Origin of the sequence: Erwinia sp. V90_4, from assembly GCF_029967685.1 — a bacterium.
Taxonomy (GTDB): domain Bacteria; phylum Pseudomonadota; class Gammaproteobacteria; order Enterobacterales; family Enterobacteriaceae; genus Erwinia; species Erwinia aphidicola.
Window position 1 is genome coordinate 57,672 of record NZ_JASCAQ010000062.1, and the last position, 55,302, is coordinate 112,973.

Sequence of the window (55,302 nt, forward strand, 5' to 3'; positions counted from 1 at the left end):
AAAGTTGATACGCCAGAAGCTGTCGGCCACTTTGGTTTTGCCGGTGACGGTCAGCTGGCGGAAACGCAGTTCGTTACGCACGCGCTGTGGCGCCCGCGAGGTTTTGCTCTGTTCGGTCACGAAGATTCTCCAGGCTTGATTTCAGTAATGATTCTCATTTGCGAGATAAAATATATCCATGATATATCTTGAATGCAAGCCAGCTAGCTATCCTCAGCCGGGAAAAACGTGCCAGTCTGTGCTAATCCTTCGGCTCCTTCACCAGCGGGCGGTATTTCCACAGCCATTTACCGCTGTCCAGCCGGCGATAGAAGCAGGAGCCGCGGATCATCCAGTCCAGCACCATACCTAACCAGATCCCCACCACGCCAAAACCGAGCACAATCCCCAGCAGGTAACCGGCCACGATGCGTCCGCCCCACATGCTGAGCAGCGACACCCACATGGTGTAACGCGCATCGCGCGCGCCTTTTAATCCGGCGGGCAATACCCATGAAGCCGCCCAGAACGGCATAAACGCGGCGTTGAGCCACACCAGCATTTTCACCACGTGGATCACCTCTTCATCACGCGTGTAGAACTGTGCCAGCAGCCCGGCAAACGGCACCGTCAGCAGCGCCAGCGCGCACAGCCCAATGGTCGACAGCCAGAATATATAGCGCAGCAGGCGCTCCGGCTGGCCCAGCTGGCCCCGGCCAAGGCGGGTGCCGACGATAATAGTGGAAGCAGAACCCAGCGCGTTACCCGGCAGGTTAATCAGGGAGACGATAGAAAATGCGATAAAGTTACCGGCGATAACATCGGTGCCCATCCCGGCGACGAACACCTGGGTCAGCAGCTTGCCGCCGTTAAACAGCACGGACTCGATACTGGCCGGGACGCCAATACCGAGCACTTCGCGCAGGATGTTGAGATTGAGCCGGGTGAAGTAGCTTTTCAGGGAGATTTTCAACGCCGGGACGAAGCCAATCACCAGCACGTAAATCACGGCAGCGGCCCCGATATAGCGTGAAATGGTCAGCCCGAGTCCCGCCCCGACAAACCCCAGACCGTGCCAGGAGAAGCAGCCGTAGATCAGCACGCTGCTGATAACGATGTTGAGGATGTTCATGCCGCCGTTGATCAGCATCGGGATTTTGGTATTCCCGGCGCCGCGCAGCGCGCCGCAGCCGATCAGCGCGATAGCCGCCGCCGGGTAGCTCCATGCGGTCGTCTGCAGATAGGAGAGCGCCAGCGCTTTCACCTGCGGCTCCGCTTTGCCTGCAATAAGGTCGATGATCTGCGGGCCGATAAACTCAATCGCCAGCGCCAGCAGCACGGCGAACCCCGTCATAATAATCAGCGACTGGCGCGCCGCGGCAACTGCCCTCTCCCGGTTCAGCTTGCCAAGGCTAAAAGCCACCACCACGGTGGTACCGAGATCGATGGCGGCAAAAAATGAGATCACCACGATATTGAAGCTGTCCGCCAGCCCGACTCCGGCCATCGCTTCCGACCCGAGCCAGCTGACCAGGAAAGTACTCAGCACCCCCATCAGCAGAACGCAGAGGTTTTCAAAGAAGATCGGCACGGCCAGCGGGGTGATTTCTCGCCAGAAGAGTATCCGCAGGGAACGTCGTTTCGGATACCACGCACTGTGCTGGATAGCCTGCAGCAGTGAAGTTCTGAAGTTTAGCAAGAGTATTCCAGTTTATTACCAGAGGAGGGGGTCACAGTTATCATGGTAAAGGGACAGGGTTTCTGCAAAGTCTTTTTATGTATCAAAGTGCAGCAAAAAAAAAGGGCCTCCATTGCAGATGCCCTTTGCCACTCAGACCAGCGGTCGCTGCAGCAGCTTTTCAAGGATCGTGAGCGGCGCATTTTGTGGATTTCTCATTCCGGCCACCGGCAGGAAAAAGGTCTGCTCCATCATAAACTGCCCGCTCATCGCCGCATGTGGCGTTTGATCGGCGAAGCAGATCCAGCTACTGCCTGCCGGCAGTTCCAGTGCCACCTGCGGGCCCTGCTCCTGATAGCGCAGGTCAGCTTTCATTGCATCGTGCAGCTGCAGCATCAGATGATCGTAATGGGTACGGTAGGATTTGGTGATGCCAAGACGCTGCTGCAGCCAGCTGCCGAGCGGCGAGTACCCTTTCAGGCGTGAGATAAAACGCTGCGCTAATACCGGGAAAGGTTCCCCCACCCGCCAGCGGCGGCTTTCACCGTGGGGATGGATATTGGAGAAGATGCGCAAAATACGCTCGCCGTGATTAGGCCGCGACGGGAAGGCATCGACGTGCAGTCGGCTGTCGTCCTTGCGCCACGAGGTGGCATCGCGCCACGCGGCAATCGGGTGCAGGCGCAGGGTGTTGGCCGGGGAGTGTAACCACGCGCGGTAATCAGGCAGTATGCCGTCGATCAACCGCAGAGAGTGCTGGTAGTGACGCACCATCAGCGCTTTAACCTGCGGTAGTTTGCTGTCATCGGCCACACCGTTAACCCGATCTGTCTGCGGATTAAAGCTGATGTTTTTGCGCTTCGCATCGACCAGCTGCGGCGTTAACAGCATCTGTTCTTCGGCTGTCAGAGCGAAAGCCAGCTGGGGCAGAAACAGCACTTTACCCTGCTCCAGCGCATCAATAGCGCTGGTATCCACCACAGACTCATCCCAACGCGTGTTGGGCAGTGTTCGAATCACCAGCTCCTGAGATAAAGATTGTTCAGACATTTGATATCCTTATTGCATGCCACAAAGGGAACTTCTACCCGGCCATTATAGAGAGACGATGGATTTTTGATTAAACCCCGACTAAACGATCCAGCCCCGGAACCGCCTGCGGTAAAGCGAAAGATGCGCGCGCGATTTGTTGCTACACTGCGCCATCAAAAACAGGAGTGACCTATGAAACCCCGTTCCGTGACGCTGGAAGATGTCGCCCGTGCCGCTGGCGTCTCGTATCAGACCGTCTCCAGAGTGCTGAACCATTCGCAGCAGGTCTCCGGAAAAACCCGCCAGCGGGTTGAGGCAGCGATGCAGGCGCTTAACTATGTGCCAAACCGGGTGGCACAGCAGCTGGCGGGCAAGAATACGCGCACGCTCGGCCTCGCCACCAGCGACCTCGCGCTGCTGGCTCCGGCGCAGATTGCCTCCGCCATTCAGCAGCGCGCCAGCCAGCTGGATTACCACCTGGTGATAGCGATGGCGGGCAGCGGCGGCGCACGCCAGGCGGTCAGCGACCTGCTGGCACAGCGCGTCGACGCGCTGATAATCAATATCCCGCTTGATGCCTCTGCCGCCAGCCAGATTGAGCAGATGGCGGGGTCCCTGCCCTGCATCTTTCTGGATGTGGCGGAGGATGCCGCGGTGGCGATATGCAGCTTCAGCGCACAGACCGGCGCACGCCAGGGGGCCGAGCATCTTTTGCAACTGGGGCATCGGCGAATTGCGTTATTAAACGGGCCGGCGGACTCGGTGGCGGCGCAGGCGCGCAGCAAGGCGTGGCTGGCGGTGCTGAAGGAACGGGATCTGGCACCCTCACAGCAGCTCAGCGGCGACTGGAGCGCAGAGTCGGGCTACCGCGCGGTGATGCAGCTGGACGATGCGGCACGCTCTACGGCGCTGTTAGTGGCTAACGATCAGATGGCGCTCGGTGCGATGCAGGCGCTGCACCAGCTTGGCGTGGCGGTACCTGCCGGGATGTCGGTGGTGGGCTATGACGATACCGCCGACAGCGCCTGGTATCAGCCGCCGCTGACCACGGTGCGCCAGGATATGCGCCAGCTAGGTGAATGCAGCGTGAACTGGCTGGTGGCTAAGCTGGAAAACCCCGCTGCCTGTGAGGCGCTGACGCCTTTTGCCACTACGCTGGTGGTGCGCGCCAGCACCCGTCAGGCTCCGGAACAGCAGGCATAAAAAAGCCGGACAGATTGCCCGGCCTTTATCATGCTGGCGTTCGCCGTTACGCTTTCGGCTCGCCCATCGCTTTCAGCTTCTTCGACAGATCGCGACGCTCTTTAGAGAGGTCGGCATTTTTGATGATGTAATCATCCACGCGATCTTCGTAATCGCTGCGCATGCTGGAGATAATCTCCTGGATAGCTTCCACGCTCATGCCGGGTTTAATGTACTCACCCAGGTTGTCGAGCAGCAGAACACGCTTCTGGTTATCACGGATTTTCTTTTCGTTGTCGTGAATTTCACGTTGCAGCTTGTTCTTACGACGAAACATACGCACGAACTCCAGTACGTCCTGAAATGATTGCTTTGCATTTTCCATGAAGACACCTTTCATTTGGGCCTGCTTACACAGGCATCATTGTCGTAGCCATCAGATTAGCGGCGCGCCGCTGGCGATGGCAATTTTAAACTTGCAGAATCGGATTGGGCCTATCTTACCCTGAAGCGACCCGCCTCGCAGTAAGTTGTTGCTGGATCATTCTATTTTCGCAGCGCCAGGCGAATAAGTTCCGATAACCGCTCCAGCTGCCGGACCATCTCCAGACTGAGCCAGACGTAGCCGTGAATGGGGGTTTCCACCAGTTCGTCACTGTCAGACTCGGCGATCAGCTGGCGCAGTTCCCGCGTTATCTCCACCAGTTCTTCGCTGTTTGCCCCAATCTTGTCGGTATTTCCTTCCACGATAGCCTGCGACAGCGCCCGCAGCGTATTTTCGGTCATCTGCTGGGTGCGGCGCAGCGCCGGGGCGTTCAGCATAATCAGGTGGCTCTGGCGCGACGCCCACCAGGCATTGAGCTGCAGCTCCAGCGTGCAGACCAGATTGCGGTTCAGCGTCTGTATCCCTTCAAATACCGAGCGCGGCGTGCGCGTCTCTTTACTGGAAGGTTCGATCAGCGCGCGCATCTTAATCACATTACTGAGCAGGCGCTGTAACGGGCGCGTCAGGCGCGGTTTTTCAACAAGGTTGGGAGAGAAACCGGCGTGATAAACCCGCGCGGTTTCCAGCAGCAGATCGGACAGCTGAATGCGCCAGTGGGTGTAGGCTTTTTGCGGCCAGATGCTGGTGAACAGCAGCGCCAGCAGCGAGCCGAGGATCACATCACCGCCGCGCCACAGGGCGGTGGTCATATCCCCCGGGATCCCGCCGCAGATCACCGCCAGGGTGATGCCAATCAGCAGCGCCATATAGGGCTGTTTGCCCAGCGTCAGAAAGCCGCTGATAAACATGATCGCCGCGCACCACAGCAGCATGCCCGGCAGCGAGATCAGCTCCAGCCTGAGCGCGATCAGCCCGGAAATTGAGCCATACAGGGTGCCGCCAATGCGCTGCAGCGCGCGCGGGAAGACATTGCCCCAGAAGGATATCGGACCCATCACCACCACCAGCGTGATCAGCGGCCAGCTGCCCTCGGGGATCTCCATCAGCCTGACCAGCAGGAAGGTAAGCACGAAAGCCAGCGCGATACGCACGCCGTGCACTGTGCGGTAATTACGATATACGTTGAACTGCAGGGCCGAGATCGGCTTGTCCGGTCGCAAAACAGGCTCCGAAAGATGGGGGTCTCTGCGCGCCATGATACCTGAAGTCGGGGTCGGGAAAAGGCGTAGAGCGACGCTTTTCGGATGTTTTTTCACTCATTTATGGCGAGTTTACGGCAGAAAACATTGAATTTACCGGGGAGATACAGCCCGTTAATAATCCATTACCTTGCCGATGAATTTATTAACTTTTAAATAACATGGCCGCAGGGAGGCGGCCATGGAAAAATCAGCCTTACAGCTTGCGCTTGATATAGTCTGAAATGCGCGTGATAACGCCTGCCTCTTCTATCGGCTGCAGCGCCACCAGCGGATAGCTGGCCAGCTGTTTATCGCCCTCAACCAGTTGAATAGTGCCGACCTGCTCGTGCAGCTTAATCGGCGCTTCCAGATCCTTGCGGTCGATGACGTACTTGGCTTTGACCTTCTGCACTGCATCGCGTGGCAGGGTAAGATAGACGTCATTTTCACTGCCCAGAGAAATGCGGTGCGGGTTGCCGTACCAGACATTTTCATGGCCAATCTCTTTGCCCGCGTGGAACAGCTGGACGGTATCGAAATTGCTCTGGCCCCAGATCAGCAGTTTGCGCGCCTGCTCTTCACGCCCTTTCGGGCTTTTACCGCCCATCACCACGGCAATAAGGCGGCGCTGACCGTCCACGCTGGAGGCAATGATATTAAAGCCGGCGCTTTCGGTGTGGCCGGTCTTCAGCCCGTCGACGTGCAGGGTTTTGTCCCACAGCAGGCCGTTGCGGTTCTGCTGGGTAATGCCGTTCCAGGTGAGCGACTTCTCGCTGTACATCTGGTAGAAGTCCGGCTCGCCGCTGATGATCGCCCGAGACAGCTTCGCCAGGTCGCGCGCGGTGGTGAACTGGCCCGGTGCATCAAGCCCGTGAACGGTTTCAAAGTGGGTATTACTCAGGCCAAGCTTTTCAACATACTGATTCATCATGGTGACAAAGTTTGCCTCGCTGCCCGCAACATAATCGGCAAGCGCCACGCAGGCATCATTGCCCGAATCGATAATCACGCCGCGGCTTAAGTCGCGCACCGAGACCTTCTCCCCCGGCTTGAGGAACATCAGCGAAGAACCTTTAAATACCGGGTTGCCTGCTCCCCAGGCATCCTGCCCGACGGTGACCATGTCATCACGGCTAATCCGCTTTTTATCAATAGCGCGGTCAACCACATAGCCGGTCATCAGCTTGGTCAGACTGGCCGGATTGCGGCGCTCATCCGGGTTGCCGGAAGTCAGGATCTGCCCGGTAGTGGCATCCATCAGCACCCAGGAAGCGGCATCAATCGCCGGGGAGGTCATTGGGAACGCCAGTGCGTCAACGCCCGGGTTGTTTTCGGCATAGGCTACGGAACTCAGGGCCATAACCACGGTTAAACTTACAAGCTGACGCTTTTTCAACGCTCAATCCTCAATACGGTAACAGATAAAAAAACTGCGCATGTTGTACGGGATCCTTTGGCATTTTGTGTGAATAAATTGCAAGAAAATATGAATAAATCAGCCGATTAAACGATGAAAGTCGGGTCTCATTTCCGATAAAATTTTAACCGGGTCGGGCATCTGCTGCGCAAAACGTGCCGGGGCGTCTAAACTTAAGCTGCTCTACTCACCCACTAACAGGAGTTATGGACATGGGACTGCTTGATTTCGTTAAAGAGGCCGGAAGCAAAATTATTGAGGCCTTCTCCGGCAATGCACACGCGCAGGCGACTGCAATTGAAGATGACCTGAAAAAATCGGGGATCCCCGGTGCTGATAAGGTCAAGGTTGAGGTCAATGGTGACAAGGTCGTGGTTACCGGTGATGGCCTGACGCAGGAGGAGAAAGAGAAGATCATCGTCGCCGCCGGCAACGTGAAGGGTATCAGCAGCGTAGATGATAAGATTACCGTCACCTCGGTAGCCGTTGAGGCCAGATTCTATACCGTTGTTTCCGGTGATACCCTGAGTGCCATTGCCAAGAAAGAGTATGGCAACGCCAACGACTACAATAAAATTTTCGAAGCCAACAAGCCGATGCTGAGCCATCCGGACAAGATCTACCCGGGCCAGAAGCTGCGCATACCGCAGTAATCCTGCGCCTGACCTTACCTGACCGGCGAAATGCCGGTTTTTTTTCGTCTGACACCGCTGCTGCGACGCTTCAGCCTGTCGGGGATATGGTTTACCATAAGGCATATCACTAAAACGCATCGCTCAGGAGAAAGCTCAGGATGAAGGTAGAGGGATTTTCCCGCCAGACTCAATGCTGCGTTTTCAGGAAGTTAATTATTAAGTGGACCGCCATAACATCATGAAAAACGCCACCAGCCAGCCCACCTTCCTTTTTCACGATTACGAAACCTTTGGTAAAAGCCCGTCGCTGGACCGTCCTGCGCAGTTTGCCGGCATCCGTACCGATATGGATTTCAACATCATTGGCGAGCCGGAGGTGTTTTACTGCCAGCCTGCGGATGACTATCTGCCGCAGCCGGAAGCGGTAATGATCACCGGGATTACCCCGCAGATTGCCCGCGCCCGTGGGGTGCCGGAAGTGGAGTTCACCCGCCGCATTCATCAGCTGTTCAGCGAGCCAAACACCTGCGTGGTGGGGTACAACAACGTGCGTTTTGACGACGAAGTCAGCCGTAACCTGTTTTATCGCAACTTTTACGACCCTTACGCGTGGAGCTGGCAGCACGGTAACAGCCGCTGGGACCTGCTGGACGTGATGCGCGCCTGCTATGCCCTGCGCCCGGACGGGATTGCGTGGCCGGAAAATGATGATGGCTTCCCCAGCTTCCGCCTTGAGCACCTGACCAAAGCCAACGGCGTGGCCCATGACAACGCCCATGATGCGATGTCGGACGTTTATGCCACCATTGCCATGGCCAGGCTGGTCAAAGAGAAGCAGCCGCGCCTGTATGACTTCCTGTTCAGCCACCGCAATAAACTGAAGATCACCGCGCTGGTCGATATTCCGCAGATGAAACCGCTGGTGCATATTTCCGGCATGTTTGGCGCAGCGCGCGGCAATACCAGCTGGATCGCCCCGCTTGCCTGGCACCCGGAAAACCGCAATGCGCTGATAACCTGCGATCTCGGCGGTGATATGTCGCCGCTGCTGGAGCTGGACGCCGACGCGCTGCGCGAGCGCCTGTACACCCGCCGCGACGAGCTGGGGGATGCCTCCCCGGTACCGCTGAAACTGGTGCATATCAACAAATGCCCGGTGGTTGCCCCGGCGAATACCCTGCGCCCGGAAGATGCCGAGCGCATCGGCATTGACCGCCAGCGCTGCCTGGATAATCTCGCCCTGCTGCGTCAGCATCCGGAAGTGCGCGAAAAAGTGGTGGCGCTGTTTGCGGAAGCCGAACCCTTTACCCCGTCGGAAGATGTCGATGCGCAGATCTACAACGGCTTTTTCAGCGATGCCGATCGCAACGCGATGAATATTATTCGCCAGACTGCCGCGGAAAATCTGCCGGCGCTCGATCTGACCTTCAACGATGCGCGTATTGAAAAGCTGCTGTTCCGCTACCGCGCGCGCAACTTCTTCGGCACGCTGGATGACGCCGAGCAGAAGCGCTGGCTGCAGCATCGCCGTGAGATGCTGAACCCTGAACGGGTGCAAAGCTATGTGCAGGAGCTGGAGATGCTGTTTAATCAGTACGAAGGGGAGCAGGAGAAGCTGGATCAGCTGAAGGCGTTGTTCGAGTATGCGCGAGAGCTGGTGTCGTAGGGGCGAGGTAAACCTCGCCCAGGGTCAGGTAGGGGCGAGGTAAACCTCGCCCAGGGTCGTAGGGGCGAGGTAAACCTCGCCCAGGGTCAGTAGGGGCGAGGTAAACCTCGCCCAAGGTCAGGCATGCCTGACCCCTACGATCATATCATCGAGAATTACAGCCCTTCTTCGCTCCACTGCGGCACCGGGTTACGGAAGCTGCGGGTGACGAACGCCAGGTAGACCAGGCCGATTGCGGCCCACACCAGCCCCAGCACCATCGAGCTCTCTTCCAGGTTCGCCCACAGAGCACCTACGGTCAGTGCGCCAAGCAGCGGCAGGATCAGGAACTTGAAGTTGTCTTTCAGAGTCTTATTGCGCTTCTCACGGATCCAGAACTGCGAGATCACCGACAGGTTAACGAAGGTAAACGCCACCAGCGCACCGAAGTTAATCAGCGCCGTTGCGGTCACCAGGTCGAAGGTGATCGACGACAGGGCAATCGCGCCAACCAGCAGCACGTTCAGCGCCGGGGTGCGCCACTTCGGATGGATATAGCCGAAGAAACGCTCCGGGAACACGCCGTCACGGCCCATCACGTACATCAGACGCGACACGCCCGCATGGGCTGCCATGCCGGATGCCAGCACGGTGACGCAGGAGAAGATCAGGATGCCGAACTGGAAGGCTTTACCCGCCACGTACAGCATGATTTCCGGCTGCGACGCGTCCGGATCTTTGAAGCGTGAGATATCCGGGAAGTACAGCTGCAGGAAATAGGAGACCACGACAAAGATCACGCCGCCAATCAGTGCGGTAAGGAAAATCGCTTTCGGGATCACGCGCTCTGCGTCTTTGGTCTCTTCCGACAGTGAGCTGATACCGTCAAAGCCAAGGAACGAGAAGCAGAGTATCGTCGCCCCGGTGATCATCGGCACCACATGCGCATTCTCAGACCAGAATGGTTTACTGCTGACCAGCGTCCCGGCACCTTCGCCGTGCGCCACGCCATACACCACCATCCCCATGATAACCACCATCACCGCCACCTGCAGCACCACGATCACGCTGTTAAAGTTGGCCACGGTTTTGATGCCTTTGAGGTTGGAGAGCGTCATAAAGCCCACCAGCAGTACCACAAAGATCCACGATGGAATGCCGGGAACCAAAGCTTCCCAGTAAATTTTCGCCAGCAGAATGTTGATCATCGGCATAAACAGATAATCAAGCAGCGAAGACCAGCCGACCATAAAGCCGACGTGCGGGCTGATGGCTTTCTGCGCATAGGTATAGGCCGAACCCGCAGACGGGAAACGGCGCACCAGCTGGCCGTAGCTCAGCGCGGTAAACAGAATAGCAATCAGCGCGAATGCGTATGCGGTCGCGACGTGGCCGTCAGTCAGGCCGGAAACAATGCCGAAAGTATCGAACAGTGTCATCGGCTGCATATAAGCCAGACCCATCATAACAACAGGCAGTAACGTCAGCGTTTTTTTCAGATGTGCACGCGGCTGTGCGGCTGGAGTAGCGGTACTATGCGACATGGTTCAGCCTCCCCATAGCGTCAACCTTTCTGGGTTGAACCACAGGGAAACTTCGCATTATGCGAGAGCTTTTCGAAAGAGGATTCATGGAACGACAGGCAGGAGTGATGGTGTAACCTGCTGTGGCGCCGTAGTCATCGCGCTGGCGAATCCCAGCCGATACCGGAGTAAGAAGATGTTGCCCCATGTTTGTTTCCTCAATGTACACGTCACCGTGTTTTTAAAAGCGTATATCCATCCGGTTCTGGACCGGCCTCATTAGAATGCGAAAGTCCTGCGCTTTGCATACAGATAAAAAAATACCGCCGCCGGGGTAAATCCAGCGTCGGTTTTATGTTGCAAATTGCAAGGCGCATATTTTGCACCATAACAAAGCAGTATGACAAGTGTCAGAGACGTTTAATGCCATTTTTTTGCCGAAAAGAGCGGGTAAGGCTTGCTCGTCCCCTGCGGCACTTAGGCGTTTTTCAGCATCCAGTCGATTTCGGTAGCGGTGATCAGGCGCTCAAAGTGCATCAGTTCGTGATGCTTGCAGCTGTGCCAGACAAAGCCGAAGCGCTTCCCTAACAGTTTCTGCAGGGCATGATTCTGCTCAAACTCGTAGAGCGCATCGCTCTGACGGATCGGCAGTGGGTTACCCTCGGCCTGGTGGCCGTTACCTTTTACCGCAGGCGGCAGTGGCAGCTGATTATCGAGGCCGTGCAGGATACCGGCAAGAATCGCCGCCATCACCAGATAAGGATTGGCATCGGCCCCCGCCACGCGATACTCCACGCGATGATTATCGCTATCACCACAGGGAATGCGCAGCGCGACGGTGCGGTTATTGTGCCCCCAGGAAGCCTGAAGCGGAACGAAGGCATCCGGCAGGAAGCGGCGGTAGGCATTGACGTTAGGGGCCAGTAGCGCCATCGAGGCGGGCATCAGGTCGATCATCCCAGCCAGCGCACGCTTCAGCAGCGGCGAGTCGCTGCCGTCATCGCAGGCAAAGGCATTGTGGTCGGCGGCATCCAGCATGCTGATATGCACGTGCATGCCGCTGCCCGCGTACTCCTCATACGGCTTCGCCATAAAGGTGGCGTTCATGCCGTGCTGCTCGGCCACCTGACGCACCAGGCGTTTCAGCTGCACCGCATGGTCGCAGGCGCTTAGCACGTTGCGGGTGTGGTGCAGGTTAATCTCAAACTGGCCTGGCGAAGCCTCTGCCAGCGCCCCGTCGGCGGGGATGCCCTGCTGACGGGCAATCGAGTCAATATCCCGCAGCACGTCAGAGAAGTGGTCAAGATTATCGACGGAGTAAACCTGGCTTTGCATATTGCGCTCGTCGCTACCCGGCGAGCACGGCGGCTGGATATAGCCCTCTGCATCGCGCTGCTTGTCGACCAGATAGAACTCCAGCTCTACCGCTACCACCGGGAACAGTCCTCGATTGCGCAGCTGTTGCCACAGCTGATTGAGGACATTACGGGGTTCAACGTCAAAGGGAGTGCCATCTTGATTGCACATGGTCAGCAGGAGCTGTGCCAGATGTTGCGGGTCAGCCGCAGAGGGGATAAGGGTGCCTTCAACCGGCATGCAGATATTATCAGGCTCGCCCAGCGCCTGACCGAGCCCCGCCTCTTCCACTGTATTGCCCAGAATGTCCATGGCGAACACCGAAGCCGGGAAGTAGCAGCCTTTGTCGAGCTTGAGCAGGCTGGCGATGGGGATGCGCTTACCGCGAAAAACACCGTTTAAATCATTAAGCAGAATATCGACGTACTGAGTTTCAGGATGGCGTTCCAGATAAGCTTTCACTTCATTCCGGAACGCGCTGGTTCGTTTCTCTTCACTGTGCCGCGTGAAGTCTTCTACTTCGACGATATTAGTCATGATGCACCTGCCCGCATGAGGTTTATGTAGTCGGCGCCCGCTCAAAATAACGGCCACTCCCTTAACATAGCGTCAACATAAAAAGTGTGCAAATGTTACTGACAGCTTTATTTTTGCCCGCATTGCGTTTGAATATTCACCAACTGATTGCTAAATTGAAAATATATTGCACATTTTTGCGCCATTTTGCGCGATACCGGATGATATTTTTAACAGTATGACGGGGGGTGAATGGGCATTATTTTTGACAAGCCTTTGATTGGCGTAGTGATGTGTCAGACAGAAATTGGCGGGCACCCCACGCAGATGGTGCATAACAAATATCTGGAAGCGGTGCTCGGCGCTGGCGGTGTGCCATTCGCCCTGCCCCACGGCCTGATGTCGGCCCCTCATCTATTAGAAAATGCTATGGCTGTCCTCGACGGCATTCTGCTTACCGGCAGCCCGAGCAATATCGAACCGCACCACTACGACGAGCCGGGGAACGAGCCGCTGGCCGATCCGGGGCGCGACCGTCTCTCTTTTGCGCTGATAGATTACGCTCTGGAGCAGCAGCTGCCGCTGCTGGCGATCTGCCGTGGCCTGCAGGAGCTGGTGGTCGCTACCGGCGGTAAGCTGCACCGCCAGCTGCATCAGATCCCCGGCCTGCAGGAACACCGGGAGGATGAAGCGCTAACGCTGGATGAGCAGTACGCTCCGGCTCACGAGGTGTGGCTGGAACCCGGCGGGCTGCTGGCCCCACTGGTCAATTACGCTGAGACGTTTTGGGTCAACTCGCTGCATGGTCAGGGCATTCGCGAAACGGGCAGCGCGCTGCGGGTCGAAGCGCGTGCCGCAGATGGTTTAATCGAAGCCGTCAGCCATCGCCAGCATCCTTTCGCACTGGCGGTGCAGTGGCACCCGGAATGGCACAGCGACAGCTCCGCGCTCTCGCGCCAGCTGTTTGATGGGTTTATTCACGCCTGCCAGCAGTTTCAGAAAGGATCGCGGCTGTGAGCGAAACCCTGCTGGCACCGGGAAGGCGCCTGGCGGAGATCCGCCAGCAGATGGGCCTGTCTCAGCGGCGCGTTGCCGAGCTTTCCGGCCTGACGCACAGCGCCATCAGCACCATTGAGCAGGACAAGGTCAGCCCGGCCGTCAGCACCCTGCAAAAACTGCTGAAGGTTTATGGCCTGTCGCTGTCCGAATTTTTTGCCGAGAAGGTGCAGGATGAGCCGCCGAAAGTGGTGATCGATGCGCACGAGCTGATCGACATTGGCAGCCAGGGCGTTTCACTGCAGCTAATCCACAACGGTAATCCGCAGCGCACGCTGGCGATGCTGCTGGAGACCTATGAACCCGGCGCGACCACCGGTGAAAAAATTCGTCATCAGGGCGAAGAGACCGGCACGCTACTGGAGGGGGAGATCATCCTGACCATCAGCGGTCAGAGTTACCCGCTGCGCGCCGGGCAGAGCTACGTGATTAATACCAGCCAGCCGCACAGCTTTACCAATACGTCGACCCGGCCCTGCCGCATTATCAGCGCACATACGCCGGCCACGTTTTAACAGGGAGACTGCATGGAACATATCAACAGCTACTATTCGGCAACCACCAATGCACACGATCCCTGGCCACGGCTCGAAGGGGCAATAGAGTGCGATGTTTGCGTGATTGGCGGCGGCTTTACCGGGCTGTCGTCCGCGCTGTTTCTCACCGAGGCGGGATACGACGTGGTGCTGCTGGAAGCCGCGCGCGTCGGGTTTGGCGCCAGCGGGCGCAACGGCGGCCAGGTGGTGAACTCCTACAGTCGCGACGTTGATGTGATTGAGCAGCGCTACGGCAAAGAGACCGCGCGCCTGCTCGGCAGCATGATGTTCGAGGGGGCAGCGATTATCCGTGACCGCATCGACCGCTACGCCATCCGTTGTGATTACCGCCCCGGCGGTATTTTTGCCGCGTTAAACAACCGACAAATGCAGCACCTCAGCAGCCAGCACAAGCTGTGGCAGCGCTACGGCAATTATGACCTTGAACTGCTCGACCAGACCGGTATTCGCCGGGAAGTGGGCAGCGATCGCTATGTCGGTGGCCTGTTGGACAAGCGCGGCGGCCATATTCACCCGCTCAATCTGGCGCTGGGTGAAGCCGAAGCCATTCGTCGCCACGGCGGGCGCATCTATGAGAACTCGGCGGTCACCGCGGTGAACTACGGCAACCCGCATCTGATCCGCACGGAGCAGGGCGAAGTGAAAGCCCGCTTTGTGATTTTTGCCGGCAATGCCTATCTGGCCCCGCATCTGGAACCCCGGCTGGCGAACAAAAGCCTGCCCTGCGGCTCGCAGATTGTCGCCACCGAGCCGCTCTCTGCGGACCAGGCGCTGTCGCTGCTGCCGAACAACTGCTGCGTCGAGGACTGTAACTACCTGCTGGACTACTTCCGCCTGACCGCCGATAACCGCCTGCTGTACGGCGGCGGGGTCATCTACGGCGCGCGCGATCCGGGCGATATTGATGCCCTGATCCGCCCGAAGCTGCTGAAAACCTTCCCGCAGCTGGCAGGGGTAAAATTTGACTTTGCGTGGAGCGGCAATTTTCTGTTGACCCTGTCGCGCATGCCGCAGTTCGGACGGCTGGAGAACGGCGTTTACTATATGCAGGGTGACAGCGGGCACGGCGTGACCTGCACCCACCTGGCCGGGAAGCTGATTGCGGAGGCGATGCGCGGCGACGCAGAGCGCTTTGATGCCTTTGCCAAGCTGCCGCACCTGCCCTTTCCGGGCGGACGGCGGCTGCGCGTGCCGTTAACCGCAATGGGTGCCGCGTGGTATGCGTTGCGCGACAGGCTGGGGGTATAAGGCGCAACCTGGAAGGTTATGGGGCGATCGGAAAAGAAGATCGCCCCCTACGGTTTGGAACCCGCTCGCCTGTAGGGGCTGACCCTCTTTTCCGGTCAGCCCATTGTTTTAGGGTCAGCCCGTTGTTTCAGGGTCAGCCCGTTATTTCACGCTAACGGCATCTTGTTCGGGTCGGGGTATCGGTACTCAAAGCCCAGTTCGCGGCAAATTTTACTGCCATCGATCAGCTTGCCGCTGTTACCGCTGTCATCCGCGAGGAAGGTGGGAGGTTGCAGCCCCAGCTGGCGTGCCACCTGCGGATAAAACTGCGCTCGCGCCGGATGCTGCGCGGCACTGAGGTTGTAAATATGCCCGCCCTTCGGCGTTTGCAGCAGCAGCGTAATCGCCTCGATCACATCTTCCAGATGCACCAGGTTAACGCCCTGTGACCCGTTCACCAGCCCCGTTTTTCCGGCGAGGAAACGCCCCGGATGGCGGTTTGGCCCCACCAGCCCGGCGAGGCGCAAAATATCCACCGAGGTATTAGGCAGATGATGCAGCCAGCTCTCCAAATCCTGTAAGGTGCGCCCGGCAACGCTCACCGGCTCAAGCGGCGTACTCTCTTTGGTATTACCTACGCTGTCGCCGTACACAGAAGTGGAGCTGGTAAATATAATGCGCGGCACGCTGAAGGCCAGCGCGCTGTCCACCAGCTGCTGTACTGCCAACTGATAGCTCTCACCGCCTGACGCGGTTCTGCTGGCCGGTAACGTTATCACCAGGGCATCTACATGGCTGAGCAGAGACTCCAGGTCTTCAGACTCGCAGATGAGCTCCGGCGTCAGCTCCAGCAGATAGCTGTCGATACCGCTCATCCGTGCCGCCGCTACCCCGTCCTGGGTGGTTTTAGTGCCGGTCACCTGCCAGCCAGCCGCCGTCAGCGACATGGCCAGCGGCATGCCCAGCCACCCCAGCCCGACTATCGCAACTTTTTTCATCCCTTTACTCCTTTGAACTCACACCGTCAGAGTTTCAGGCTACGCCAGCCTGAAGTCAGTGACAACTGCCCGTTGATAAGAGAATCTTTCAACATTGACAAAAAAGGGTTGCGCCACGCGCCCATTCTGGTTAGGTTATTTGTCACGATATGAATATCCATTCATCCAAGAGAATTTTATGACACGCGTTCAGTTCAATCACCATCATCACCATCACCCTGACTAGTCTTTCAGGCGATGTGTGCTGGAAGACGATCAGGATCTTCCAGTGGTGCAGAACGCGAAATCAGCCCCCGGAAGATCGCCTTCCGGGGGCTTTTTTTTGGCCCGATGAAATTGAAACGCTGACATAGTGAACTTAAGCAGACAGGAAAAGAGGATTATCCCCGATGTTAGATAACACCCGTTTACGCATAGCTATGCAGAAATCAGGCCGTTTAAGCGATGAATCACGCGAATTGCTCGCGCGCTGCGGCATCAAAATCAATCTGCAGCAGCAGCGCCTGATCGCGTTTGCCGAGAACATGCCGATTGATATTCTGCGCGTGCGCGATGACGATATCCCGGGCCTGGTGATGGATGGTGTGGTTGACCTCGGCATCATTGGTGAAAACGTGCTGGAAGAAGAGCTGCTGACCCGTCGTGCTCAGGGCGAAGACCCGCGCTATTTCACCCTGCGCCGTCTGGACTTCGGCGGCTGCCGCCTGTCGCTGGCGATGTCGGTTGATGACGAATATACCGGCCCGCAGTGTTTACAAAACTCCCGCATTGCCACCTCTTACCCGCACCTGCTGAAAAAGTACCTCGACAAGCAGGGCGTCAGCTTCAAATCCTGCCTGCTGAACGGTTCTGTTGAAGTGGCTCCGCGCGCCGGTCTGGCCGATGCCATCTGTGACCTGGTGTCAACCGGCGCCACGCTGGAAGCCAACGGTCTGCGCGAAGTGGAAGTCATTTACCGCTCGAAGGCCTGCCTGATCCAGCGCGATGGCGAAATGCCGGCTGCCAAGCAGGAGCTGATCGACAAACTAATGACGCGTATTCAGGGCGTGATCCAGGCGCGTGAATCGAAGTACATCATGCTGCACGCGCCGGGCGAACGTCTGGAAGACATCATTGCCCTGCTGCCGGGGGCCGAGCGCCCTACCGTACTGCCGCTGGCGGGTGATAAGAGCCGCGTGGCGATGCACATGGTCAGCAGCGAAACGCTGTTCTGGGAAACCATGGAAAAACTCAAAGCCCTGGGTGCCAGCTCGATTCTGGTGCTGCCCATTGAGAAGATGATGGAGTAATTCGATGGCGACCCTGATGACCCCCATTAGCTGGCAGCAGTGCAGCGCGGAAGAGCAGCAGGCGCTGCTGATGCGCCCGGCGATCTCTGCCTCTGAAAGCATTACTGCCACCGTGCGTGGCATTCTCGAAAAGGTAAAAGCCGAGGGCGACGACGCGCTGCGCTACTACAGCGCGACCTTCGATAAAACTCAGGTGGATGCCCTGCGCGTCAGCGAGCAGCAGATTGCCGATGCCTGCGCGCGACTGGGTGATGAGATCAAACAGGCGATGGCCGTCGCGGTCGCCAACATCGATAAATTCCACGTGGCGCAGATGCTGCCAGCGGTTGATATTGAAACGCAGCCGGGCGTGCGCTGCCAGCAGATTACGCGCCCGGTGGCCTCTGTCGGGCTCTATATTCCCGGCGGTTCTGCCCCGCTCTTCTCCACCGTGCTGATGCTGGCAACCCCGGCACGCATCGCCGGATGTGGCCGCGTGGTGCTGTGCTCGCCACCGCCGATTGCCGATGAAATTCTCTATGCCGCTAAGCTGTGCGGCGTGCAGGAAGTGTTTCAGGTTGGCGGGGCGCAGGCGATTGCCGCCCTCGCCCTCGGCACTGAATCAGTGCCGAAGGTCGACAAAATCTTTGGCCCGGGCAATGCGTATGTGACCGAGGCCAAACGCCAGGTCAGCCAGCGCCTGGACGGTGCAGCAATTGATATGCCGGCAGGGCCTTCCGAAGTGCTGGTGATTGCCGATGAGGGCGCCACACCGGACTTCGTCGCTTCCGACCTGCTATCACAGGCAGAGCACGGCCCTGATTCACAGGTGATCCTGCTGACCCCTTCCCTCTCGATGGCAGAAGCGGTGGCGCAGGCCGTCGAGCGCCAGCTGGCAGAGCTGCCACGCGCCGCCACCGCGGCTAAGGCGCTGGAGAGCAGCCGCCTGATTGTGGCACGCGATCTGCAGCAGTGCGTCGAGATCAGCAACCGCTACGGGCCGGAGCACCTGATTATTCAGACGCGCCGCGCACGGGATCTGGTCGACAGCATTACCAGCGCCGGTTCGGTATTTCTTGGTGACTGGTCACCGGAATCCGCGGGCGACTATGCCTCCGGCACCAACCACGTGCTGCCGACCTATGGCTATACCGCCACCTGCTCAAGCCTGGGGCTGGCTGATTTCCAGAAGCGCATGACGGTGCAGGAGCTGACGCCTGCCGGCTTTATGGGGCTGGCTGCAACCATTGAGACGCTGGCCGCGGCCGAACAGTTAACCGCCCACAAAAATGCCGTCACCCTGCGCGTGGCTGCACTGAAGGAGAAGCCATGAGCAGCACAATTCAAGACCTGGCCCGCGCCAACGTGCGCGCCCTCACCCCTTACCAGTCGGCGCGCCGCCTTGGCGGTAACGGCGACGTGTGGCTGAACGCCAATGAATATCCGCTGGCCGTGCCGTTTGAGCTTAGCCAGCAGACGCTGAACCGCTACCCGGAGTGCCAGCCAAAGTTGGTGATTGAACGCTACGCCGCCTATGCTGGGCTGACGCCTGAGCAGGTGTTGGTAAGCCGCGGCGCGGATGAAGGCATCGAACTGCTGATGCGCGCCTTCTGCGAACCTGGCCAGGACGCGGTACTGTTCTGCCCGCCGACTTACGGTATGTACAGTGTCAGCGCGGAAACCATCGGCATTGAATATCGCACGGTGGAAGCAGGCGAGGACTGGCAGTTGAACCTGCCTGCGATTGCCGACCAGCTGGACGGCGTCAAGCTGGTGTACGTTTGCAGCCCAAACAACCCAACCGGTAACCTCATCAACCCGGACGATCTGCGTCAGCTACTGGAGATGACCCAGGGCAAAGCGCTGGTGGTGGCGGATGAAGCCTATATCGAGTTCTGCCCGCAGGCGTCACTCGCTGGCTGGCTGAAGGATTACCCGCACCTGGTTATTCTGCGCACGCTGTCGAAAGCCTTCGCGCTCGCCGGGCTGCGCTGCGGTTTCACCCTCGCCAGCGCAGAGGTGATCGCGCTGCTGATGAAGGTAATCGCGCCTTATCCGCTCTCTACTCCTGTCGCCGATATCGCCGGTCAGGCCTTAAGCGACCAGGGTATCGCCCTGATGCGCCAGCACGTTGCCGAGCTCATCGCCACCCGCGAACAGCTGATAGCCGACCTGCGCAGCCTCGACTGCGTTGAGCAGGTCTATGAGAGTGACACCAACTATATTCTGGCGCGCTTTACCGCTTCCAGTCAGGTCTTTAAAACGCTGTGGGACCAGGGCATTATTCTGCGTGACCAGAATAAGCAGCCCGGCCTGGCCGGCTGCCTGCGCATCTCTATCGGCACCCGTGAAGAGTGCCAGCGCGCCGTTGCCGCATTGAAATCATTACCCGGTACCCCCGTTTCTCAGGAGCAAGCATGAGTCAGAAAGTCCTCTTTATCGATCGCGATGGCACCCTTATTTCTGAGCCGCCGGAAGATTATCAGGTCGACCGCATGGACAAACTGGCCTTCGAGCCGGACGTGATCCCGGCCCTGCTGTCGTTACAAAAGGCGGGCTATCAGCTGGTGATGATCACCAATCAGGATGGTCTGGGCACCCGCAGCTTCCCGCAGGCGGATTTCGACGGCCCGCATAACCTGATGATGCAGATCCTCAGCTCCCAGGGCGTGAAGTTCGACGATATTCTGATCTGCCCGCATCTGCCGGAAGATAACTGCGACTGCCGCAAGCCGAAAACCAAAATGGTGGAAGCCTGGCTGGCCGAAGGGGCAATTGACACCGCCAACAGCTATGTAATTGGCGACCGTGCCACCGACGTGCAGCTGGCGCAGAATATGGGCATTACCGGCCTGCTGTACGGAAAGGACCTTAACTGGAAGGCTATCGAACAGCAGCTAACCCAACGCGACCGCTATGCGCTGGTGCAGCGCAACACCAAAGAGACGCAGATTAAAGTCGAAGTGTGGCTGGACCGCGAAGGCGAGAGCAAAATCAACACCGGCGTTGGCTTCTTCGATCATATGCTTGACCAGATCTCCACCCACGGCGGCTTCCGTATGAACATTGATGTGAAGGGCGACCTGTACATTGATGACCATCACACCGTAGAAGATACCGGTCTGGCGCTGGGCGAAGCGCTGCTGAAAGCGCTGGGCGACAAACGCGGCATTGGCCGTTTCGGCTTTGTCCTGCCAATGGACGAGTGCCTGGCACGCTGCGCGCTGGATATCTCCGGCCGCCCGCACCTTGAATATAAAGCTGAGTTCAGCTATCAGCGCGTGGGGGACCTGAGCACCGAGATGGTCGAGCACTTCTTCAGCTCGCTCTCTTACACCATGGCCAGCACCCTGCACCTGCGCACCAAAGGCAAAAACGACCATCACCGCGTTGAAAGCCTGTTTAAAGCCTTTGGCCGCACGCTGCGCCAGGCGATCCGCGTGGAAGGCAATACCCTGCCAAGCTCGAAAGGAGTGCTGTGATGGATGTGGTGATCCTCGATACCGGCTGCGCCAACCTCTCTTCAGTGAAGTGGGCGGTGCAGCGCCTTGGCTACCAGCCGCAGGTCAGTAAGGAAGCCGATATCGTCCTGAATGCCGATAAGCTGTTTTTGCCGGGCGTCGGCACCGCGCAGGCGGCGATGGACCAGCTGCGCGAGCGCGAGCTGATTGAGCTGATCAAAGCCTGTACCCAGCCCGTGCTGGGTATCTGCCTCGGCATGCAGCTGCTCGGCTCACAGAGCGACGAGAGCGGCGGCATCTCTACGCTGAATATTATTGAACACCCGGTTGAGCGTATGCAGGACCTCGGCCTGCCGCTGCCGCATATGGGCTGGAACCAGATTGCCTCGCAGGCGGGCAACCATCTGTTTCGCGGCATCGACGACGGCGCCTACTTCTACTTTGTGCACGGTTACGCCATGCCGGTGAATGAATTCACCATTGCGCAGTGTCACTACGGCGCAGCGTTTACCGCAGCGGTGCAGAAAGATAACTTCTTCGGCGTACAGTTCCACCCCGAGCGTTCCGGTGCCGCTGGCGCGCAGCTGTTGAAAAATTTCCTGGAGATGTAACGGATGATTATCCCGGCGTTAGATTTAATTGATGGCAAGGTAGTACGCCTGCATCAGGGCGATTACGGCCAGCAGCGCGACTACGGGAGCGATCCGCTGCCGCGCCTGCAGGATTATCAGGCCCAGGGCGCGGAAGTGCTGCACCTTGTTGACCTGACCGGTGCGAAAGATCCGGCTGCGCGCCAGATCCCCCTGCTCACTAAGCTGCTGGCAGGCGTATCCGTGCCGGTACAGGTTGGCGGCGGCATTCGTACTAAAGACGATGTGGAAGCCCTGCTCAAAGCTGGCGCCACGCGCGTGGTAGTAGGTTCTACCGCGGTGAAACAGCCGCAAGAGGTGCAGCAGTGGTTTAAGCAGTACGGCGCGGAAGCGATTGTACTGGCGCTGGACGTGCGCATTGATGCGGATAACCGCAAAGAAGTGGCGATCAGCGGCTGGCAGGAAGCCAGCGGCATCACGCTGGAAGAAGTGATCGAACAGTTTCTGCCGTTCGGCCTGAAGCACGTGCTGTGCACCGATATTTCCCGCGATGGCACGCTGAGCGGCTCAAATGTTGCGCTGTATCGTGAAGTCTCCGCGCGCTATCCGCAGATTGCCTTCCAGTCCTCCGGCGGCATCGGCTCGCTGGATGATATTGCGGCCCTGCGCGGCTGCGGCGCACAGGGGGTGATTGTCGGTCGCGCCCTGCTGGAAGATAAATTTACCGTATCGGAGGCGATTACATGCTGGCAAAACGGATAATCCCCTGCCTTGACGTGCGTGACGGCCAGGTGGTCAAAGGCGTACAGTTCCGCAACCACGAGATTATCGGTGACATCGTGCCGCTGGCGCAGCGCTATGCGCAGGAAGGCGCCGACGAGCTGGTGTTTTATGATATTACCGCCTCCAGCGATGGCCGCGTGGTGGACAAAAGCTGGATCTCGCGCGTGGCAGAAGTGATTGATATCCCCTTCTGCGTGGCGGGCGGTATCAGGTCGGTGGAAGACGCCGCCCTGCTGCTCTCCTACGGCGCAGATAAGATCTCCATCAACTCCCCGGCGCTTGCCGACCCGGAGCTGATCACCCGCCTGGCGGATCGCTTTGGCGTGCAGTGCATCGTGGTGGGCATCGATACCTGGTATGACAGCGAAAGCGGCAAATACCACGTTAACCAGTACACCGGCGATGAGAGCCGCACCAGAGTGACCACCTGGGAAACCCTTGACTGGGTGGACGAAGTGCAGAAGCGCGGTGCAGGCGAGATCGTCCTCAACATGATGAACCAGGACGGGGTGCGTAACGGCTACGACCTGGTGCAGCTGCAAAAGGTGCGCGCGCGCTGTAAGGTGCCGCTGATTGCCTCCGGCGGCGCGGGCACCATGGAACATTTCCATCAAGCCTTCCGGGATGCGGACGTTGATGGCGCGCTGGCCGCCTCGGTGTTTCATAAACAGATTATTAATATCGGCGAACTGAAAACGTTCCTGATTGAAAAAGGTGTGGAGATTCGCGTGTGTTAACAGAACAACAGCTCGCCCAACTGGACTGGGTAAAAACCGACGGTATGATGCCGGCCATAGTTCAGCACGCCGTTTCTGGCGAAGTGCTGATGCACGGCTATATGAACCAGCAAGCGCTGGATAAGACGCTGGCAACGGGTAAGGTAACCTTCTGGTCGCGCACCAAACAGCGCCTGTGGACCAAGGGGGAAAGCTCTGAGCACTTCCTTAACGTGGTCAGCATCACCCCTGACTGTGATAACGACACGCTGCTGGTGCTGGCCAACCCGGTTGGCCCGACCTGCCACCTTGGCACCTCCAGCTGCTTCTCACCTGCCGCTTCTGACTGGACATTCCTCTATCAGCTGGAGCAGGTGCTGGCAGAGCGTAAGCACGCCGACCCAAAAAGCTCCTATACCGCCAGCCTGTATGCCAGCGGCACTAAGCGCATAGCGCAGAAAGTCGGTGAGGAAGGCGTTGAGGTTGCGCTGGCCGCCACCGTCAACGATCGCCACGAGCTGACCAACGAAGCGTCGGACCTGGTCTATCATCTTCTGGTGCTGCTGCAGGACCAGGATCTTAACCTGTCGACGGTAATTGAGAACCTGCGCCAGCGCCATAAGTAGGCTGCCGCAGTTCTGACGCTAATAAAAAAGGCCGGGAATTCCCGGCCTTCTGCTAGATGCTTAAGAGTTAGCTGCCTTTACGCAGGCGATAGCTGGCGCCGACATTGCGGCCAATCACTATCGCTGAACCCACTACCCCACCAAGAATAATTGCCAGCAGCATCACCAGCGTCTTTTTCGGGCTATCGCGGCGGATAGGCAAATCGGCGGTAGAGATGTAGCGGTAAGACTGCAGATGCGACAGGTCGATTTTCATATGTGTCACGGCCAGCAAAGCGCTCTGCGTATCATAGTAGGACTGATCGTAAATTAACGGTTTAGTCGCCTCATTCTGAATCATTGACTGTAGTGCGCTGGTACCCAGCAGGTAGAGGGTATCGTCTGAGAGATACTCCGCCTGATTCAGCTGCGTGCTCTTCACCCCAGAAGCTTCTGCAATCGTCAGCGCCTGTTTGATGGCTTCCATACGCTGCTGCTGTTTATCAATCGCCACCTGCTTAAGCGTATCCAGCGCGCTGGAAAGCTCATTAGTTTTTACCCCCAGCGTACGCCTGAGATCGGCAGTATAGCCGTCGACGATTTTATCGTTGATCTGCTCGATATACTTGGTCAGCTGCGCCTGCGCATCTTTGGCAGTAGGCGCGGTGTAAGCAATGCTAAGCTGATCGTTGCTGCCCTTCACCACCTGATCCACTTTTAGCATCTGGGGCTCTGCTAGATTACGCAACGCTGATGACAGCGCAGTCATCGAGGCTGCAAAGCGGCCAAAGAACTGGTTTTGCAGATCGGGAAGAGACGGTTTATCTGCCGGGGTTTGCTTATACAGCACGCTGAGAGAAGCGTTGTAGTTTGCAATCATCCCTGACGTTGGGGTGGCAACAATGGCGGTGGAAGTCCATTTTTCTTTCGCGACAAACAGGTAAATGCCTGCCAGCACCATAGCGGCAATCACGCACGCGATGATGGTTTTTTTGCCGTTCCATAGCTGAGCAATAACTTCCAGTAAATCGATTTCATCGGCTGTGTTGGAAAAGTTCTGGTGACGCGAGGACAGCTCAACATTTTTATTATCGGGATTCATATAGTCAGTAAACTCTGCGCAAAAGAAAATAAGATAAAACTCAGGCGATAGCTGACTAAATGTAGAGGAGTTTGGCGGGAAACGCTATGGATAGATTCTTAAAACGAGGTAAGAAACCTCCCGCATTGCGGGAGGTTAGAGGGGGAGTTAGTCGAGCCACTCGGTGTGGAACACACCCTCTTTATCAGTGCGCTTGTAAGTGTGCGCGCCAAAGTAGTCACGCTGCGCCTGGATCAGGTTTGCCGGCAGTACCGCTGAACGGTAGCTGTCGTAGTAGGCGATAGCCGCAGAGAAGGTCGGAGTCGGGATACCGTTCTGCACAGCATAAGCTACCACGTCACGCAGTGCCTGCTGGTACTCATCCGCGATGTTCTTGAAGTACGGCGCCAGCAGCAGGTTCGCGATGTCAGCATCTTCAGCATAAGCATCGGTGATTTTCTGCAGGAACTGGGCACGGATGATGCAGCCGGCACGGAAGATCTTAGCAATCTCACCGTAGTGCAGGTTCCAGTTGTTCTCGGTAGAGGCCGCTTTCAGCTGGGAGAAGCCCTGAGCGTAAGAGACGATTTTACCCAGATACAGAGCGCGACGTACCTTCTCAACGAACTCCGCTTTATCACCGCTTACCGCCTGAACTTTCGGACCGCTCAGTACTTTGGAAGCCGCAACGCGCTGGGTTTTCAGGGAAGAGAGGTAACGGGCAAATACCGATTCGGTGATCAGTGACAGCGGTTCGCCGAGATCCAGAGAGCTCTGGCTGGTCCACTTACCGGTCCCTTTATTCGCTGCTTCATCCAGAATCACATCAACCAGGTAGTTACCTTCTTCATCTTTCTTGGTGAAGATATCTTTGGTGATGTCGATCAGGTAGCTGCTCAGCTCGCCTTCGTTCCACTCGCTGAAGGTCTTAGCCAGCTCTTCGTTGCTCAGGTTCAGCGCGCCTTTCAGCAGGGAATAGGCTTCAGCAATCAGCTGCATGTCGCCGTATTCAATACCGTTATGCACCATTTTCACATAGTGACCCGCACCGTCCGGACCCATGTAAGCGACGCAGGCTTCACCTTCTGCAACTGCCGCGATCTCGGTCAGGATTGGCGCAACCAGTTCGTAAGCTTCTTTCTGACCACCAGGCATGATGGAAGGGCCTTTCAGAGCGCCCTCTTCACCACCTGAAACGCCGGTACCGATGAAGTTGAATCCCTGCTCAGACAGTTCGCGATTACGGCGAATGGTGTCTTTATAGAAGGTGTTACCACCATCAATCAGGATGTCACCTTTATCGAGGTGCGGAGTCAGGGAGGCGATGGTTTTGTCGGTGGCTTCACCGGCCTGCACCATCAGAAGGATACGACGAGGTTTTTCCAGAGAGTCAACAAACTCTTCGATGCTGTAGTGCGGAACCAGTTTCTTACCTGGGTTCTCTGCCACGACTTCATCGGTTTTTTCACGCGAGCGGTTGAAGATAGAAACTGTGTAGCCACGGCTCTCAATGTTGAGTGCCAGATTACGGCCCATCACAGCCATACCTACAACGCCGATCTGTTGCTTGGACATACCTACTCCTGTCTAGGTGAGAAAACCAGCAGTTCTGTGACTGCGGTCAATGTTCTGAACATGTTAACTCAGGTTTAGGTGGGGATGGTAGTGATTGGTGCGATAGACAGTGAAGAGCCCATTTAATGAATACCTTATAAAACTGATGGTTTTAAAGCAATTTAAGTGCATATTTACATCAGAATTTAGGACTAATAGTCTACTTTATGTAAAGCTTTTTAAAGTAAGCCAACGCGTGACTAACATAAAATGCAGCAGTATTCGCATCATCAGATTCAGCATAAATACGTAATTCAGGCGCATTTCCAGAAGGACGTAAATGAAGAATATCATTATTGTTAAGGATAATTCTCATTCCATCGGTAATATCTACCTTAGCAACTAGCAATTCAGGGAAACCCAGTTCATCAATTAAATTCTGCGGTTTTGCCAAAGCCCTTGAGATAATCGCGAGACTAATATCTGTAGGAAAATCCTTAATCCTGTCTGAAGATGTAAATCTCGAAGGCAGTTTTGCGAGGAGTTTGGAAATCGAAACCTCTCTGCTAGCCACCAAAAGCATCAAAGCTGGAAGAACAGCATCACGAGTATATAAAGAATGTAAATAGCCTCCTTTGTAACTCACATCGCTAGCTAGAAGGAAACCGCCATTAGCTTCAAAACCAGCAACAAGAGACTTCTGATCATGTAAGCTACAAAGCTCCTCTATTACAAATGGGGAGCCAATCTTAGTTCGCGACACTTTCTCAAACTTGCCGCTTAACTCAACTGCAGTAGTACAACTAACAGGGATTGCAAGCTTATTGATATTCAATTCTTCTGCACACAGCAGGCCAAGTATATCCCCCCGTAACCATTCGCCATTTTCATCAGCTACAAGAGGACGATCGCCATCACCATCAGTAGAAAAAATTGCGTCAAAATCGTAAAGGGATGCCCATTTTTTAGCTTTTTGAATATCACTTAGGCTCACAGCTTCAGTGTCTATTGGTACGAAATTATCGCTACGCTCTAAAGAGAAAACATTAGCACCAAGACGAGTAAATATCTCAGGGTAGATATCCCTACCTGCACTAGAGTGTTCGTAAATACCAATAGTCTTATCTTTTAAGATGCCACATGGAAGAAAATCTGTGTAGCGTGATATATATCTTTCGCTGGCATCATTCTTTTTTAAAAGATATGGTAATGGTGGTGTTGGAATGAAACTTTTATTATTATTTAAAATACTAACTTCATCAGCCTTGCTAATTTCCCCATCAGGGGTATAAAACTTAAGACCGTTTCTATCAAAGGGAATATGGCTACCTGTTACCATTATACATGGTATGTTAAGCTCAATAGAATAAAAGGCTAACGCCGGCGTTGGTAAAACACCACAATAAATCACCTCAATTCCATACTGACTTAGAACAGCAGCACAACGACGGGCGATTATCTCACTCTCTGGACGGTTGTCTATGCCAATAGCAAACTGAGAAAACTGATACCTCCTCTGCATAACATCTACAAAAGAATGTGTAAAAGCCTGGCAAACTTCAGTTGTGAAATCTGTAGCGAGTCCTCTTGCTCCACTGGTGCCGAAAATAATATCACTATTGTTCAAGATTTCAGAGCTAATCATGTGAATGTCCATGTTTTCAGGATAAATAATATTCAAGGCATTCTAACCATGTCGTCGTCTTCAAGATAGTTACCTGTCTTGATTTCAATAACTTCCAATGGCACTTTACCAGGGTTTTCAAGAGAATGGGTCACACCTGCTGGGATGAACGTGGATTTGTTACTCTCCAACACAAATGTATTTTCACCACAATGAACTAATGCAGTACCAGATATAACTATCCAATGTTCCGCCCTATGGTAATGAATTTGATTTTGTATTTTTTTTCCGGGGCGTAAGGTAATTTTGCCAACTTGATAATCTGTTCCGTTTTCTATCATGTCATATTCGCCCCAAGGTTTGAATATGACGTGATTATTAATATGTTCAGTGCGTTTAAGTTCTTTTAGCCTATCTACAACTTTTTTAACATCCTGACCGTCTTTGCTATTAGCGATTAAAGTTGCATCTTTAGTTTTCACTACAATTAAGTTATTAATGCCTACGGTAGCTAGCAAACCACAATCACTGTATAAAAAGTTATTAGCACTATTTATTTGTATAACGTCACCACGGATGACATTTCCATCTTCATTTTTCTTTGAAATATCCCAGAGTGATAACCATGATCCGACGTCATTCCATTCAGCATCCATTGGGACTACTATACTTTCTTTAGTATTTTCCATTACAGCAAAATCAATGGATTCAGAAGGGCAACATGAGAATGAGTTTGCATCGATTCTTATGAAATCTAGATCTTTATAAGAACCGGCAAAAGCCTTTTGACAAGAAATTAAAATATCAGGGCGATATTTTTCTAATTCGCTAAGATAAGCTGAAGCTTTAAAGAGAAACATACCACTATTCCATAAGTAGTTTCCTTCAGAAAGAAACTCGCAAGCTAATTCCACGGAGGGTTTTTCATGAAAACTATCCACTGCGTAGCCAGACTCTGAAACCTTTTCACCTTTTTTTATGTAGCCATATCCAGTTTCAGGTTTATTAGCGGTAATACCGAATGTAACTAGTTTACCAGTTTCAGCAAGTATTGTTGCATCACGAACTGCATTCTCAAAGGAGATTACATCCTTTATTATGTGATCCGCAGCGAGCACCAATAAAATAGGGTCACGTCCAGATAAGACTTCTTTTATTGCTGCCAGGGCAACTGCAGGTGCTGTATTTTTACCGACTGGTTCTAAGAGGATATCAACTTTTTTATTATTAATCCTTCTCAGCTGTTCCGCCACAAGAAACCTGTGCTCATCATTGCAGATAACGAGAGAAGCATCATAACTAATATTTTTAAGTCTGTTGAAAGTGTCCTGTATCATTGAGTCATCAGAATACAGAGAAAGAAATTGTTTAGGGTAGCTCATTCTAGATAATGGCCACATTCTAGTACCAGAACCGCCGGCGAGAATCACAGGAAGTAGCATTTTAATGCCTTATTTGATATGCAAAACGTTAATTAATTCAAATGAGAGATCTATACAATTCATATGTTTTGTCGACCATAATTTCGGAATTAAAATTATCATCGAAGTAAGCTCTAATGTTATAAAAAGTTACTTTCTCTGAAAGTATAGAATTCAAGGCTTCTGCAAGTGCTTTAGCAGATTTAGGTTCAACTACCAGACCTGATATACCATCCCTATTAACCCAGCCAACGCCAGAGCCAGGAATACTGCAAGATACAACAGGTGTGTTGAGTGAAAAAGACTCTAATTGAACAACACCATAAGCTTCAGATTTCTCGATTGAGGGTAAACAAAAAACATCACAAGCTTCATACCATGATGCTAAATCCTCATCTTTAACAAAACCAAGCAACTCTACCTTTCCAGAGAGATTATTTACCTCAATCAGCTTTTCCAGTTTAGATTTGTCTGGCCCAGTACCACCTATTGCAACAACTGTATTCTCTGGAAGAAATTTAGCAGCCTCAATGAGATACTCAAAACCTTTATAATAAACCAACCGACCTAAAGAAAATATCAATTTTTTATTTTTATATTTAGATTTTAAGTGATCTACTACATTTATATTTGGTGTTAAACCATTAGGTGAGATACCGATTGGAATAACTACTAATTTATGATGAAATCTACTAATATCTTTAGAATTTTCAGCATAAACTGACGATGTGGCAATAATTCTATCTGCCCGACGTAATAACCAGTCTTGGAATGGTTGATAAAAAAACTTTATTTTTCTTTGTTTAATAATATCGCTGTGCCAGTGAACAATAATTTTTTTCCCACTAAGCTTCGATGTCATCAATGCTATGTTAGCTAGAGGGTTAGGTAAATGGACGTGTATGATATCAAAATCCTTTACCATCTCCCTACATTTATTTATATAACTTAATGAAAAATCAGCGGAATGACGATGAAGATCAGAAGGGCAGCTCGAAACACTTACATTATTATATGAGTAGGTTTTAAAACTTTCCTTCAGATGATTTACGCACAGTACACTGGTAGGAATACCTTTCTCAACCAGACCTTCACAAATATCTGCAACAACCTGTTCGAGCCCACCAGAGAAAGGTTTATAATATTTACTTAAATGAAGAACTTTCACTGTTCTTTACCTTAAAATAGAAGCAATTACGCTTAAGCTGAAGTTCGCTACTCTCAAACTCTAATGCTTTTACATAATTGTTATTGGAATGAAATTTATATTTATCTTTACTCAAGGAAAGAATGATTACTGCTGCACTTGCTGAATCATCGACAGGATATATCATAGAAGAAGATATTAACTCCTTTACACCAGAAACATTAGTGCAAATGCATGGAAGTCCATTTGACATAGCTTCGATAACCACTCTTGGTAATCCTTCTCTACGTGATGAAAGGATAAATATATCGGAATGGTCCATTATTTCTTTTTTCATCTGAGGTGAGTCTATATAGCCTGTGAAAAAAACCCGCTCATAGACACCTAGTTTATTGGCTAATTCTTTATAATCTTTTAATAATAATCCATCGCCTACAATTATCCCTTTGTAATTGACTGGCAACTTCTCAATTGTTTTTAGAAAAACGTCTAATCCTTTGAAATTCCTGTCCAATACGCCCATAAAAAGAAGAACTATGTCATCATCACATTGATCATACCTTCTCGAACGCTCTTCCAGTGATTCAATAGTGGCATAAAGCTCTTTTGGTAAAGTTATACTACTATACGAAGAGTTAAACTTTTCACTCAATTTTTTATTATCTTTTAAATACTGATCTTGAATCTCATGCTCAGTGACAAATGAAACGAAATTTGAAAAATATAGCTGCATTCTAAAGATGAAACCAAATATGATGAACAATGCGTAGTTTATCAATTTATTATTGGTAGAATGACGAGCCTCTTGTTCCGGATTCGTTACAACCTCAAGGCTAAAACTTTTATTCCTTAAGATACATATCAATGACACTAAATATGCCAAAATCCCAGGAGTCCTGATAATTAAATAGTGTTCTCTACTTTCAAGTAGTGTCAATATTCGCCAAATTGAAGCGAATTCCATTACCCCTGTACCTGTAGTAAATATAGGCAGGAAACTAATTTTCTTATTATTGAATTTTTTATAGTTCTCTGGAGGGGAAGTTACAGTTTCAACTCTGGCAATGATTTTCACAAAATCGAAGGTATCAAGATAGCGACAAAAGAAATCATCATCTTCAATTCCTTGAACGTAAAATTCACCATCGAAGTATTTATATCTTCGCTCTATCGTCACTACCGCAATGCTCACAATTTTTCCCTTACTATCATCTCGAAATTTCCATCAATGAAGAGTGAATTATCAGGAATGTCCTTTTTGACTACTGACCCTGCACTAACGACTGTGTTGTTTCCAATTGATACACCAGAAAGTATTACTGTATTAGTTCCAATCCAAACGTTACTACCAATGCTAACCGCCTTCGATTTGAATCCCTGCTGGAGTATAGGTGCAGAGCTACGGAATCGATGATTGTGATCATAGATCTTTACATTCTCACCAAGGATACTATTTTCACCAATGGTGACAAGCTTTTGACAATTGATACTGACATTTTGATTAAAAAAAACACCATCACCAATAACTACACGTCCACCATTAATATTGATAGTCAAGAATCTACGTGAATAGAACCTTCCATTAAATAATAGGCTACCTTGAGTAATATTTATTAGCGAGCCTGAAGCAATAAAAGATCTAAAAAGATTTGGTAATTTTATATATTTTCCGAAGCAAATCTTTAGAACACAAATATAACTTACTGAAATAAATCTTCTTATTAGCTTTATGGCATTATTTAAAAGCACGTCTTAAAGCTCCTCTAAGATTAAATAAGATCTTTACAGGCATACCCAAATATTGTGCAGGCTTAAGGAGAAAATATAATACTGTGCTTTCCAGTTTAATATATCTCAACGTTCCAGATAAGTCATGCGCTCTGTTGTTTCTAATATAATAAACGTATAACCTTATGAATAACATTATCTTTGCTTTTCTTAAGTTCAGAAATTTATACTTATTACCTATTAGCTCCCAGAACTTGGCATGTTTGGATACTTCTGTGTTAATATCTGAAACCATGCTTAAGCTATTCTCTCGTTCGCGCCGAACAGTAAGGAATTTATTATCAAGGGCGATTTTACCTTCAGCAGCACTGTTAATAAGAAAATAATGATCTTCCCTATACTTCAGAAGCTCACAAAAACCATTCAATCTCTCAAAGAAGGATTTTCTGACGATAATTGTTGGTGTATTCATTAGAATTTTGCCATAAAAAAAACCTTCCATACGTTTCTTAGATTCGGCAGGTAGATTTTTTTTTGCTTTATACTTGACATTCAAATCATGGTCCGCCACTAGAATATTTCCTAGAACTAAGTCAGCTTTTTCTTCATTCATGATTTTCAGCTGACTGGTTAGTTTACCCGGAAGCCATATGTCATCAGAATCCAGAAAAGCCAATATCTTTCCACTGGCTTTTTGAGCGCCGAGGTTTCGAGCAGATGCTGCACCACCATTTTTTTTTGTGAAGAGCGACGTTTCATTAAATGAATCGACTATAACTAAATATTTATTATGTTCTTCTTCAGTGGAACCATCGTCAATTACTAAAATCTCATAATTCAATAACTCTTGTTGGACTACAGAATCCAATGCATCTTTCAAATACTTTGAAGAGTTATAAACTGGTATTATTATTGAAATCTTTTCCATTACCAACCTTTCTTATTTTTTGGTCATTTAAATATATAAAATATATTGAAAAAGGAATTAGCAAAGTATTGATGTATCTGTAAACAGAGTGGGTGGTTAATAGGCCTATTAATATTACAAACAAAAAGGTGAAGGCTCTATCCCTAAGCAAATGACCTCTGATTGATTTTAAAAATAAAATCATTGCTAGAATATTGAATGTCCTTTGAAAAATAACCAAAGGGTTCATGTCTAAAAAGGGATAAAATGTACTGACTATATTGGTAATCAATGCTTGATGAAATGCCCCTGACAGAATAAATGGAATTAAATTGTAATCACTGACGATGAGCGTTTCAGCGTCATAGCTGACATTTAATTCACCAAACCTTTTAGACAAAGTAAAGAGCTTCAATGTATGAGCATACGGACTATTTAGATAGTAAATAAAACTGAGCAAAAATATTAAAACCACAAAATAAAATAATCTCTTATTTTTCTTTTTAAGATAGAAGCCGAACAGTACGCCTATGTAAAGAATAAAAAGCTCAGGCCTGGCAAAACCTAGGAATAACAATGAGCTCAAAAAATATATGGGGCTCTTTCTTAAAGATGCAACTAAAAGGAATGAAAGCGCCGCAATACTGAATGCTTCTTTCAATATGAAATAAGACCAATAGCCGCCTACAACGATCCCCATCAAAGCAAAAGTCATGACTAACAATCGGCCTTTTTTACTTTCTATTTCCAGCATAATTTCTGAGGTTAATGCTGCAAATGCAGTTGTAAAAACAAAAATATTTATAACCCTAATGAAATCGAGCCCAAATAATTCTCCTACCTCCCGTACGTAAACTGAAAAAGGTAGCTTGGAAGCATTATCATTGACATAGAAGCTTTCATCAGGGAATACAAAACCATTCTCACCATTAAATTTCAACAGCAAGAAAACCACACACATAAAAAATAAACTATAAATATAAGAAAATGAAACTACTGTTAAATAGACCCTACTGTTCCGTTGGAAACGAGATAATGACGCAGCCAAGATAAAACTTAGCACGAGTGAAGTTATGAATAACATAAACGAATCCAATTGATACAATCAAGGTATGGAAAGAAGCTGATAAACATAAATATATATTTTTAACTATCTGCTTTCTTTTATTTTGTAGAAATCTTTAGGCGATATCTTAAGTACAAAAATGTTTACCAAAACTAAAATTAAATATGTCGAGAATGCACTAATGAAGGCATGATAAATCCCACCACCATCTTTGATATCAAGTAAGTTTAATATATAGATCGACAATGACGAGAAAATAATTGATCCTAGAACATAGGCAAACCATTTTGACAAGCATCCTACCAATATCTTCCGATGAATAAATATCATATATGGAATGAAAATTATTGCATTAGCTATCAATACTGACATCGCAACTCCATTTACCCCATAGTCTGGTATTAATACTTTTATTAAAATAGGAATTAGTATTAATAAAATCACACTAAAAGCTAGACTAGCTCTAACCCGAGCATACCCCAATGACAAATAGTAGGGTAAAACAGTAAGCGCCTGCAACATTTGTGATATCATCAAAAAAGTAACCACTAATGCCATATTATTAGATATCGATTCAGATTTAGTCCATATGTGCAGTAGTGTCTTAGAGTACCCGGCCAAGACAAAAGATAATGGAACTATTATCAAGCAAGAGTACCGCGTCAGTTGAGAATAAAAGGCATTGAGCTGAATCAGATTACCAGCTTCTCTCATTGCAGTAAACTTTGGGAATACTGCTTTTGCTATAGTTGTTATTAATATTAAAGGTATTAAAGAAAAAGTGGCTGCTATACTATAATAACCAACCATATCTATACTGAAAGTCCTAGAAACCGCCAATTTATCCATCTGAACGACTAAGGATGATAGTACCCCCATTCCTGCCATACTTAATGAATATCTGTAAGTTTTTTTAATAATCAATATATCTACGGACCGAACTTTATATTCTATCTTTTTCCATGTGACGCGATGAAGAACAATTAAATAAATAACATTAGTTAGTAATTGCCAGATGAAAAACGCATACAGGGTATTAGATATATATTCTAAAACAAAAATAACACCACCGGCTCTCAATATCCCCCATCCAACCTGGATTATGTTTGCCTGTACCTGCAACTGGGTCCCCATGAGTGCGCCAATGTACAGATTCGATGGTAGTTGTACTGCAATGCAAGCCCCCATAAGGAATATCAATAACGATACTGACTCAGATTTATTTCCAACATTAAGCCAATGAGTGGATACATAACTTGAACTTAAATACATTGCCAATAATAAAAACAAAGAAATAACTAAATACAATATCTCGTAGGTAAATAACAAGCTTGCTTTTTCATTCTCCCTGGAAGAATCAACAGAAAGTCTCGCGAACTCACGAGTGGTTGTAGAAGAAAAACCTAAATCTGCAAATGATAGTAATGCCATTAATGTTGCGTAAAAGCCTATATATCCATAATTATTCTCACCCAAGTACGATATATAGGCTGGCACAAATGCAAAAAGAGAGATAATTCCCCATAGTCTACCAAGGAGATTGGCAAAAGCATTTTTTCTAATCACTTAAATACCTTGCTTTTTTTACTGTGATATTCATCTATTGATTCGAATAATTCCGCATTCATCTTCAAATCATCAATTTCACGATCCCACCATGCAAAGCCATTTATTTTATTTATTATATCCTCAGAAAATCTTTTCTTAATCAACTTGGCTGGTACTCCACCCACAATTGAGTAGGGCTCTACATCTCTATTAACGACTGCCCCAGCGGCAATAACTGCACCATTACCTATGGACACACCATTCATAATAAGTACATTTTGACCAATCCACACATCATTATGAATTACAACAAATTTCCCGTCAGAATCAGCGTAAGAGTAATTCGCGAACTTGTCTTTTTTAAGTGAATTAAGTCCTAAAAGTGGTAGAGTCTCGTTAGTAGCTGAGTAAAACATAGGATGGGTAGATATAAAACCTGAGGTCGGATGATTTCCAGTAACGATTTTCACATCAGGAGCAATTGAACAAAACCGCCCTATTTTACAACCTTTCAGTAAGGCACCACTACCTATATAAGTACCCTTACCGATATTTGAATTTAATACTACTGCATTTCCTAATATTGCAATGTTCGTTTCAAAACTGCAGTTTTTTACACTTGAATCCAAGGAAAGATAAATATTTTTTTTCCTCATTTTTATATTAAAAATAAAATTCTTAACTTTCCTTTTGATTTTCGCAAAACCTAATGATTTGTATAATTCCAATATGATTTTCATTTTATTACTTCAAAATGCTTTTGAATGATTTTAAGATAGGTGTCTTTATATTTGTCATCCGGTTCTATGAAATTCCCTTCAGCCCACTCATTCCAAGATTTCAAAATTACCACACGATCATCTAACTCTTTCTTTGAAAGGATCTCTTTGACCTGTTGCACATGATTCTCAAATGTATATGGCGTAGAACCATTCAGAAGCCATCCATTCTTTCCATGTCTAATAGTTGAATCCCAGCGGGGGATGATTACTGGGAACACATTTTTTTTAGCGGTTCCTGCATTATTGAAACCAGATGCAAGTGATGGATATGAATAAACTCTAGGGTTAAATAACTTTTCGGGTAATATTTTTTTCCGAATTAACTTATCACGTACTTTTTCGTAGAAGTTCCTATTTTTAAACATCCCACGAGAATTCACTACTGCATCAATATTATACGTTTCTAAGTCCTCATATTTACAAAACTCACCTATTATATATAAATCTGGGAAACCATGTTTCTTTGCTAATTCTCTGAAGTTTTTAACCCAATCAACTGCATCCGGTATTTCAAATATTTTGAAAACTAAAAAAACAGGTTTACCATTAATTTTAATATATCTTTCATCTCTGAAGAAATCTAAAAGATAATTAAAATGCATCTCTTGATCTGCACGCCCCAAGTATTTTTGTTCTTTTAATAGTTTATTAATGCTTTTATTCCACCAAGAGTGATTTGCCCATCCAAAACAATACCTTACATCAGCATTACTCTTCAGAAGGAGTTCAGCTGGTTTTTCAAGAAGTTTTTCGCCATTTCCAAACCAATAATGCCAAAAACAGAAACCTGTTACAGAGTTTTCCTTAGCTAATTTGTATTGTTTTTCTAAAATTAAAACATCATTCAATTCATAGTACTCTTCATCCATTGGATGCAAGATATCATGTTCTTTGAATAATTTTTGAGCTGACTTCACTTGAGTCCATTCAGTAAATCCCTCTCCCCACCACTGATCATTCTCAGCGATTTGATGAAACTGAGGAAGATAATATGCGATATTTTCTTTTATTGCTAAGCGGTTGTTCATATAATCCTACTGGTTTTTATCCGCGATTTTTTTGGCTGCACTATCTTTAGCTGATAAAATGATTTCTTCCATTATCGGCCATTTAATATTTAAAGTCTCATCATTCCATATAATCGAGCTTTCGCTAAGAGGCTGATAGTAACTGGTAGTTTTATACACAAATTCAGCATTTTCGCTCAAAACTAGAAAACCATGTGCAAAACCTTCTGGGATCCACAACTGACGTTTATTCTCAGCTGAGAGATTGACCCCGACCCACTTTCCATATGTTGGTGATTCCGTTCGAACATCCACCGCCACATCAAATACTTCACCAGCAACACAACGCACTAATTTACCCTGCGCGTGTGGCGCCAGCTGATAGTGCAGCCCGCGCAGAACACCTTTGGAAGACTTAGAATGGTTATCCTGAACAAACTCAACTTTGCGCCCTACTGCCTCTTCAAACACTTTCTGGCTGAAGCTTTCAAAGAAAAAACCTCGCTCATCGCCAAACACTTTGGGTTCAAAGATTAGTACATCAGGGATATCAGTTTTAATCACGTTCATGGCATCAGTATCCTTTCACCATTTTGAGCAGATACTGCCCATACTCATTCTTCGATAAAGGTGCAGCCAGTTTCTTGACCTGTTCCGCATCAATAAAACCTTTACGATAGGCAATCTCTTCCGGGCAGGAGACTTTCAGGCCCTGTCGCTGTTCAATAGTCTGGATAAAATTACTCGCTTCAATCAGGCTGTGATGCGTACCGGTATCCAGCCACGCATAGCCGCGCCCCATCATCGCCACAGAGAGACTGCCCTGCTCCATATACAGGCGGTTGATATCGGTGATTTCCAACTCGCCGCGCGGTGAGGGTTTAAGGCTTTTAGCCATATTCACCACGCTGTTATCGTAGAAATAAAGCCCGGTCACCGCATAGTTACTCTTCGGCTCCAGCGGTTTTTCTTCGAGGGAGACAGCGATGCCCTCTTTGTCGAATTCCACTACGCCGTAGCGTTCTGGATCGTTGACGTGGTAAGCAAAGACTGTAGCACCAGATTTCTGGTTTACCGCAGCTTCCAGCTCTTTCGGCAGGTCATGGCCGTAGAAAATGTTATCGCCCAATACCAGCGCAACGTTATCATCACCGATAAACTCTTCACCAATAATAAAGGCCTGCGCCAGTCCGTCCGGGCTTTCCTGCACTTTATACTGCAGGTTCAGGCCCCACTGGCTGCCATCGCCCAGCAGCTGCTCAAAGCGCGGTGTATCCTGCGGGGTACTGATAATCAATATATCGCGAATTCCCGCCAGCATCAGGGTGCTGATTGGGTAATAGATCATCGGCTTGTCGTAGATAGGTAGCAGCTGTTTACTGACGGCCATCGTGACCGGGTACAGGCGAGTGCCTGAACCGCCCGCCAGAATAATTCCTTTACGCATTGGGTATCTCTAATCTGTCATTCTGAGCAAATCTCAGAATTTGAATGGGTCAAATTGCCCGTAACGCTGCAAGCTCTTCGAGCATGCGTCGGACACCTGCCTGCCACTCTGGCAGATCAAGTGCAAAAGTTTGCTGAAACTTTGCGTTATCAAGGCGAGAATTCAAAGGTCGCTGAGCCGGAGTGGGATAGCTGCTGGTCGGCAGAGGTTTCGCCTCTGTGAGCGCCAGCGCAACACCCGCCTTTCTTGCCTGAGTAAACACCAGGCTGGCGTAGTCGAACCATGTGGTGGTTCCTGAAGCAACCAGATGATAAAGACCAGCAACCGAAGAGTCACGCTGGGCAGCAGTAATGGCATGAGCAGTACAATCAGCCAACAGATCTGCACCGGTTGGTGCTCCGTACTGATCGTTTATAATCCCCAGTTCAGCCCGCTCCTTCGCCAGTCGTAACATTGTCTTGGCGAAATTATTGCCTTTAGTGGCGTAAACCCAGCTGGTGCGGAAGATAAGATGCTTCTGGCAGTACTGCCTAATGGCCTGCTCACCTGCCAACTTACTTGCTCCATAGGCATTAAGCGGACCAGTCCGATCATCTTCAGACCAAGGTTGCTCACCGTTACCAGGAAAAACATAGTCAGTAGAGTAATGCACCAGCCATGCACCCAGCGCCTGAGCTTCTTTAGCGATGGCCTCGACGGTGACGGCATTAATTAAGCGTGCCTGTTCCGGCTCACTTTCCGCTTTATCAACGGCAGTGTAAGCGGCTGCATTTACGATGACGTCAGGTCGAAGGGCGCGGATGGTGGCAATGATGCCTGCAGTGTTAGTGAAGTCACCACAGTAGTCAGTAGAGGATGTTGCCAGCGCGGTGACGTTACCCAGCGGCGCCAGGGAACGTTGTAACTCCCAGCCCACCTGTCCATTTTTCCCGAACAGCAGAATATTCATGGCTGACGTTCACTATAGTTCTGCTCAATCCACGACTGGTAGGCCCCGCTCTTCACATTGCTAACCCACTCACTGTGAGTCAGATACCACTGCACCGTTTTGCGGATCCCGCTTTCAAAGGTTTCCTGCGGTTGCCAGTTAAGTTCTGCTGCAATCTTAGCGGCATCGATGGCGTAGCGGCGATCGTGGCCCGGGCGGTCGGCAACATAGGTAATCTGCTGGCGGTAGCTGCACTCTTTAGGCACCAGTTCGTCCAGCAGGTCACAGATAGTTTCTACCACCTGCAGATTCTGCTTCTCATTGTGGCCGCCGATGTTATAGGTCTCACCTATCTGCCCCTGCGTCACCACGGTATAGAGCGCGCGCGCATGGTCTTCTACATACAGCCAGTCGCGGATTTGATCGCCTTTACCGTATACCGGCAGCGCTTTGCCATCCAGCGCGTTGAGGATCACCAACGGGATCAGTTTTTCCGGGAAGTGGTATGGGCCATAATTATTGGAACAGTTGGTGACGATTGTCGGAAATCCGTAAGTACGCAGCCAGGCGCGAACCAGATGGTCGCTGGATGCTTTTGACGCGGAGTAAGGGCTGCTGGGTGCATACGGCGTGGTTTCAGTGAACAGTGGCAGTGCAGCACCCGCAGGCTCTTCATCAGGATGCGGCAGGTCGCCATACACTTCATCCGTCGAGATATGGTGGAAGCGAAACGCCGCTTTACGGTCTGAATCTAATCCATTCCAGTAGCTACGCGCGGCTTCAAGCAGTACATAGGTACCGACAATATTGGTTTCAATAAATGCTGCCGGGCCGCTGATTGAGCGGTCGACATGGCTCTCCGCCGCCAGGTGCATTACCGCATCAGGCTGATGCTGGCTGAAAATGGCACTCATTGCCGCGCTGTCGCAGATATCTGCCTGCACAAAGGCATAACGTTCACTGCTGCTGACATCCGCCAGAGATTCCAGATTGCCGGCGTAGGTTAATTTATCGACATTGATGACGCTGTCAGAGGTGCTGTTAATAATATGGCGAACCACGGCCGAGCCGATAAATCCGGCTCCGCCCGTCACTAAAATTTTCACGCTTCTATTCTCTCTGTATTCAATTTTATTTCTGCATCAGATGAATTTCTATTTCACCGTCATAATAGTGTCAGAAGTGAGCTTTATTCTCGCCACCATGCGTACGCCATAAATAAACGCGATAAAACTCAGGCAGAAGATAGCAAACTGCCAGTTATCCGGCACGTGGCAACCTTCGAGGATAATACCGAGCATGCCGCTAAACAGCTGGCCTGAAGTCATGATCGCTAAGGTCATACGACCGCTGAATCCGGCGCGCATCAGGATGTGGTGCAGGTGCTCGCGATCGGGGCGGAACGGGCTGCTGCCGCGGCGTACGCGGGAGATCATCACGCGGATCATATCCATCAACGGCAGAGCAATAATCCACAATGCGGTCACCGGTGCCATCACCGCGTCTTCGCCCTGTGAGGCAAGGATAAGTAGCCAGATTACGGTGAAGCCGATCAGCATGCTGCCGGCATCACCCATAAATATTTTGAATTTCCGCCCCCACGGCACCCCGAGGTTGAGCAGAATGTACGGCATGCAGGCCACCACCAGCGCCAGGCACCACATCCCCAGCTCCGTCTGTCCGCCGAAGAAGAACAGCATGCTCAGGGTGGCAAAGGCCACGCTGGCCAGGGCACCGAGTAAGCCGTCGATACCGTCAACCATATTAAAGGCATTGATCGAACCGATCACGGCAAACAGCGTTACCAGATATCCGAGCGCCCCCAACATCAGCGGGTAGCCAAACAGGAAGGTGCCCAGCGAGTCAATCGCCAGCCCCTGCCACATCATAATCCCCGCTACCCCGGCCTGTACCAGCATGCGCGGCATCACCGGCAGGTCAAAGCGGTCGTCAATCACGCCGACCAGCAGCAGCAGAGTGATGCACAGCATGTAGACTGGAAAACCCGGCAGCCAGCCAGGCTGCAGACTATACAGTAGCCATAACGAAAAATAGATAGAAACCCCACCCACCAGCGGGATGTGTCCGGAGTGATGCTTGCGCGCGTTCGGCTTGTCGACCAGGCCAACCCGACGGGCAATTTTTCGCGCGGCGAACAGCAGCGCCAGTGCGCCTACAAAGACAACAATGATATCTAGCATATGTTTACCCGTGCCCACAAAATTTAAGCATCCTGACTAAATTTGACCACGCTACCGCCCCTGGCTATAGCTACCAGTTGGCTGTCACTGATTCACCTACAAGCATAGCCAGTGAATTCCGGCCAGCTTTGTTTTTTTTTATTGGATTTATCCTGGAAACAAATCCACATGCCGCGTTACAAAATTGTGCGACAATTCTTATACTATTGGCGCGGTCACACAAGCTTAATCTACTGTCTTTTTTATGTAATTTACCATTCTCAACCACGTTGAACAATTAAGTATCACTGACCGGTTATTTTTTGACACGCCACTACCGTTATGACGCCAGCGCTTATCGGTTGCAGTCTCGTGCAAAATTTCGCTGCCCGCAGAAATGAAAAAACTCCCAAATCAGGGAGTTTTTTTAATCAATGCCAGTCATGTCTGAACTATCGGTAACCGTTAGGATTGTTCGACTGCCAGTTCCAGGTATCGCGCATCATCTCATCGATACCGCGAGAGACACGCCAGTTCAGCTCTTTGTCCGCCAGCGAGGCATCCGCCCAGAAAGCCGGCAGGTCGCCAGCGCGGCGCGGTGAAATCTGATACGGCACCGGTTTACCCGCCGCTTTCTCAAAGGCTTTCACCATCTCCAGCACCGAGTAGCCAACGCCGGCACCGAGGTTATAGGCTTTATAGCCGTCAACCGCCGCGATATGGTCCAGCGCCTTCAGATGCCCTTCTGCCAGATCCATGACGTGGATATAGTCACGTTCACCCGTGCCGTCTTTTGTTGGGTAATCGCCACCAAAGATGCCGAGCTTTTCCAGGCGGCCGATAGCGACCTGCGCAATGTATGGCAGCAGGTTGTTCGGGATACCGTTCGGGTCTTCGCCAATCTGGCCAGACTCATGCGCGCCAACCGGGTTAAAGTAGCGCAGCGCGATGGTTTTGAACTCCGGGTTGGCTTTAGCGTAATCGCGCAGGATCAGCTCAACCATCAGCTTGGAGGTGCCGTAAGGGCTGGTGGTGCCGCCGATTGGCGTGGTTTCCACGTAGGGAACCGGGGCATCAGCGCCGTACACAGTGGCGGAGGAGCTGAAAATAAACTGGTTCACACCGGCACTGCGCATCTCTTCCAACAGCACCAGCGTACCGGTGACGTTGTTCTGGTAATACTCCAGCGGCATGCGGGTTGACTCCCCCACCGCCTTCAGGCCGGCAAAGTGGATCACCGCGCTGATGCTGTTACTGGCGAAGATATCACGCAGGCAGGCGCGATCGAGGATATCACCTTCGCAGAACACCGCTTTCCTGCCGGTCAGCTTCTCAACCCGGCTGATTGATTCACGTGATGCGTTGCTCAGGTTATCCAGTACTACAACGTCGTCGCCGCGCTCAAGCAGCGCCAGCACCGTGTGGGAACCGATGTAGCCAGCTCCGCCCGTTACTAAAATAGCCATGTTGACTCCTTGCAACCACGCCGGGCGTGGCCACGTTCGGGTTAAGGTTGTTTCGCTAAAATCTTCTGAATTTCTTCGCGGAAATCGCGGCCCTGGTCATGGTTACGCAGGCCCCAGGTCACGAAGGCTTTCATGTAACCCAGCTTACGACCACAGTCAAAGCTGTCGCCGCTCAGCAGGTGCGCGTCAACCGGCTGTTTTTTATTCAGGTTGGCAATGGCGTCGGTCAGCTGATAACGGCCCCAGGCACCCGGCTCAAGGTTTTCCAGCTCGGTCCAGATATCCGCAGACAGCACGTAGCGACCTACCGCAGCCAGATCGGAGTTCAGCGTCTGTGGGTTTTCAGGTTTCTCGACGAACTCAACAATAGAGGCCACTTTACCGGCAAAATCCAGCGGCTCGTCGGTGGTGATCACCGAGTATTCGGAGAGATCGGCTTCCGGCATGTGGTGTGCCAGTACCTGGCTGCGGCCGGTCTCTTCGAAACGTGCCACCATGGCAGCCAGGTTATAGCGCAGTGGGTCGGCGCTGGCGTTGTCCAGCAACACGTCCGGCAGTACCACAACAAACGCTTCGTCATGCAGCATCGGGCGCGCGCACAGCAGCGCATTCGCCAGGCCCAGCGGCTGAGGCTGGCGCACGTTCATAATGGTCACGCCCGGTGGGCAGATAGATTTCACTTCGCTCAGCAGGGAACGCTTAACGCGCGCTTCGAGCAGGGCTTCCAGTTCGTAGGAAGTATCAAAATGGTTTTCGACCGCATTCTTGGACGCGTGGGTGACCAGAACAATTTCCTTGATACCTGCTGCCACGCACTCGTCGATGATGTACTGAATCATCGGCTTATCGACTACCGGCAACATCTCTTTAGGAATGGCTTTTGTAGCAGGGAGCATATGCATACCGAGACCCGCAACCGGGATAACTGCTTTAAGCTTGGTCATATTTTTTCCATATAAATGAAGTAAAAAACGTTCACTCATTATGCATTAAAGGGATGATTCACAAGTATAATCTTAATCTGAAAAAATAGCGCCAGGGCCAGCTATAAAAAAGGCCACCGCCAGGGTGACCTTATATTTATTACCGGGTTACAGGATGCCGCTGAACCATTCGGGCATCACAAATAAATTATAATAACTGACCAGCGCCATGATTCCGACGAACACCACCGACACCGACACCCACTGGCGGGCGTACGGAATGAAGCGGATCCCAATCACTGGCTTAATAAAGAACGGATGCGCGAAGCCAGAAATCAGCACCTGGGAAATCGACAGCGTCAGCGCCACGTAAGCGACATTTGGCCAGATCCAGGTTGTCGCCAGCACCGCAACCACGATCAGACTGGCAACAATATTCCAGTAGAACTCGACGTTGGTGCGGCCATTGGCCTGGGAGATCGCGCCGGTCAGCCCGCCCATCGGGCGCAGCATGCCGAACAGCAGCATCAGTGGGATCAGGTGCCCTACCGCCTCATGAGCCGTACCGTAAAGCACGCGAACAATCACCGGGGAGAGAATACCAATCGCCAGATACATCAGGCTGCTGAACAGCATAATCGCCAGCGTGCCCTTGAGGAACAGCTTCTGCAGCTGCGCAGGCTCATGCTGTTTTTCAGCAAAGCGTGGCAGTGCCAGGCGGTTAATGACCGGCGTCACCAGCTTCAGCGGTTGCAGCACCAGCTCTTTTGCCAGCGAGTAAACCCCGAGCATCTCGGCGCCCATCACCTTGCCGACAATCAGGGAGTCGGCCTGGGTGCGCAGCTGGTTAATGGTCTGCGAGCCGAGCTGATACACGCCGTACTTCATCGAACTGAAGAAGGTGCCTTTATCAAACTCAAAGGTTGGACGCCACGACTTCTCACCAAACCCGATCATGCAGAGAATACGCATGGCGGCATTGGCGAACAGGCCGAGGATCACCGCCGAAACGTTAAGCGGCGTGAGGTACAGCAGCGCGACCGTCAGAGCGAAAGCGAGGAACTTAGTCACCATCTCTATCTTCGCCAGCAGCACCATGCGCTTGGCTTTGATAAAGTGCGCCTGATACTGCGACAGCGAGCCGAGCACCAGGAAGTTCAGGCTGGTCAGCATGATCAACCCGGTGAGCTGCGGCAGATGATAAAAGTACGCAATCGGCCAGGCAATGGCGATCAGCAGCAGCCCGGTCAGCAGGCTGAGCAGCACGTTCACCCAATAGATGGTGCTCTGCTCTTTGCGGGTAATGTTCTGGCGATGCACGATATAGCTGCTCATCCCCATATCCTGCAACACCATGGCCACCGCGAGGATGGCATTGATAATTGCCAGAATACCCAGTTCATGCGCTTCCAGTTTGCGCGCCAGTACGCCCAGCTGAACCACTTGCAGTACCGCAGCAAAACAGGTACCACCAAACAGCCATACGGCCTGGTTTTTTAAACTACTCACGCTAATTGCTCCAGAATTTCGGCCAGCCTGCGGTAGGCAATATGCTGGTTAAACTCGGTTTCAACCTTAAGACGGGCTGCGGCCACCACTGGGGCAACATCGGCCTCGCCCTTCGACAATTTCAGCAGGATGTCGGCCAGCGCTTCGGCGTCGCCCTCTGGCGCCAGCCAGCCGGAGACATTGTGCTCGATCAGCTCAGGAATACCGCTGTGCTCGCTCGACACCACCGGCAGCCCGACGGCCATCGCCTCCATCAGCGCGACGGGGATCCCTTCCATATCGCCATCGGCAGCGGTCAGCGACGGCAGCAGGAAGATATCGGCTTCATCCAGATAGCGTTTAATCTCCTCCTGCGGTTTGAAGCCAACCATCTTCACGCACTCTTCCAACTTGGCGTTGGTGATGGTGGCACGCAGCTCATCTTCAAGGTCGCCGTTACCGACGATGGTGTACTCGAAGTGACCGCCCTGCGCTTTCAGGATTTTGCAGGCATCAATCGCCACGCCCAGCCCTTTTTTCTCGGTCAGGCGAGCCACGGAGAGAATGCGCAGCGGCTGGTGAAGCGAATCACGGGCCTGCAGATTAAATTTCTCCGGCTCGATGCCCATGCGCGTCACGTGGATCTTCTCCGGCGGGCAGCCCATCTCGATCAACTTGCGCTCCCACAGATGACTGATCGGCAACAGCAGTTCGCTCTGGGTAAACAGGCGCGCGTAATCCTCTTTGTGCTCTTCAAGGATATGGCGGCGGGAGATATCCGCCCCGTGGAATACGGTGGCCTGCTTGCCCTGCAGTACGCCAAGCTCGCGCAGCTTGTTCGCCAGCGCCCCGGCGTAACCGAAGTGCACCAGGAACACGTCCGCGACAAACGGCGTCTTGTTGGCGGCAACAATCGCCGGCAACAGCAGCTTGCTCGACTGCGCGCCGTAGCGCCCGATATTGAATGATTTCAGAGTGGCGGAGCTAAGAATTTTCGGCAACACGATCTGCAGACGCTGCTTCAGCTTGTCCGCATTGGTCACCTTCTCTTCCGGCAGCAGATAGTGGGTTTTTTCCGCCAGATTATAGCGGTCGAAGGCCCCGTGCCGGTTTACCAGATCGCCCGGGAACACCGAGATAATCTCAACGTCATAGCCGATATCAATAAAATGCGTCACCTGGTTCAGCACGAAAGTTTCAGAGCTGACCGGAAAACGCATCGTGAAAAATGTTAATTTCATTGGTTCACCCTAAGAGTTTAACCACGTCGTCAGTGATCCGGTTACCCAGCATCCGTTCCTGTTCCACAGCGCTGTCTACCTGCTGTTTCACCGCATCGTAGTTATCCAGTACGGTATTCACTTTCGTGATAATGCTGCCGTCCATCAGGCTCTTCACGTCGCTGGCCATCTCTGGCAGGCCCAGCTGGTTCATCACCCCAAGGGATTTGTGCTCATAGTTAATCGCCACGGCTGGCGTACCAAAGTTCATTGAGATAATCGCCGAGTGCAGGCGTGTACCAATCGTCAGGTGGCACTGACCCAGCAGGATACCCAGCTCAAGGTCGTTAAACTCATCCATGATGACGTGGTACTTATCTTTCTGTTCGATATGGTCGCTCAGGGTCATCGCCACCATACGGTCATCTTTGTTATAGCTGTCGATGCCGGTACAGGTCGAGAACGCCACCACCTGGTAGCCGCGGGCGATCATGGCGTTGATCACTTTGCCAAAGGCTTCTTCATACTGCTGCTGCGTAACGCCCAGTCGCTTGTCGAACGGGGCCAGTTCACGCACGGTGATGGCAATGGTCTTTTGCTGGCCGATAACCTGCTGCCAGTGCAGCAGGTTATGGCCCGGCTCCGCCACTTCACGTGCGCGCACCAGAAAGGCGGTATCAGCACCTTTTACCACTTTCCCGGTGGTGATACCGCCCTGCTTCATCATCTCCAGGCTGACGCTTTCACGCAGCACCAGGCTGTTTACGCGGTCAAAGACAAAATTGGCGATTTCATTAAAGCGCGGCTTCTGGAAAGGACCCACGCTGTGCCCAATCATATGAATCGGCTTGCCGGCCAGCAGCGCACAGAGCGAGTGTTCAAACTGCAGCGGGCCGTAAAGGTCAACGAAGAACGAGCCACCGACCTGAATAATCGCGTCATACTGCTTCAAGTTGTCGCTGAACTCCTGCAGATACTGCGGCACAGGAAACAGCTTAAACACGCCGCGTTTGGCGATATGCGCCATCATGATTTTCGGCATCAGACGGCGCTTAATTTTATCTACCAGCTTGTTTTTGCCCTTTTTAGTCTGCAAAAAGAGCGCATCTGGCAGAATATCTTGCTGGAGCAGGTAACCAGAACTGGTTGGATAACGGCTAATAACGTCAATATCGAGGTCGTTCCTTGCCAGGTTTAACGAATCAATAATCCCGCGTAAAATAGCGCCATCACCACGATTTCCACATGTATGATTGCCAACTAACAAAATCTTCATAACTACTCCAGAAAAAATTTTATAATTCTTACAGGCCTAAATGACCTTAAGTGGTTAATTAATAAGTCTTATTGTTTAAAAACTGCCAAACACCCATCAATACGTCTTAACCGCTTAAAACAGGCTGCCTTTCCAGGCATCAGAAAAACAGCCTGATAACTCTGAAAAACCGTGGTCTTAACGAAAAACTGACACTATTTCAGTGCGAAATAGGGAATAGCTACCTGCTTGCCGTTAAGAACAATCGAGACAAACCCCTCGGGATGGTCGGTATTAACCTGATCGGCGCTCAGCGGGCGGGAAGCCATCAGTAAATCGCCATTTTCATTAGCGCCGATGCCCGCTTTACCGTTATGCAGGCTGAAGCGCTGCACCGCACGGCTGGCGTCTTTGCCCGTTGGCGCCGCGCCAAATTTCATGCTGCTGTCGAAGCGCGCGCAGCGTCCGGTCTTGAAGCGGTCTTTAGCCGTGGTTTTGATCAGCACCCCGGCAGAAGCAACCCAGCCGTCAATTTTGACGAAGACCCGCACATCGGTGTCGTGCGGCGTCACGATCATCACGTCGAGCACCGGACTGGCACCTTCCGCATGCCATGAGGCTTCAAATTTGTGAGTTTTGCGCTGCAGGCTGACGATCGCCCGCCCGCCGGTAGTCTTATCGCCGACCACCTTATTAAGCGGCGCGCTGCTGCTGCCGTTACTGAATGAGGACTGGCCGAAGATTTCAATCTCCCACGCATCGCCGACATCCGGGGTATAGATGTTGCCCAGCTCAACCCATTTCTGCTGATTGCTGTTGTTTTCGATGCGGAAACGCGAAGTCAGATAGTTGTACTTCATGCTGCCGTCAACCGCGATACCGTAGGATTCAACGCGGGTTGAACCGCGCTCCCAGGCGCCCAGCCACTCACCTTCCGCCAGCGAGTTATCGATCCAGCTGCCGGCCTGCAGATTCGTCTGGCGCGTATTCAGGCGCGAGTTATGGGCGATCAGCGGGTTCTTACAGGTTTCCAGGCTCAGGGCATCGATAATCCACTGGCCGTTGGAGATATCGCCGGGGAATTCGGTGTGCTCGATCCAGCCGTTATGGATCAGCGACTGACCGCAGCGCTGCAGGTTAAGGACTTTCCCTTCGGTGCAGTACTGCGCGTTAAAGTTAGACAGCTCGATGGCGGTACTGTGGTCCCACTTGCCCTGCGGCGCGTTCGACCAGACAGATTTGATTACGTCGCCGCTGCAGCGCAGCGCGTACCACTGGTCAATTTTACAGTCGAGGGTGTCCATCAGGCTGAGCGAGGTGCCGCCAACGCGCACGAAGCGCAGGCAGGCGCCGCGGAAATACTGGCCGCCGGCGCATTTATTGTCGAAGAAGCCTTGCCTGTTCGGGCGCTCGTCGGTGCGGCCGTTGAACTGCAGGTTGCTGACTTCCACCCAGCGGGTATTCACCTTAAAGACAAAGTCTGAATCGCCGTCGGAAACAATGGTGGTGGCCGGGAAGTAGCCAAAGTTGACCATCGCACCAGAGATGCGGAAGAAGCGCGTTTGCTGTGCAGAGAAATCGCAGGCGCTGACGAAGAACGTCCCCGCCGGGAACTGCAGGCAGATCTGCTGATTGGCATCCTGCGCCCATTGGTACATGGCCTTGATTGCCGGTGCGCTGTCGGTTTTGCCGTCGTCAATCGCCCCGAAATCAAACAGGGTCAGGCGGTTGAAGTCCTCAACCACGCGGCGCCAGTGGAAGTCGCCGTTGCCTGCGATAATCACCCCGCCATCATCTTTGGCGGCGCTGAGGTTACCGACAAACTCGCCGCCGCCGACCTCCAGCCCTTCATGCCAGCTCTTCAGCTTGATCTTGGCACCGCTGAACAGCGGGCGGGTTTTACGCAAGTCATCTACCGAGGCAATTTCACCGATCAGCTGGTAACCGGCGGGCTGAGCCAGGCGCTGGCTGAAGTTGTTACTGCCGCGCGTCACGTCAGGGATGTTAAACAGCGTTTGTCCGCCGTCATCCACCACCGCCATCGAGTGCGACGGGTCAGCAATCAGCGCGGCATTATCGGCAATAAACTGCTCGAAGCTGCCTTTATTCAGCGCCACCGGCTGCTGCACTTCAGACACGTTGCCTTTGGCATCGCGCAGGTAGAGGCTAATCAGATTGCCCGCTTGGGTCGGGTCGCTGCCGGCTTTACCGATATAGAGTTTGCCGCTGAAATTTTTCCAGAACTGATCCGGCATGGTATAGACATTTTCCGGCGTCAGAATAGGCACATCACCCTTCGGCAGATCGCCAGGATTGACACTTTTCAGGGCCAGTGTGGGGTTACTTTTGGCCGCATTAGCGGTGAATGAGCTTACAGTGAACCCTGCAAGAATCGATGAGAACGCAGTGAGTAATTCTCTTCTTTTCATGATGTTGTCCCGTGGTCAATTTTTGGTCCTGCAGCACAGCAGGTATGAAACAGACTTCCAGAGGTCAGGCGCGAGCCCGTGCCGTCGTTAAATCAGCGACAGCCAGGCTTCTTTGATGACCTTGCCGTCAAACTTGAGGGCGGTCGTTTGGGTACTGGCGCTCATGGCGTAAAACAGCTCATCGTCATGGGCCAGCTGATTCATGCTTTCGATAAAGCGCGCTTTATCGTTCATCGCCACCAGAAATCCATCCTGCTGATGATTAACGATCTCCTGCGGCCCGGTCGGGCAGTCATACGCCACCACCGGCAGGGACCAGGATTTCGCTTCCAGCAGCACCAGCGGCAAGCCTTCATAGCGCGAGGTCATTAGCGCCATATCGCTGTCGCGATAGTAGTCGTTGATATTGCTGACGCGGCCGACAAAATTGACGCTGTTGCTGATATTCAGGCGCGCCGCCTGGGCTATCAGCTGCTCTTTCAACTCACCGTCACCGGCAATCACCAGCTTCCAGTCAGGATTGGTCGCCACAAAGCCCTGCCAGACATCCAGCAGCAGATCGAAACCTTTCTGATGGTCCAGGCGGCCGACGGCCAGCGCCTGGTAGTGGCGCTGAGTGCGGTGATGATTTTTGTACACCACAGGATTGGGGATGGTTTTGCTGGCGATATTCCAGCCGTTGAACACCTGATGGTCTTTATCCGTCAGCACAATTACGCGGTCGTAATAGCGCAGCATCAGGTACTTGAGGAGTTTGATCGGTTTACTGAAGGAGTTAATCGCCACGTGCTCGCAGGCGTACACTTTGGCCGTTTTCTTTTTCAGCGTCATCATGCTGTACAGGGCAAACATCACGCTGAGGCGCCCCATGCTGATCAAAAACACTGCGTCAAACTGCTCCTGATGAATGCGTTTCACCACACTTTTCAGCGGCTGCTTTTCAGCGGCAAAACTGACAATTTGCTGCACATGCTCAAAGGGATAGAACGGCTGTCCCGAGCCTTCCAGCGAATAGACGGTAACCTCATGCTGCGGGCCTAAACACTCCGACATAAAGTTACAGATGTTCTCCGTTCCGGCATAGGAATAGGCATCTTTGATAACCAGCACGATTTTTTTCATGATTAAAACCACCTCAAGAACTGCCAAATTTATCTGTGTTTCAAAGTGAACAACACGCCATTAACCATGTACCAGACATAGTAGTAATAGACTTTCAGCGGGTTGTTTTTAAAAATGAACTTCAACAGGTCGAGATGCCATTTGGCCGCTTTATTTTTATTGCGCGACAGCGAGTCACCCATCTCGTAATAGGTCACCAGATTTTTATCGATCACCCGCGCCTGCTTATATTGTTCAAACAGCTCGTAAAGGAACAGGAAGTCTTCGTGGCCCTTTTTCTTAAACAGCACCGTTTTCGCCGGGCGGCGATAGCAGACGGAAGAGAAGCAGATACGGAACTGCTTTTTCACGAAGCTATCCTGCATCAGATAGGGTTTGCCGTAGCGCACGTCATAGGATTTGGTGCGCGAACGGTAGCTGTAATCGCTGATCACCAGATCGTCGCCGGAGGCCAGCGCGCGCGTTTGCAGCATCAGCTTGTCACTGAACCACTCATCATCACTGTCGAGGAAAGCAATAAACGGTTCGCGCGCCGCTTTCAGGCCGACATTGCGGGTTTCCGCCGCGCCGAGGTTGACCTCATTGCTGAGGATCGTGATGCGCTCGTCGGTGCAGTGCTGGCGCACGAACTCCAGTGAATCATCGGTGGATTTATCGTTAATCAGGTAGATCCGCCAGTCAGTATAGGTCTGATCAATCACCGACTGCACCGCCCGCAAAATGGTCGCGCGCGCGTTGTACATGGGGATAATAATCCCGACCGTGCCGATTTGATTATTCATCTGATACCCTGAATCTGAGGTTTATAAATTATTAAATTTTCAGGGCCGGGTATGCCCGGCCGCGACGTTAATTAAAACAATCTGAATATAGGCGCGATGCTGTAACCGTTAATCGACTGCACCGACAGGATGGTGTTGTAAGCCAGGTAATAAGACGTCATGGCAAACAGCAGCCCAAAGTTCAGCAGCACGTTACGGATGCGCATCATCAGGAAGGCCAGCAGCAACGGCTCGCAGTGCAGGAACAGGTTACCCACGCGCCCACCCAGGATTGAGAAGTCTGAGAAGACGATACGCACCGCCGCACCCGCCGAATAGGCGATAAACAGAATATAGGCGATGCGGTCTTCTTCTTTAATCGGCTGGCGGAAGTAGACCACGGTGAAGAAGGCAATAAAGGCGATGTTTTTCAGGTTCGCCAGGCCAAACACCGGCGAGGCAGCATCAAACACCGTACCGCTATAGCCCATGGCGCGGTCGCCGATCACCGGCACAATACCCAGCGAGTCAAGGAACAGCTTTTTACCGCCGACCAGGCCTAATGGGATAGCAGCAAACACCATCGCCAGACCGAAGTACTTACGCTCTTTCAGGAACAGGAACGGCAGCACCATCAGCACCGCATAGCCAGTGGAGTGCGACTGAGTACTGAATGCCAGGAAGACAAACGCCATGAAGTACTTGCGCCCGGCCGCCGAACAGATACAGGCCACGGCGAAAGCACTCGACAGGCCGAAACGGATCTGGTTCATATCCTTGTTGATAAACAGGTGCGCTGAGTACAGGCACAGCGAACAGAGGATCAACGGCGAATACTTCTTATAAATCCAGGCGTTGGTCGATACGGCGATAAATGCGACAAACAGCAGGAAGTAGTAGCTTTCATGCGTGAACCAGCCCAGCACCCATGCCAGCAGCATAAACAGGTTTTCATAGCGGTAGATATCCGCCACGGTGGCGTAGCCACTGATAGTGGTCTGCCGCGAGAAATCGTGGAAGAAGCCAAGATACTGCCAGTCATCGATGCCCGAATTTGGCCCCCTGAAACCGGCAAACATGATCAGCGCCACCGTACCAATAAAGAAGAAGTAGGTCAGCACGCGCTTCATTTTTGGTTCATTGGCCTGGTTAATCGATGCCAGTTCAAAAAAACAGAAAACGAGAATGGTGTAGCTAATTATCCAATATATTGCCATGTTCTAATCCGCCCGTTCTTTATAATTCTTATAGTGCTACTTCCCCCCTAAACGCGCCCTGAATTTATCTTTCAGACGATTAAGGAAGTAAGTGCGGTTATCTTTATTGGTTAAGAAAAAGTAGCGGGCAAAGCTGAGGCTGGCCTGAAATGACTTGCCATCCATCTTATAACGTAACGGCAGCTTGTACGCTTTATAGGTGTGGATATCACGGCGCGTCAGGTACGGCTTCATATTATCGAGCCAGAAGTAAGAGTACTTCACCGACTCACCCTTATGCTTGGAGCCAAACTTGGTCACCAGATGATAGTTCGCCAGCGGCTGCGCAATCATCACGAACTCATAGCCAAGACGATCGGCGCGGATGCAGAAATCGTAATCCTGATGGCGGATGTACTTCTGATCAAAGCGGATCTCCTGCGCATATTCGCGCTTCAGCACAATGGTGCTGGTCTGGATAAAGCCATAGCAGCCAAACAGATATTCGGCCACGGTTTCAGTGCGCGACACCTGCTGTAGCGGCAGCACTTTCAGGAAGTGACCGTCCTGAATAATGTTAACCTGGCTATAGATAATAAACTTCTGCTTACCCTGCCCTTCCAGCTGCTGGATGAGCTTCAGGCTCTCCTGCAGCTTGTCCTTGTGCCATTCGTCATCGGCATCGAGGAAGCTGATATAGTCGCCGGTCGCCAGTTCGATGCCTTTATTGCGCGCGCCGGAGCCGTTGAGCTTCTCCTGCGACAGCACCAGGTTGATCTTCAGCTGCGCGTAACGCTCTGACTGCACCACCGCAGCCAGCTGTTCGGCATCGGCGGATTTATCATCAATGATGATCACTTCAAAATTCTGGTAACTCTGCGCTGCCACACAATCCAGGGTGGTCACGATAGATTCGGATGCATTATATGCAGGAATGACGATGGAAAATAAAATATCCTTCATTGTCAGGCACCTTTTAATCGTCCAAAACAACATTCTAAAAAATAAAGGAACCTTCAAAGAAGGTTCCTCAGGGTTTACTTAGCTTTTCGCATCCTGCTTGTAGCTGTAGTCGTAATAGTCATAGCCGTAACCATGAGAATTAGCGGCCTTACGCGGCTTTGTTGAATAAATCAGATTCGGGGCGAGTGTCCCTGTGGCAGGACAGATTT

At 51.6% G+C, this 55,302-nt stretch carries 51 protein-coding genes and 1 other annotated feature (1 of these 52 cut by a window edge); of the genes, 15 read left to right on the forward strand and 36 right to left on the reverse strand.

Features of this window, described 5'->3' with window-relative positions; translation table 11 throughout:
- From QLG07_RS18740 to QLG07_RS18750, 3 genes are all read right to left on the reverse strand, one after another.
- Positions 1-120, reverse strand: partial view of a siderophore-interacting protein gene (locus QLG07_RS18740; protein ID WP_282469885.1) — the 5' end (the start) only. 666 nt of this gene lie to the left of the window's left edge; 120 of the gene's 786 nt are visible here — the first part of the coding sequence; it begins with the start codon at positions 118-120; its stop codon lies beyond the left edge, outside the window.
- Positions 121-241: 121 nt separating this feature from the next.
- A complete protein-coding gene (locus QLG07_RS18745; RefSeq protein WP_099753283.1) occupies positions 242-1,678 on the reverse strand; it encodes an EmmdR/YeeO family multidrug/toxin efflux MATE transporter in 1,437 nt (478 codons plus the stop codon).
- 132 nt (positions 1,679-1,810) lie between these two features.
- The gene (locus QLG07_RS18750; protein ID WP_282469886.1) at positions 1,811-2,707 is read right to left on the reverse strand and encodes a Kdo hydroxylase family protein; all 897 of its coding nucleotides are present in this window, start codon (positions 2,705-2,707) and stop codon (positions 1,811-1,813) included.
- A 174-nt stretch (positions 2,708-2,881) separates the two neighbouring features.
- Here QLG07_RS18750 and QLG07_RS18755 point away from each other — a divergent pair, with 174 nt between their 5' ends.
- Positions 2,882-3,892 carry a LacI family DNA-binding transcriptional regulator gene (locus QLG07_RS18755; protein WP_282469887.1) on the forward strand — a complete coding sequence of 337 codons (1,011 nt, stop codon included), beginning with the start codon at positions 2,882-2,884 and terminating at the stop codon, positions 3,890-3,892.
- A gap of 46 nt (positions 3,893-3,938) precedes the next feature.
- Here the strand turns inward: QLG07_RS18755 and QLG07_RS18760 are convergent, their stop codons facing one another.
- From QLG07_RS18760 to dacD, 3 genes are all read right to left on the reverse strand, one after another.
- Positions 3,939-4,256: a DUF496 family protein gene (locus QLG07_RS18760; protein ID WP_048915616.1), complete on the reverse strand. Its 318-nt coding sequence runs from the start codon at positions 4,254-4,256 to the stop codon at positions 3,939-3,941.
- A gap of 161 nt (positions 4,257-4,417) precedes the next feature.
- Positions 4,418-5,476 carry an FUSC family protein gene (locus QLG07_RS18765; RefSeq protein ID WP_099753280.1) on the reverse strand — a complete coding sequence of 353 codons (1,059 nt, stop codon included), beginning with the start codon at positions 5,474-5,476 and terminating at the stop codon, positions 4,418-4,420.
- 235 nt (positions 5,477-5,711) lie between these two features.
- A complete protein-coding gene (gene dacD, locus QLG07_RS18770) occupies positions 5,712-6,893 on the reverse strand; it encodes a serine-type D-Ala-D-Ala carboxypeptidase DacD (RefSeq protein WP_282469888.1) in 1,182 nt (393 codons plus the stop codon).
- A 233-nt stretch (positions 6,894-7,126) separates the two neighbouring features.
- Here dacD and lysM point away from each other — a divergent pair, with 233 nt between their 5' ends.
- Positions 7,127-7,567, forward strand: coding sequence for a peptidoglycan-binding protein LysM (gene lysM, locus QLG07_RS18775; protein WP_048915610.1), 441 nt, complete (start codon positions 7,127-7,129; stop codon positions 7,565-7,567).
- A gap of 220 nt (positions 7,568-7,787) precedes the next feature.
- On the forward strand, positions 7,788-9,215 hold the full coding sequence (gene sbcB / locus QLG07_RS18780) for an exodeoxyribonuclease I (protein ID WP_282469914.1): 1,428 nt from the start codon (positions 7,788-7,790) through the stop codon (positions 9,213-9,215).
- A gap of 155 nt (positions 9,216-9,370) precedes the next feature.
- On the opposite strand, the gene QLG07_RS18785 is transcribed toward sbcB, so the two are convergent.
- Both QLG07_RS18785 and QLG07_RS18790 read right to left on the reverse strand, forming a co-directional pair.
- Positions 9,371-10,738 carry an APC family permease gene (locus tag QLG07_RS18785; RefSeq protein WP_048915608.1) on the reverse strand — a complete coding sequence of 456 codons (1,368 nt, stop codon included), beginning with the start codon at positions 10,736-10,738 and terminating at the stop codon, positions 9,371-9,373.
- A 456-nt stretch (positions 10,739-11,194) separates the two neighbouring features.
- Positions 11,195-12,613 carry a glutamine synthetase family protein gene (locus QLG07_RS18790; RefSeq protein WP_282469915.1) on the reverse strand — a complete coding sequence of 473 codons (1,419 nt, stop codon included), beginning with the start codon at positions 12,611-12,613 and terminating at the stop codon, positions 11,195-11,197.
- Positions 12,614-12,841: 228 nt separating this feature from the next.
- Between QLG07_RS18790 and puuD the strand changes: the two genes are divergently transcribed.
- From puuD to QLG07_RS18805, 3 genes are read left to right on the forward strand one after another with little or no spacing between them, the layout of a single operon-like run.
- Positions 12,842-13,606: a gamma-glutamyl-gamma-aminobutyrate hydrolase gene (puuD, locus tag QLG07_RS18795; RefSeq protein WP_282469889.1), complete on the forward strand. Its 765-nt coding sequence runs from the start codon at positions 12,842-12,844 to the stop codon at positions 13,604-13,606.
- A complete protein-coding gene (gene puuR, locus QLG07_RS18800; RefSeq protein ID WP_282469890.1) occupies positions 13,603-14,160 on the forward strand; it encodes an HTH-type transcriptional regulator PuuR in 558 nt (185 codons plus the stop codon). Before puuD ends, puuR begins: the two co-directional genes overlap by 4 nt.
- A 12-nt stretch (positions 14,161-14,172) precedes the next feature.
- Complete coding sequence (locus QLG07_RS18805) at positions 14,173-15,450, forward strand: FAD-binding oxidoreductase (RefSeq protein ID WP_282469891.1); 1,278 nt, start codon at positions 14,173-14,175, stop codon at positions 15,448-15,450.
- 146 nt (positions 15,451-15,596) lie between these two features.
- Here QLG07_RS18805 and QLG07_RS18810 read toward each other — a convergent pair whose 3' ends face one another.
- The gene (locus QLG07_RS18810; protein ID WP_282469892.1) at positions 15,597-16,427 is read right to left on the reverse strand and encodes an SDR family oxidoreductase; all 831 of its coding nucleotides are present in this window, start codon (positions 16,425-16,427) and stop codon (positions 15,597-15,599) included.
- 178 nt (positions 16,428-16,605) lie between these two features.
- Between QLG07_RS18810 and hisL the strand changes: the two genes are divergently transcribed.
- The 9 genes from hisL (at position 16,606) to hisIE (ending at position 23,871) form a co-directional block, all read left to right on the forward strand.
- Positions 16,606-16,653: a his operon leader peptide gene (gene hisL / locus QLG07_RS18815; protein ID WP_100396937.1), complete on the forward strand. Its 48-nt coding sequence runs from the start codon at positions 16,606-16,608 to the stop codon at positions 16,651-16,653.
- Positions 16,629-16,751 (forward strand) — a sequence feature (His leader region). (Overlaps the previous gene by 25 nt.)
- A gap of 65 nt (positions 16,752-16,816) precedes the next feature.
- Positions 16,817-17,716, forward strand: coding sequence for an ATP phosphoribosyltransferase (gene hisG, locus QLG07_RS18820; RefSeq protein WP_048915602.1), 900 nt, complete (start codon positions 16,817-16,819; stop codon positions 17,714-17,716).
- A gap of 4 nt (positions 17,717-17,720) precedes the next feature.
- A complete protein-coding gene (hisD, locus tag QLG07_RS18825) occupies positions 17,721-19,028 on the forward strand; it encodes a histidinol dehydrogenase (RefSeq protein WP_282469893.1) in 1,308 nt (435 codons plus the stop codon).
- The gene (gene hisC / locus QLG07_RS18830) at positions 19,025-20,116 is read left to right on the forward strand and encodes a histidinol-phosphate transaminase (RefSeq protein WP_048915600.1); all 1,092 of its coding nucleotides are present in this window, start codon (positions 19,025-19,027) and stop codon (positions 20,114-20,116) included. The genes hisD and hisC overlap by 4 nt, the downstream gene beginning before the upstream one ends.
- Complete coding sequence (hisB, locus tag QLG07_RS18835) at positions 20,113-21,177, forward strand: bifunctional histidinol-phosphatase/imidazoleglycerol-phosphate dehydratase HisB (protein ID WP_282469894.1); 1,065 nt, start codon at positions 20,113-20,115, stop codon at positions 21,175-21,177. The genes hisC and hisB overlap by 4 nt, the downstream gene beginning before the upstream one ends.
- On the forward strand, positions 21,177-21,767 hold the full coding sequence (gene hisH, locus QLG07_RS18840) for an imidazole glycerol phosphate synthase subunit HisH (protein WP_099754653.1): 591 nt from the start codon (positions 21,177-21,179) through the stop codon (positions 21,765-21,767). Before hisB ends, hisH begins: the two co-directional genes overlap by 1 nt.
- A 3-nt stretch (positions 21,768-21,770) precedes the next feature.
- Entirely contained in the window at positions 21,771-22,508 is a 738-nt protein-coding gene (gene hisA / locus QLG07_RS18845; RefSeq protein WP_191149671.1) for a 1-(5-phosphoribosyl)-5-[(5-phosphoribosylamino)methylideneamino]imidazole-4-carboxamide isomerase, read from the forward strand.
- Positions 22,490-23,266 carry an imidazole glycerol phosphate synthase subunit HisF gene (hisF, locus tag QLG07_RS18850; RefSeq protein WP_282469895.1) on the forward strand — a complete coding sequence of 259 codons (777 nt, stop codon included), beginning with the start codon at positions 22,490-22,492 and terminating at the stop codon, positions 23,264-23,266. The genes hisA and hisF overlap by 19 nt, the downstream gene beginning before the upstream one ends.
- Positions 23,260-23,871: a bifunctional phosphoribosyl-AMP cyclohydrolase/phosphoribosyl-ATP diphosphatase HisIE gene (gene hisIE, locus QLG07_RS18855; protein WP_048915595.1), complete on the forward strand. Its 612-nt coding sequence runs from the start codon at positions 23,260-23,262 to the stop codon at positions 23,869-23,871. The genes hisF and hisIE overlap by 7 nt, the downstream gene beginning before the upstream one ends.
- Before the next feature lie 67 nt (positions 23,872-23,938).
- Here the strand turns inward: hisIE and wzzB are convergent, their stop codons facing one another.
- The 27 genes from wzzB to QLG07_RS18990 form a co-directional block, all read right to left on the reverse strand.
- Positions 23,939-24,952 carry an LPS O-antigen chain length determinant protein WzzB gene (gene wzzB / locus QLG07_RS18860; protein WP_282469896.1) on the reverse strand — a complete coding sequence of 338 codons (1,014 nt, stop codon included), beginning with the start codon at positions 24,950-24,952 and terminating at the stop codon, positions 23,939-23,941.
- A gap of 147 nt (positions 24,953-25,099) precedes the next feature.
- Positions 25,100-26,506 carry an NADP-dependent phosphogluconate dehydrogenase gene (gndA, locus tag QLG07_RS18865; protein WP_191149674.1) on the reverse strand — a complete coding sequence of 469 codons (1,407 nt, stop codon included), beginning with the start codon at positions 26,504-26,506 and terminating at the stop codon, positions 25,100-25,102.
- Between the two features lie 199 nt (positions 26,507-26,705).
- Positions 26,706-28,130: a phosphomannomutase gene (locus tag QLG07_RS18870; protein WP_282469897.1), complete on the reverse strand. Its 1,425-nt coding sequence runs from the start codon at positions 28,128-28,130 to the stop codon at positions 26,706-26,708.
- Between the two features lie 32 nt (positions 28,131-28,162).
- Positions 28,163-29,551 (reverse strand): mannose-1-phosphate guanylyltransferase/mannose-6-phosphate isomerase, encoded by a 1,389-nt coding sequence (locus tag QLG07_RS18875; protein WP_282469898.1) that lies wholly within the window; start codon positions 29,549-29,551, stop codon positions 28,163-28,165.
- A 37-nt stretch (positions 29,552-29,588) separates the two neighbouring features.
- A complete protein-coding gene (locus QLG07_RS18880) occupies positions 29,589-30,698 on the reverse strand; it encodes a glycosyltransferase (protein ID WP_282469899.1) in 1,110 nt (369 codons plus the stop codon).
- Positions 30,676-31,869, reverse strand: a complete 1,194-nt coding sequence (locus tag QLG07_RS18885; protein WP_282469900.1) for a glycosyltransferase — start codon at positions 31,867-31,869, stop codon at positions 30,676-30,678. Before QLG07_RS18885 ends, QLG07_RS18880 begins: the two co-directional genes overlap by 23 nt.
- A complete protein-coding gene (locus tag QLG07_RS18890) occupies positions 31,866-32,426 on the reverse strand; it encodes an acyltransferase (protein ID WP_282469901.1) in 561 nt (186 codons plus the stop codon). Before QLG07_RS18890 ends, QLG07_RS18885 begins: the two co-directional genes overlap by 4 nt.
- Positions 32,413-33,333, reverse strand: a complete 921-nt coding sequence (locus QLG07_RS18895) for a glycosyltransferase family 2 protein (RefSeq protein ID WP_282469902.1) — start codon at positions 33,331-33,333, stop codon at positions 32,413-32,415. The genes QLG07_RS18890 and QLG07_RS18895 overlap by 14 nt, the downstream gene beginning before the upstream one ends.
- Positions 33,299-34,396: a hypothetical protein gene (locus QLG07_RS18900; protein WP_282469903.1), complete on the reverse strand. Its 1,098-nt coding sequence runs from the start codon at positions 34,394-34,396 to the stop codon at positions 33,299-33,301. The genes QLG07_RS18895 and QLG07_RS18900 overlap by 35 nt, the downstream gene beginning before the upstream one ends.
- 66 nt (positions 34,397-34,462) lie before the next feature.
- Positions 34,463-35,944 (reverse strand): oligosaccharide flippase family protein, encoded by a 1,482-nt coding sequence (locus QLG07_RS18905; RefSeq protein ID WP_282469904.1) that lies wholly within the window; start codon positions 35,942-35,944, stop codon positions 34,463-34,465.
- Positions 35,941-36,666, reverse strand: coding sequence for a CatB-related O-acetyltransferase (locus QLG07_RS18910; RefSeq protein ID WP_282469905.1), 726 nt, complete (start codon positions 36,664-36,666; stop codon positions 35,941-35,943). Before QLG07_RS18910 ends, QLG07_RS18905 begins: the two co-directional genes overlap by 4 nt.
- Positions 36,663-37,736, reverse strand: coding sequence for a glycoside hydrolase family 99-like domain-containing protein (locus QLG07_RS18915; protein ID WP_282469906.1), 1,074 nt, complete (start codon positions 37,734-37,736; stop codon positions 36,663-36,665). The genes QLG07_RS18910 and QLG07_RS18915 overlap by 4 nt, the downstream gene beginning before the upstream one ends.
- 6 nt (positions 37,737-37,742) lie before the next feature.
- Positions 37,743-38,285 (reverse strand): dTDP-4-dehydrorhamnose 3,5-epimerase, encoded by a 543-nt coding sequence (rfbC, locus tag QLG07_RS18920; RefSeq protein WP_282469907.1) that lies wholly within the window; start codon positions 38,283-38,285, stop codon positions 37,743-37,745.
- 4 nt (positions 38,286-38,289) lie between these two features.
- On the reverse strand, positions 38,290-39,162 hold the full coding sequence (gene rfbA / locus QLG07_RS18925) for a glucose-1-phosphate thymidylyltransferase RfbA (RefSeq protein ID WP_048915589.1): 873 nt from the start codon (positions 39,160-39,162) through the stop codon (positions 38,290-38,292).
- Positions 39,163-39,211: 49 nt separating this feature from the next.
- Positions 39,212-40,111, reverse strand: a complete 900-nt coding sequence (rfbD, locus tag QLG07_RS18930) for a dTDP-4-dehydrorhamnose reductase (RefSeq protein ID WP_282469908.1) — start codon at positions 40,109-40,111, stop codon at positions 39,212-39,214.
- Positions 40,108-41,196 carry a dTDP-glucose 4,6-dehydratase gene (gene rfbB, locus QLG07_RS18935; RefSeq protein WP_282469909.1) on the reverse strand — a complete coding sequence of 363 codons (1,089 nt, stop codon included), beginning with the start codon at positions 41,194-41,196 and terminating at the stop codon, positions 40,108-40,110. The genes rfbD and rfbB overlap by 4 nt, the downstream gene beginning before the upstream one ends.
- A gap of 48 nt (positions 41,197-41,244) precedes the next feature.
- Positions 41,245-42,291: a UDP-N-acetylglucosamine--undecaprenyl-phosphate N-acetylglucosaminephosphotransferase gene (gene wecA / locus QLG07_RS18940; RefSeq protein WP_282469910.1), complete on the reverse strand. Its 1,047-nt coding sequence runs from the start codon at positions 42,289-42,291 to the stop codon at positions 41,245-41,247.
- Positions 42,292-42,722: 431 nt separating this feature from the next.
- Positions 42,723-43,736 (reverse strand): UDP-glucose 4-epimerase GalE, encoded by a 1,014-nt coding sequence (gene galE / locus QLG07_RS18945; RefSeq protein ID WP_187496836.1) that lies wholly within the window; start codon positions 43,734-43,736, stop codon positions 42,723-42,725.
- Between the two features lie 41 nt (positions 43,737-43,777).
- Positions 43,778-44,680 (reverse strand): UTP--glucose-1-phosphate uridylyltransferase GalF, encoded by a 903-nt coding sequence (gene galF, locus QLG07_RS18950; RefSeq protein WP_048915584.1) that lies wholly within the window; start codon positions 44,678-44,680, stop codon positions 43,778-43,780.
- Positions 44,681-44,827: 147 nt separating this feature from the next.
- Positions 44,828-46,168, reverse strand: a complete 1,341-nt coding sequence (locus tag QLG07_RS18955) for a lipopolysaccharide biosynthesis protein (RefSeq protein WP_282469911.1) — start codon at positions 46,166-46,168, stop codon at positions 44,828-44,830.
- A complete protein-coding gene (locus QLG07_RS18960) occupies positions 46,165-47,388 on the reverse strand; it encodes a glycosyltransferase (RefSeq protein ID WP_230049773.1) in 1,224 nt (407 codons plus the stop codon). The genes QLG07_RS18955 and QLG07_RS18960 overlap by 4 nt, the downstream gene beginning before the upstream one ends.
- A 4-nt stretch (positions 47,389-47,392) precedes the next feature.
- A complete protein-coding gene (gene wcaK / locus QLG07_RS18965; protein WP_048915581.1) occupies positions 47,393-48,643 on the reverse strand; it encodes a colanic acid biosynthesis pyruvyl transferase WcaK in 1,251 nt (416 codons plus the stop codon).
- A 194-nt stretch (positions 48,644-48,837) separates the two neighbouring features.
- On the reverse strand, positions 48,838-51,051 hold the full coding sequence (locus QLG07_RS18970; protein WP_282469912.1) for a phage tailspike protein: 2,214 nt from the start codon (positions 51,049-51,051) through the stop codon (positions 48,838-48,840).
- A gap of 87 nt (positions 51,052-51,138) precedes the next feature.
- Positions 51,139-52,173, reverse strand: a complete 1,035-nt coding sequence (locus QLG07_RS18975; protein ID WP_282469913.1) for a glycosyltransferase — start codon at positions 52,171-52,173, stop codon at positions 51,139-51,141.
- Positions 52,174-52,202: 29 nt separating this feature from the next.
- A complete protein-coding gene (locus QLG07_RS18980) occupies positions 52,203-52,955 on the reverse strand; it encodes a glycosyltransferase family 2 protein (RefSeq protein ID WP_048915578.1) in 753 nt (250 codons plus the stop codon).
- A gap of 71 nt (positions 52,956-53,026) precedes the next feature.
- Positions 53,027-54,151, reverse strand: a complete 1,125-nt coding sequence (locus tag QLG07_RS18985) for an EpsG family protein (RefSeq protein ID WP_048915577.1) — start codon at positions 54,149-54,151, stop codon at positions 53,027-53,029.
- A gap of 36 nt (positions 54,152-54,187) precedes the next feature.
- On the reverse strand, positions 54,188-55,093 hold the full coding sequence (locus tag QLG07_RS18990) for a glycosyltransferase family 2 protein (protein WP_133623292.1): 906 nt from the start codon (positions 55,091-55,093) through the stop codon (positions 54,188-54,190).
- Between the last annotated feature and the right edge of the window lie 209 nt (positions 55,094-55,302).

Excerpts from the sequence above, each read along its gene's own strand:
- QLG07_RS18750 (WP_282469886.1), bottom strand. The coding sequence starts at position 2,707 with ATGTCTGAACAATCTTTATCTCAGGAGCTGGTGATTCGAACACTGCCC.
- QLG07_RS18755 (WP_282469887.1), top strand. The coding sequence starts at position 2,882 with ATGAAACCCCGTTCCGTGACGCTGGAAGATGTCGCCCGTGCCGCTGGC.
- QLG07_RS18760 (WP_048915616.1), bottom strand. The coding sequence starts at position 4,256 with ATGGAAAATGCAAAGCAATCATTTCAGGACGTACTGGAGTTCGTGCGT.
- lysM (WP_048915610.1), top strand. The coding sequence starts at position 7,127 with ATGGGACTGCTTGATTTCGTTAAAGAGGCCGGAAGCAAAATTATTGAG.
- sbcB (WP_282469914.1), top strand. The coding sequence starts at position 7,788 with ATGAAAAACGCCACCAGCCAGCCCACCTTCCTTTTTCACGATTACGAA.
- QLG07_RS18785 (WP_048915608.1), bottom strand. The coding sequence starts at position 10,738 with ATGTCGCATAGTACCGCTACTCCAGCCGCACAGCCGCGTGCACATCTG.
- puuD (WP_282469889.1), top strand. The coding sequence starts at position 12,842 with ATGGGCATTATTTTTGACAAGCCTTTGATTGGCGTAGTGATGTGTCAG.
- QLG07_RS18805 (WP_282469891.1), top strand. The coding sequence starts at position 14,173 with ATGGAACATATCAACAGCTACTATTCGGCAACCACCAATGCACACGAT.
- QLG07_RS18810 (WP_282469892.1), bottom strand. The coding sequence starts at position 16,427 with ATGAAAAAAGTTGCGATAGTCGGGCTGGGGTGGCTGGGCATGCCGCTG.
- hisG (WP_048915602.1), top strand. The coding sequence starts at position 16,817 with ATGTTAGATAACACCCGTTTACGCATAGCTATGCAGAAATCAGGCCGT.
- hisD (WP_282469893.1), top strand. The coding sequence starts at position 17,721 with ATGGCGACCCTGATGACCCCCATTAGCTGGCAGCAGTGCAGCGCGGAA.
- hisC (WP_048915600.1), top strand. The coding sequence starts at position 19,025 with ATGAGCAGCACAATTCAAGACCTGGCCCGCGCCAACGTGCGCGCCCTC.
- hisB (WP_282469894.1), top strand. The coding sequence starts at position 20,113 with ATGAGTCAGAAAGTCCTCTTTATCGATCGCGATGGCACCCTTATTTCT.
- hisH (WP_099754653.1), top strand. The coding sequence starts at position 21,177 with ATGGATGTGGTGATCCTCGATACCGGCTGCGCCAACCTCTCTTCAGTG.
- hisA (WP_191149671.1), top strand. The coding sequence starts at position 21,771 with ATGATTATCCCGGCGTTAGATTTAATTGATGGCAAGGTAGTACGCCTG.
- hisF (WP_282469895.1), top strand. The coding sequence starts at position 22,490 with ATGCTGGCAAAACGGATAATCCCCTGCCTTGACGTGCGTGACGGCCAG.
- wzzB (WP_282469896.1), bottom strand. The coding sequence starts at position 24,952 with ATGAATCCCGATAATAAAAATGTTGAGCTGTCCTCGCGTCACCAGAAC.
- gndA (WP_191149674.1), bottom strand. The coding sequence starts at position 26,506 with ATGTCCAAGCAACAGATCGGCGTTGTAGGTATGGCTGTGATGGGCCGT.
- QLG07_RS18870 (WP_282469897.1), bottom strand. The coding sequence starts at position 28,130 with ATGATTAGCTCTGAAATCTTGAACAATAGTGATATTATTTTCGGCACC.
- QLG07_RS18875 (WP_282469898.1), bottom strand. The coding sequence starts at position 29,551 with ATGCTACTTCCTGTGATTCTCGCCGGCGGTTCTGGTACTAGAATGTGG.
- QLG07_RS18895 (WP_282469902.1), bottom strand. The coding sequence starts at position 33,333 with ATGGAAAAGATTTCAATAATAATACCAGTTTATAACTCTTCAAAGTAT.
- QLG07_RS18900 (WP_282469903.1), bottom strand. The coding sequence starts at position 34,396 with ATGTTATTCATAACTTCACTCGTGCTAAGTTTTATCTTGGCTGCGTCA.
- QLG07_RS18910 (WP_282469905.1), bottom strand. The coding sequence starts at position 36,666 with ATGAAAATCATATTGGAATTATACAAATCATTAGGTTTTGCGAAAATC.
- QLG07_RS18915 (WP_282469906.1), bottom strand. The coding sequence starts at position 37,736 with ATGAACAACCGCTTAGCAATAAAAGAAAATATCGCATATTATCTTCCT.
- rfbC (WP_282469907.1), bottom strand. The coding sequence starts at position 38,285 with ATGAACGTGATTAAAACTGATATCCCTGATGTACTAATCTTTGAACCC.
- rfbA (WP_048915589.1), bottom strand. The coding sequence starts at position 39,162 with ATGCGTAAAGGAATTATTCTGGCGGGCGGTTCAGGCACTCGCCTGTAC.
- rfbD (WP_282469908.1), bottom strand. The coding sequence starts at position 40,111 with ATGAATATTCTGCTGTTCGGGAAAAATGGACAGGTGGGCTGGGAGTTA.
- wecA (WP_282469910.1), bottom strand. The coding sequence starts at position 42,291 with ATGCTAGATATCATTGTTGTCTTTGTAGGCGCACTGGCGCTGCTGTTC.
- galE (WP_187496836.1), bottom strand. The coding sequence starts at position 43,736 with ATGGCTATTTTAGTAACGGGCGGAGCTGGCTACATCGGTTCCCACACG.
- galF (WP_048915584.1), bottom strand. The coding sequence starts at position 44,680 with ATGACCAAGCTTAAAGCAGTTATCCCGGTTGCGGGTCTCGGTATGCAT.
- QLG07_RS18960 (WP_230049773.1), bottom strand. The coding sequence starts at position 47,388 with ATGAAATTAACATTTTTCACGATGCGTTTTCCGGTCAGCTCTGAAACT.
- wcaK (WP_048915581.1), bottom strand. The coding sequence starts at position 48,643 with ATGAAGATTTTGTTAGTTGGCAATCATACATGTGGAAATCGTGGTGAT.
- QLG07_RS18970 (WP_282469912.1), bottom strand. The coding sequence starts at position 51,051 with ATGAAAAGAAGAGAATTACTCACTGCGTTCTCATCGATTCTTGCAGGG.
- QLG07_RS18975 (WP_282469913.1), bottom strand. The coding sequence starts at position 52,173 with ATGAAAAAAATCGTGCTGGTTATCAAAGATGCCTATTCCTATGCCGGA.
- QLG07_RS18980 (WP_048915578.1), bottom strand. The coding sequence starts at position 52,955 with ATGAATAATCAAATCGGCACGGTCGGGATTATTATCCCCATGTACAAC.
- QLG07_RS18985 (WP_048915577.1), bottom strand. The coding sequence starts at position 54,151 with ATGGCAATATATTGGATAATTAGCTACACCATTCTCGTTTTCTGTTTT.
- QLG07_RS18990 (WP_133623292.1), bottom strand. The coding sequence starts at position 55,093 with ATGAAGGATATTTTATTTTCCATCGTCATTCCTGCATATAATGCATCC.